This window comes from Afipia sp. Root123D2 (assembly GCF_001425835.1).
GTDB lineage: Bacteria > Pseudomonadota > Alphaproteobacteria > Rhizobiales > Xanthobacteraceae > Afipia.
This window is the reverse complement of the sequence record NZ_LMDP01000001.1, coordinates 1,410,770-1,468,440: the sequence shown is the minus strand read 5'-3', so window position 1 is coordinate 1,468,440 and position 57,671 is coordinate 1,410,770. Positions and strand designations below refer to the sequence as shown.

The following is a 57,671-nucleotide window of genomic DNA, read 5'->3' as shown; positions in this document are numbered from 1 at the left end:
ATGCCTTGCGCTGCAACTCCAGCGCCCGAGCCAATGCCGGTTGCCCAGCCTTGACGTCTGCGAGCAGGGACGATTGCGAAGCGGGCGGATGTCGCGTCGCTCGCTCGGCCTTTTCCTCGGCCTTGATGCGTGACCATGATGCCTTGACTTCGTCGGGCGTCAGTTTGCCCGCACGATCGCTGAAGACGTGCGGGTGACGGCGGATCATCTTGGTGCTGATCGCCGCCACCACATCGTCAAATGCAAATGCGCCTTGCTCCTCGGCCATTCGAGCGTGGAACACCACCTGCAGCAGCAAGTCGCCGAGTTCTTCCTTCAGGTCAACGAGGTCATCGCGCGCGATGGCGTCCGCGACCTCGTAGGCTTCCTCGATGGTGTAGGGCGCTATCGTCGCGAACGACTGCTCGAGGTCCCAAGGGCAGCCGCTGACCGGCGTCCGCAATGTCGCCATGATATCGAGCAGGCCTGAAATGTCGCGCGAAGAGGGCATGAGGCACCGGAGCTGGAGGGCTGACTGATCGGCCATCTATGCCGCATCGAACAGCTTCGGCACAGGCAAAACATCGCTTTTTCAACCGCTTGATCGGTTGGCCGGAACCGCTGTCGATGCTACATGCAGCCGCATGGATGCCACGACAAATCATGACGCCGCACTGGTCCTGTTTTCAGGCGGGCAGGACTCCGCGACGTGCCTTGCCTGGGCCTTGTCCAATTTCGCGCGCGTTGAAACCGTCGGATTTTCCTATGGCCAGCGGCACCTTATCGAACTTGACTGCCGTGATGCGCTTCTCGCGGGGACAATATCGCTCAAGCCGGAATGGGCCGGGAAGCTGGGAGACAACCACACGCTGGATATTCCGACGTTGGGTAAAATCTCCGATACGGCGCTGACGCGCGACGTCGCCATCGAGATGACGGAAAGCGGCTTGCCCAATACATTCGTGCCGGGACGCAATCTTTTGTTCCTCACCTTTGCAGCGGCGCTGGCATATCGCCGCGGCATCCGCCACGTCGTCGGCGGCATGTGCGAAACAGATTTCTCCGGCTATCCCGACTGCCGCGACGACACCATCAGGGCGCTCAATGTCGCGCTGAATCTCGGGATGGATCGTGCATTCGAACTGCACACTCCGTTGATGTGGAAGAACAAGGCCGAGACCTGGACGTTGGCGCATGACCTCGGCGGGCGAGGACTGGTTGATCTGATCGTCGAACACTCCCACACCTGCTACCTGGGCGAACGCGGCGCGCGGCATGACTGGGGCTACGGCTGCGGCGAATGCCCGGCGTGCCGGCTGCGCGCCAAAGGCTGGAACGGTTTCATGGCCAACGGGGCCAGCGGATCGCGGCCATGACGATTGAAAGCCGCCGTCGCACAGAGGGCCTTGTTTTTCTGGCTGCCTACATCGCCTCGATTCCGGCAGCCAACTGGCTGATCCAGCACATTGGCACCGTCTGTCCGCCGAACAGCCCGTGTCTGATCCCGGTCGGCCCTGGAGGGCTGATGGCGCCGAGCGGTGTGCTGATGGTCGGCCTTGCGCTGGTGCTGCGCGATCTGGTCCAGCGCCGCCTTGGCACCGCCTACGGCCTCGGGGCGATCCTCTTGGGCACCTTGCTGTCGGCAATGCTGGCGCCAGCCTCGCTGGTCGTCGCATCCGCCGTTGCGTTCCTGTTCTCGGAGCTTGTCGACTTTGCGGTGTTCACCCCATTGCAGCGGCGCGGGCTGGTATTCGCGGTTCTTGCCAGCAGTGCCGTCGGATTGGTGGCGGACTCGATCCTGTTCCTGTGGTTGGCCTTCGGAAGCCTCAACTTCGTGGCCGGCCAGATCGTCGGCAAGGCCGTGATGGTTCTGGCGACACTGCCCGCGATCGAATGGCTGCGGCGGCGTGACGACCGCCTCGGCCTCGCACGGTCCTGACGTTTCGACTATCTTCTCTCAAGGGTATCGGAGGAGAGCAGGCCATGATGAAACTCAAGCCGAATTGTGAATGTTGCGATCAGGATTTGCCGCCGGAAAGTCTGGATGCACGGATCTGCACCTTCGAATGCACCTTCTGCGTCACCTGTGCCGATCAGGTCCTCAAAGGCATCTGCCCGAACTGCTCCGGTGAACTGGTCCGCCGGCCAGTGCGCACAGCGGTCATGCTGCGAAAATATCCGGCCTCGACCGACCGTCATTTACGAGCGAAGCCCTGTCTCGCCGAGGCGGGCTAGGCGGACCGCGAACACCGCGTGTTCAACCCTTGCGGTCTTCCTCTGGCGAGCGTGGGTGCTGGCGGCGCCATTCGCGCGGTTCGGTGAAGGTGCCGATCCAAAGCCCACGCTTCGCGGTTCGTGCCTCGCGTTCCTGAGTGCCGTAGACCTTGGCAAAACCCGACGTTACAGCCAGACCCTGCTGCACGATCCAGGCATTGACGTCCGTGCCATCGGGCAACGCGCAGACCGCCAGAGCGCGATGGTACTGATCGTAGGCTTGCGCCCTGCACGATACCTCCCGGCCGCGCAGATAGCCCCGCAAGGCCCGCGCCGCCGCTTGACCGCATGGCCAAGACGCTCCGCGGGCATCCTCACAGTTCTGGTGGAGTTCCGCCGCATCGATATCGACCAGACGGATATGGCGCCCGGCAATGCTGATGGTGTCACCATCAATCACATAGGCAATGCCGCCGATGGGTGCGTCGGGCGGCCCATTCCAGCGCTTCGCCGCATATACGCCGAGCGAGCCGCCTAAAATGACCAGGGCCGTCAGCCAGCGCTTTGTTTCGGCACTCAGTGTGCGCCTGCCGAATGTCGTCCGCCTAGTCATACAATCCCTGCGCGACGCCAGATCTTTTTCCTTGTTCCGGCCGGTACGATTCGCACGCGCAACGATTAGAGGAACTGCTCAACAATTGATTAAAATTGCAAAATCAGATGCGGGGAACTTATGCTGCCTCGCGATCGTTGCATTTTAGACACATTGCTTGCTGGCGAATTGAAGGCTGCCGAAGATCTGCTAACAATTTGTTTTTAAATTGAAATTCAATCCATTCAACGCCGCGAAGGGAAGCGATAAGGGTCCCCAACCGCGATTTTGAGCAGGTTTGGATTGGTTGCGAGCATTTTTGAATAATGGTAGCACCGTGGCTACGGTGGGGTTTATGTTTTATTTATTTACGGCATTTTTTGTATTTTTGGGCTCATTTGTCGCAACCTCTGCGAGTGCTGCGCAATTTTCGATCAATGACGCCATCAATCAGGCCGTCACGACCAACCCTGGCGTTGGCGAGGCGACGGCTAACAGACGCGCGACCGAATCCGAGATGCGCCAAAGCCAGGGCGCCTTGCTCCCGCAGGTACGACTTGAAGCGAGCGCCGGCCCGGAATCGTTGAGGCGTTACATTACGCCAGCGCCGCTCGGAAACGGCGACTACATGAACGGAAGCCAAGCGGGCATCGTGATCCGCCAGACGGTGTTCGACGGATTCGCAAGCATCAACGAAGTGTGGCGTCAGGCAGCGCGGGTCAACGCAGCGTCGCATCGTGTGCTTGAGCGCACCGAACTGATCGGTCTCGACGCCGCCGAAGCCTATATCGACGTCACGCGCTATCTGCGCATCGTCTCTCTCGCGGAAGACAATGTCCGGGTTCATCGCGATCTCCGGAACAATGTCCGCGCGCGTTTCCAGGGCGGCCGGGCGGGTGAGGGCGATCTCCAGCAGGCCGAGGAGCGCGTTGCAGCAGCCGAGGCCGCGCTTGCAGATTTCCGCACCCAACTCGACGTTTCACGCGCCAAGTATCGCAAGGTCGTCGGTCTCGAAGCTTTCAATGTGCGCTTTCCATCGCGACTTTCCCACCTTCCGCGCTCCAAGGATGAATCACTAAATCTCGCCTATCGCTATAACCCGACGTTGCGGGCGGCGCGCGCTGATGCCGATGCAGCCAAGCACGCATTCGACGCCACGGGTGGCGCGTTCGTTCCGAATGTTTCTCTCGAAGGACGCGCCCTGCACGGCAAGGATTCAATCACCTATCCAGGCGAACGCGACGAAGTGAGCGGGAAGGTCGTTATCAGCTGGGACATCTTCAACGGCGGCCGCGACAGCTGGCGCCGTAACGAAGCTGCCGAGCGCATGATCGAGCAACAGCAGAAGAATGCGCGGTTGCAGCGTGACGCTCTGGAATCCATCGACAAGGCATGGGCCGCCCGAACCATCACCAGCGAGCGCGTGGCGGCTCTTATCCGTGATGTGGAAGCAGCTCGAAAAACGGTTGCCGCCTACAACAAGGAATACGAGCTCGGCCAGCGGACGCTCATTGACCTGCTGAACTCTCAGAACCAGTACTTCAACGCGCTGGTCTCGCTGACGTCAGCGCGAGGCGTTACCGTATTCGCGGACTATCAGCTGCTTGCAGCGATGGGCCAGCTCCTGTCCTACCTCAAGACGGCACCGCCGCCGGAAGCAGACCCGCTGGCAACCAAGCCCTATGGGATCATCCCGCTTAGCGTGGCGCCTGTGCGCCTGACTGCGCCGGAACCGGGACCTGAGCCTCTCAATGTCCACGGCATCCGTACATGGAACACGCCGTTTACGGCTCATGCTTCCGTCCCGGCCGCTGTCACATTCGAGGACCGCTGGGCGAGCGCCGACAAGGCCGGCATGCCCAATTTCCATGTCGGCGGCATAGGTTTCACCACGACGACGGCTGATGCTTTTGCGAGAATGACGGGGTCGCAGCACTAAGCTGTTGCCTCGTTCGGGGTCTTGTCCCCGCAAATTTACTGTGAATCGAGCCTTTTTCTTGGTTCATGTTGAATTAACGGGCGTGATCGCCCGTGTTTAAATAAATTCATTTGGACCTTGAATTGTGGAGACCGTTGCGGACCGATCCCGGGCGGCTCAGTTATTTTTTTATTTTGAGGCTTCCGGTGAATTTCATTCGCGCCATTGCAGACGCCAAGTCGAGCCCGGTCGGCCCAGAACAATCATCCGCCGCTCGCGGTGAGGATTATCTTTCCGACAGCCTGACCTATCTCGCGGCTCACTTTGGTCGTGCGATCAGTCGCGACGCCCTGCTGTCCGGCCTTCCGATCGAGGATGGCAAGCTGCATCCCGCGCTTTACGAGCGAGCCGCAGCACGCGCCGGACTTGAAGCCCAGTTGATGGAACGCCCGCTAGCCGACATCCCGGCGCTTGTACTGCCGGCGGTGCTGCTTCTTCACGACGGCTCCACGCGGATCCTGCTGGGCATCGATCGCGAAGCAAACCGGGTTACGCTTGCTGATCCTGTTAAAAACGGAAGCGACATCATCGAGCCGTTCGTGCTGGTTGAGGTCCAGTACACCGGTTTCGCCTATTTTGTCAGACCCGCCCAGGTCGCCGACCCACGCGCTGTCGCGTCGGGCGACCTGCCGACCAGTCATTGGTTCAGGTCGGTCGTGAAGCAATTCGGCGCCAATTATGCGCACGTCGCGATCGCCGCCTTCATCGTGAACATTCTGGCGCTTGCCATGCCGCTGTTCACGATGAGCGTCTACGATCGTGTCATTCCCAACGGAGCGATCCCTTCGCTGGTCGCCCTTTCGATCGGCCTTGGCCTGAGCATCGTGTTCGACTTTGTGCTCAAAATCGTCCGCGCCCGCATGATCGATATGACCGGCAAGAAGATCGACGTCGTGCTCGCGGCAAATATTTTTGAACACATGATGTCGCTGAAACTGGCGCAACGACCGGCGTCGGTCGGCATTCTTGCAAATCAGATGCGGGACTTTGACTCGGTCCGCGAGTTCTTCACGTCAGGCACCGTCGTATCGGCCACCGATCTTCTCTTCGCGATGATCTTTATCGCGGTTCTCTTCATGGTGGCCGGGCCTTTGGCGTGGATTCCGTTGGTGATGCTCCCGATCATGATTGGTGTGGGCCTGCTGCTCCAACGTCCGCTCTCGAGGTCGATAAACCGTCTTCAGGCAGAATCCGCGGCCCGCCACGGCATCCTGGTGGAATCGCTCAGCGGCATGGAAACGGTTCGTGCGATCGGGGGCGAGGCAAAGGTGCAGAGCGGATGGGAACGCTCCGTCGCCGCCACCGCTCGTTCGAGTGAAGACGTGCAGTTCTGGTCGGCGCTCGCGTTGACAAGCGCCAGCGTCGCAACCCAGGCCACGAACCTGCTTCTCGTGGTGATAGGTGTTTTCCTGATTCTCGATGGAAAACTCTCGGTCGGCGCTCTGGTTGCAGCCAACATGCTGTGCGGTCGTGTGCTTGCACCGATTGCAGGTATCGCGGCCGTGATTACACGCGCAACGCAGACGTTCGCCTCGCTGCGTTCCATCGACCGCCTGATGGAGCTTGAACGAGAACGGCCGCCGGAAAAAATCTTCCTCGCACGCGAGATACGCGATGGCAGGATCGATTTCCAGAATGTGAGTTTTGGTTATGCGAACAGCAATACGAAGGCATTGGATCGCGTCTCTTTCAGAGTCAAACCAGGCGAAAAGATCGGGATCGTTGGACGCATCGGCTCTGGAAAGACGACTGTAGGAAAGTTGCTCGCGGGATTTTATCACCCCGGGGAGGGCGCGCTCCTTGTCGATAATGTCGACGTTCGCCAGTACGATCCGGCCGACCTGCGTGCTGGAGTGGGGCTTGTCCTTCAGGACACCGATCTGTTTTACGGCAAGCTGCGCGATAACATCACATACGGCAAGCCCAGTGCGACCGACGAAGAAGTTCTCGCTGCGGCGCGTCTTGCCGGAGTGGAGTCTTTCATCGCCGGTCACCCGGAAGGCTACGACATGATGATCGCCGAGGGCGGTCGGAGCCTGTCAGGCGGTCAAAAGCAGGCCATTGGGCTGGCGCGGATGCTGATCCGCAAACCGAAAGTGCTGTTCCTTGACGAGCCAACCGCACATTTCGACGTCCGAAGCGAGGCGGAATTTCTCTCGCGTCTCCAGGAACTGGCAAAAGGCAACACGACAATTCTTATCGCCACGCATCGCCCTTCGGTGTTGGCTCTCGTGGATCGGGTGCTGGTGTTCGATCGCGGCAGACTCGTGGCGGACGGACCGCGTGCGGAGATCGTTGCACGGATGAAAGCGCCGCAGACGGGGCCGACCAATGTCGCAGTCTGATTTTGCTTTCTCCAACGATGTTCGTGCCGCCGTGGAGATGCGCACGCCGCGCACGGCGCGCATGCTTCTTCTGACTTCCCTGGCGTTGTTCCTGACGTTCATTGTTTGGGCTCATTTCGCCGTACTCGATGAGGTGAAGCGCGGCAGCGGACGCGTGGTGCCGGCGCGCCAGACACAGGTTATCCAGTCGCTCGAGGGCGGCATCATCAGCGAAATCCTTGTGCAGGAAGGCGCGATGGTCGAACAGGGGCAACCGCTGGTCCGCATTGAGGACACCAATTTTTCCTCGCAATTCGGTGAGATCCGGGAGCGCCAGGCTGCGATGGCCGCACGCGTAGCAAGGCTCGAAGCCGAGGCGCAAGGCAAAACGACGCTGACGTTTTCTGCGGAGTTGGAACAGGCAAACTCGCAAGCGCTTGCCGCCGAAAGAAGTGTATTTCAGGCTCATGCACGAAAGCTCGTCCAAGACCTCAATGTCGTTCGACAACAGGAAGACCAAAAGCATAGGGAGATCGACGAGCTTCGCGCGTCTGAAAAGCGTTTTTCCGAAACACTGAAGCTGCTCAATCGCGAAGTCGAACTCACGCGAAACCTTCACAATCAGCGCATCGTCCCTGAGATCGAGATGCTGCGTGTCGACCGGCAGGCGACGGATATGCGCGGCCAACTCGCTGTCGTTCAAGCCACGATCGTCAAGACCGAATCCGCAATTCAGGAGGCTCAGGCCCGCATCGCCGGCGTACGTGCCGCATTCATGGCGCAAGTGGAAGACGATCTTGCGAAATCGCGCGGCGATCTCGCCGTGCTCGATGAGAACATCAAATACGCCGAGGACAAGGTACGACGAACCGAACTGCGCTCGCCGGTTCGCGGCATCGTCAACAAGCTCAACATCACCACCATCGGTGCTGTCGTCCAGCCGGCTGCGAGCATCATGGAGCTGGTGCCGCTCGACGACACGCTGCTGGTCGAGGGGCGCATCCGTCCACAGGACATTGCCTTCATTCGTCCGGGCCACGAAGCCGTTGTCAAACTCTCTGCTTACGATTCCTCCGTTTACGGGTCGCTCCACGGAAAGGTCGAGCGCATCAGCGCCGACACGATCGTGGAAGAGAAGGGTGACAAGAGTGAGCGTGGCGAGACGTTCTACCGAGTGATGGTCCGCACCGATAAAAACTACCTCGGTCCCAGCGAACATCCTTTACCTGTCATTCCGGGCATGGTGGCAACTGTCGAGGTTTTGACCGGATCAAAGTCCGTCCTCGACTATCTCGTCAAACCCGCGCGGCTGCTGCGCGACGAGGCTTTGCGGGAGCGTTGAAGCCATTTTCATAAAATTTTACTGAACCCGGTTTAGCTCGATTCAGGCTGCTTTTGATAATAGCCGCAACCATTGACGCCCCTTAACCGCCCCGAAGCGGTGCGCCCGCTACGCCTGTTCCATAAATCCGGAACAGGACCAGCGCACGATCGCAGGCCGATGCTCCGGATAACGGAGCGTCGATCATGTTCGGTATCAGGTATCCGCAGGCAATCCTGCAGGCGTCTGGACTTCTTCTCGCTGTGTCCCTCAGTCTCGTGGCAATCGACGCCGCGGCCGCCAAGTCGCGCGCCAGCAAGGCCACGCTGGAGGACGCTCCGGTCATGGCAGTTCCTACACCGGTTCGTTTCTTCACGATCAAGGACGTTCTGGCCAAGCACGACGGCAAGCTGTCCTCTCCGCGCCTCGCCAGCGCGACCGACGGCGCCGTTACCAGCGACATCGCCGGTTCGGCGTCGCTGCCGCAGACAAGTGACGAACCGTTCGGCCTGTACGTTTTCCGCGCTCCCGAGGGTGTGCTCTGGACGAAATGGATGACCATCCGTGACACCATGCTTTCGGAGAACGAGCAGTACGATCGTTGCCGTCATTCCACGGATGATTGCAGCACGGCCGCAGGCCGCTTCCTGCGTATTGTCCGCGCGACAGATGGCTTGTCCGATCGCGAACGCATTGAACGCGTCAATATCGCGGTCAACGAGGCTGTACGCTATGTGAGCGACGTCATGCAGCACGGCGTCGCAGACCGCTGGAGTTCACCGCTGACGACGCTGGCGGCGGGGCAGGGTGACTGCGAGGATTACGCCATTCTCAAGTACGCCGCGTTGCGCGAGGCGGGCGTTGCGGAAGCCGATCTCAGGCTTCTTCTGGTGAGGGATCGCGCCGTCAGGCAAGACCACGCGGTGCTTGCAGTGCGTCTCGATGCCCATTGGCTGGTGCTCGACAATCGGCGTGCCGCACTGTTCGAAACAGCTGATCTGCGCCATTTCCTGCCCCTGTTCGCGCTGGATGGGCGAGGCGTCAACCTGTTTGCCGCGCCATATGCGGCGCGCACTCTCCACGAGAGCGAAACCGATATGTTGCCGGCCTCCAATGTTGAGGCGTCCGGCCGGGGCATGTTGGAGTTGCCGCTGCTCCTCTGAGGCGGCCGTCGCGCAAACAAGGTATGACTGCGCGGATTGCCGGACAGTCAGCTTGCATCAAGGATGATTTTCCGCTCAATTGTGTCGATTATTTCGACACAGGAAATTAATCATGCGCTTGAGCGGTATTGTTTTCAAAACTGCGCGTTTCAGAATTGGCGCACTCGCGTTGGGCCTTGTCGGAGCCGTGATCGCAGGACCGAATGTCAAAGCCGCCGATGCATTGCCGACGGGACCAGGCAACGGTGAATTTGTGGTCGCCTGCGAGAACGGCGCCAACTATCTCCTTCGCTCCGGCCGCACCACCTCCAGCGGTGACGTAGTAACCGGCCAGTTTTTCCTGTCGCCGAGACGCGCCGTCCATGTCCGGTTGATTCCCATGGGAGATGGCTACCGGTATGCCGGCCGCGGACTGTGGCTCGACGGCATCCGCGATCAGGCCTTCCTTTACCTGCACAAAAACAGGCCCGTTTCCTGCCACGTCGGCACGGCCGTCTGATTATCGCCATCTAATCTAGATTGCAGACACAAACGACTGCCTCGTTGGCTGACAAGCCGATGAGACATTGTATTTCGTATACTCGTTATAAGCTTAGCGCTCTGGTCATTTTGCTATTACGCCCGACTCATCGCAATATTAACTGATTTTGTGACGATCTATATTTTGCGAATACGAATTATACCTTCCGGATGTTCGCATCGTCTTCAATAACCCTGCCTTTCTTTACATCGGTAACGGGGCGTTTGACTTAACCAAATCGTATAAATTGCGCTGAAAACTCGATTCAATTCTTGACGAATTTCCATCCTTAATAATACCTTAATTCGAATTAGGGCGGCTTTTGCTGCTGCTCGATAAAGGCATTTTTTGAGGATATTGCGATGAACGCACCTGTGTTGTTGGCGCAGCTCTCGGGATCTGTTCAGACACCATCACCCGAACCAAAAACCCTCAAGATTGAAAAGCCAGCCAACGGTCAGGCGCTCAATTTTCATCTCGACGGCAACACACGGCTCGATCTCAGCGACATCGCGAGCGAAAAGCTGACCTTCGTAAAGGTCGGTGAGAAGCTCATCGTTCTGTTCGACAACCAGTCGACGGTGACCGTTGATCCGGTATTTGATTCCGCCACCGGCAATCCGCTGACAGACGTCGGCTTTCAGGTCGACGGTGATCGCGTTCTCAATGGCGAACAATTCGCCGCACTGTTTCCGATTTCAACTGATCAATCGATCCTGCCGGCGGCGGGCAATAGTGGGCCAGCCGGAGGTGCCGATTTTCACGACGCGCAGGTGGGCGCGCTTGGACCAGGTGGCACACCGCTTGCGCTGCTGGGTGACGAGACGTCCGGCGATCAGCAATTTGGTACGACCGAGACAGGTTTTGCGGGCATCACCTTTGGCACGGCAACGGCTGGGAATGTCGACGACGAAGGCTTGAGCGACGGTTTGGTGGGCGGCCCCAACGACGCGCCAGGCAACGCCACCAGTGTCACCGGATCTCTCAACATCGATTTCGGATCGGTGGGCGTCAGCGGTGCGTCGCTGGCGTTTCTTGCCGGTCAGCCAGGTCTCGCGGGGCTGACCTCAGGCGGGGAAACGATTCACCTGTTGATTTCAAATCCGGCAGGCGGCACTCCGACCATTGTTGGTTTTGTCGGCAACGATCCGAACGTCGCTGGCTCGCACGTTTTCGAAATTTCTCTCGATCTCAACACCAGCACAGGCGAATATACGTTCACGCTGCTGCGTCCGCTCGATCATTCGGGCGCAAATACGGAAGATACCCTCAATCTCACCATCTCCTATTCTGCAAGCAACGCGAGCGGGACCGTCACGTCGGCGTTTGGTGTCAACGTCAATGACGATTCGCCCGAAACCAATCCGAACGGCTTCGATCAACCGCTCACGACTCAAGGCTCGGAAGGTTCAGAAGGCTCGGAGGGCGGATTAATCGTCCCGCACGCCGACCTGAAGGATCCTGATGGCGGCACGTCCGTGCGCGGCGGCACGCTAGGCATCCTCTGGGGCGCTGATCATTTCAATGCGCACGAGAACGGCGGCATTTCGGCAACAACCGGCCAGACCGGCGATCGTTCGCTGGTTTTCACCAATGCAACCGTTGAGCTGTCGAATGGTGAAGGTTCGCTGACGAACAGTCTGTTCTCACACGGAGAGCCGATCCAGTTCCAACTCAGCAACGACGGTACCCGCCTTATCGGATTTACCGGCGGCGGCGATGAGGGCCCGAATGAAGGAAACATCGTCTTCACTGTCGATCTGCGCGACACCGACAATGGCGGCTATGTCTTCACGCAATACCAAGAGCTGGATCACGTCGGCACATCGGGTGAGCAGCAGCAGATCAATCTGGCGTCGCTCGATCTGACGTTCCACTACACCGCGACCGACAGCGACGGCGATTCTGTTGCCGGGTCGTTCAACGTGACTGTCAGCGACGACGCTCCGACGATCAGCGTTGAGGGTATCGAAAACGGTCAGGTTGCCGAGGATCGGTTCGATAACGGCAATCCGGGAGACACTTATGGCGCAAACCAGGGCACAGAGAGTCTCACCTTCAATGGTTTTCTCGGCGTGTCATGGGGAGCCGACGACAACAACAGCGGCTCGCTCGCAAACCGCTCACTGGCTTTCAATGGCGTCTCCGAGGGTGGAGAGGTAAAGGCTCAGGACGGCACGTCCATCACATCGCACGATCAGGCCGTGCACTATCATCTGATGACGGTTGGCGATCAGTCCGTATTGATCGGCTACACCGGTGCGGCACCGGCGGACGATCAATCGAACTGGGTCTTCAAAGTCGAGCTCAAGGATACCAGCGATACCGGTTCCTATACTTTCACGCTGCTGCAGCCGATCGATCAGCCGGTCATCGATTCCGAAGACGACGTCACCATCGACTTCGGCTTCACCGCCACCGATGCTGATGGCGACATCGCGAACGGCTCGTTCAGCGTCGCAATCAATGACGATGCACCTGCTTCATCGGGCGCGGTTGAAGCACGGACGGTGGACGAGGGCGATATCAAGACGTTGTGGTCGACGGGCTCGAGCCCGAACGACGGCGCCGGTGACGGATCAGACACCGGCGGTCCGCTGGCGTCGTTCCTGTCAGGGCTGTTCGGGTTTGCGCTCGGCGGACCGGCCTATCTCAGCGGCACGGTGGCGACGACGGTGGCGTTCGGCGCTGACGGCGCCCATGCCGGCGGTGGCTTCGGCTTTGCCGCCGATGCGGCTGCGACCATGGAAGCACTCGGACTGACCTCGAAGGGGCAGACGGTCCACTATGCCATGATCGGCAACACGCTGGTCGGTTACGTCGACCAGCCGATTTTCGACCGCCCGGTGCTGGCGCTGACGCTGAAGAGCGACGGCAGCTACGAGTTCCGGCAGTTCGACCAGCTCGACCATGTCAGCGGCGGCGAACACAACCTCGCTCTGACAACCAGTGGCGGCTCGATCGACGCCATTGACTTCGGCGCGTTGATCACCGCGACCGACGGCGACGGCGACCATATCTCGCTGGCAGGCAAGTTCACGATCGAGATCCAGGACGATGTCCCGGTGGCGACGATCAATGCGAGCGGCGCGGTCACCATCGACGAGACCGGCGGCAACAGCAACGGCGACAACACCTCGTCGAACAGCGTCCGGCACCTGTTCGACGAGGTCGGCAATCGCGGCTCCGATCCCGACATGTCCGGGCCGGTCTATGCCCGCGACAACCTGGTCAGCACCACAACAACGACCGGAGCGGACGATACGGGCGCGAAGGCGCTGTCGTTGCACATCGACGCTCTCGATTCCGGCCTGACGACGACCGACGGCCATTCGATCTACCTGTATCAGGTCAGCGACACGCTGGTGGTCGGCCGGGTCGACGGCGAGACCGGCGAGGCCGCCTTCGCGGTGACGATCGACCAGTCCGGCCGCGTCAGCGTCGCGCAGTATCTGTCGCTGCATCACAACGACGACACCACCTCGAACGACTCCGTCGACCTGACCGGCAAGCTGTCGGCGGTGGTGACGGTGACCGACCATGACGGTGACATCGTCACGCAAGCGACCGATATCGGCGACAACATCCAGTTCCGCGACGATGGGCCAAAGCTGGTCGGTACGGTAACGTCTGGTTTGACCCTGAACGAGGATGACCTACCGACGGGTAACGACTCCACCAAGGAGGCACTGAGCACGAACGGCAACCTCAACATCGATCTGGGCTCTGACGGCGGCAACGTCGTCCTGTCCGCGGAAGGAGCCAGCTGGAATAGTGCAACTCACACGCTCACCGCCTCGGACGGTGCGTGGACGGTGACCCTCAACAGCAACGGGACTTACACATTCACCCTGCTGGACAATACGCTGCTGCACGGTCCGGCCAACGACGGCACCAACACACTGTCGGTTCCTGTCACTTATACAGCGACGGATGGCGATGGTGACGTGATTGCCGGTTCGTTCACCGTCAAGATCGTTGACGACGCGCCGACAGCGTCGTTGAGCAAGATGGTGGTGCAGGAAACGGCCGACGCCAACGGCAGCTTCCATGAGCAGACGACGACCGACCACTTCCACTTCAGCCCGGGCGCCGATGGCGCCAAGGTGACGGCGATCCATTATGATTTCGGAACAAATATCGCCGATGGCGATGCAACGCCGTTCACCAGCCTTGCCCTGACATCCGGTGGCGAGCAGGTGATCGTGACGGAATCGACCGACCACCTGACGCTGACCGGCGCACTTGCCGACGGCACCTCTGTGTTCGTCATCACGGTGACCAACCCTGCAACCGGGGAATACAGCTTCACACAATCGGCGCCGATCGATCATCCGGATGTCAACGAGAGCGGGGCGCAAGATCCGCTGCGGATGAGGATCAGCTTCACCGTTACCGACAGCGACGGGGATACCGCGACCAATCACATCCAGCTCGACATCAACGACGACGCGCCGACCGCCGCGAATTTTAACGCTGCGATGTTCGAGAAGCAGACAGTCACCCTTGATCTGGCTGGCCACTACGCCTATGGCGCAGATGGTGCGAACGATGCAGACGGTACAGTTCTCGGAACGGCCTATGTCTCAGGCCTGCCTGATGGAGTTGTCCTTGGACTGCCATCGATCACGCTCAATCCCGACGGTCATACTGTAACCATTCAGCCGGGCTGGGCACTCGATGGCCTGTCTCAAGACCAGCAGGCCACGCTGCATATTCCGTTCACGGTGACGGATGGGGATGGCGACACCGTAACCAGGGAAATTCTCGTCACGGTGACCGGCACCAATGACGGCCTCGGCACGTCAGAGGGTACACCCGATGGCGGCACGATGACCGAATATGCGGAGACCGACCTGCATGCCGGCTCGACCGACGATCGTACCATCTTCGATGCCCCGCCGGGTTATGGCGGGTACAACGGCGGCACGTTCCATCTGTACGATCCGGATCAGAGCGATACTCACACGATCGTATCGGCCGAGCCCTATCCTGCCGGCTCGAACTATATCGGCCATGTCACTGCGTCGGTGACTCAGGAAACCATCGGCGACGGTGCCGGCGTGGTGTCCTGGCAGTATCACGTCACTGATGCGGCGTTGAACCCGCTGTCAGCGGGAGAGCACAAGACCGAAACCTTCCGCATCACGGTCCAGGACAATCATGGTGAGACAACCTATCGCGATGTCACCATCGAGCTTGTCGGCACCAACGACTCTCCCATCATCACGGTCGGAAACGGGGATTCCGCCTATCGAATGATCGATGAGACAAACGCCGGCCTCTCGGCCCAGGGAACGCTGACCGTCACCGATGTGGATACTCTCGATACAGTTCACGCCACGGTTCTGTCCGTCAGCGCCGGGGGCTCGGGTATCGAACATCTCTACGACAATGCCACTCTGTTGAGCATGCTGACGGTCGCTCCGGATCCAGTCCTGGATTCCAATGGCGCACGCACCGACGCGCTGACCTGGACCTTCGACTCGCACGGCGAGGCGTTCAACTTCCTGCCGAATGGCTGGGAGTCTGTCCTGAACTACACGATCCAGGTCTCCGACGGTCACGGCGGCTTCGACACCCAGGTCGTGCAGATCAAGCTGCACGGCAGCAACGATGCGCCGATCATCACGAGCAGCGCGCTCGGGTCGGTGACCGAGGCAGGCGACCTGCCGCCGGTTGACGAGGCGGGACTTGGCGGCACGTTGACAGTGGCGGCGGCTCTGCTGACGCTCAACGTCACTGACGCCCTGGCGACGTTGGAGAACCATCCGTCCGACCTGCACAATGTACTGACAACAGTTCAGGCCGAGCAGGGCGGTAATCTCGCCACGGCGATCGCTACCGTCTGGCAGCATCTCAACGACGCCTACGTTACCGCCGCACCGACCGATGTGCCCGCGATCAACGAGGCGTTCACGCGGCTTGGCGTCGAGTACGCGACCTATCTGAAGAATGGCGGCATGCCGCTGGTCGACGTGATCGGCAAGTACACGGCCGACGCCAACCTCAGTGGCGCGCCGGATCGCCTGCAGTCGCTTCACGACAACCTGCTCGGCAACCTGGGCGCCGATGCGCTGACCCAACGTTACGGGACCAGTGCTCTGCACGACCAGCTCGAGGCGCTTATCACGGGCGTCGATCCGAACTTGCTGGATCGGCCTTATGCCAGCGGCGGCGAAGGCTCGTCGGGTGTTCATGACGCCCACGCCTGGGATGCGGAGCATGGCTATGCGACCCATGTCAGCGGCACGCTGACCGCGACCGATGCCGACTCCAGTTCGCTGACCTGGACCGCGGGTACGCAGAGCGGCACCTATGGCACGTTTACCGTCGATGCGTCTGGCCACTGGACCTATGTACTCGACAACGACCGTCCGGACACTGAGGCGCTCGCGGCAGGCACCCATGGCACCGAGACCTTCACGGTCACTGTCACGGACAACAGCAACACGTCGACGGCCAGCCAGGTCACGATCACGATCGATGGCACTAACGATGCGCCGGAGATCACGTCATCCGTCCTGACGGCGCCCATCAGCACGCAGCTCCACAACGTCCAGCAGGCGGACGCGACCCACACCTTCGAGCCCACAGCCAACCTCGATACCGAGATTGCCGCAGCCCTCGGAATCCCGGCCGGACCGAGCCCCGATACGGCCGCGGACATGAAGGTGATCGTCACCAACGTCCAGACCGGTCTGGGAGGGGGCGCGACCTTCGCCGACGCCATCGCGCAGGTGTGGGATTATCTCGACGAGAACTACCAGTACTACAACACGCCGGTGAACCATGCCTCGGTGCTGCTGGGGCTGGTCTATGCCGAGTACATCCAGAATGGCGGGCAACCGTTGCTGGACACCATCGCCAAGTTTAATGCGGACACCAACGATGGCATCGCCGATCGTAGCCAGTCGCTGCACGACAATCTGCTGGGCAACCTTGATCTGCCATCAATTGACGACAAGTTCGGAGCGAATCCGGCGCTGCGGGACTATCTGCTGCACCAGGTCGAGGATGCCGGCCTGTCCGGCCGGCCGATCTATAGCGGCGAGCAGGCGGACAATCCGACTGCCGCCCATACCTGGGATCAAACCCACGGTCTGCTGGCGGTTGCTTCCGGCCAGCTCACGGCAATCGACGTCGACGCCAACCACACGTTGACGTGGTCCGTCGCAGGAGGTGCGTCGCCTTACGGCACCATGACGGTGGATCAGACTGGCGCATGGCACTTCACGGCTGACGACAATGCCGCAACGCGTGCGCTCGCAGCCGGCGAGGAGAGTGCGCCTCAGACCTTTACCATCCAGGTCGCCGACGAACACGGCGCCATTGACACCATCCCTGTGTCCATCCGCATCACCGGCACCAACGATGCGCCGGTGATCACTCAGACGCACGAGACCGTCGTCAATGCTGGCTTCGAAGCCGACACCTCGTACAACCAGTTCGGTTCCGAAGGGCAGTACACGAACGGCTCGCCCTCAGGCTGGAGCGTCACCGGTCCATCGTATGGCGGCTGGTTCAATCCGGCACCCAACGGGGCGGGAGGCAGCACCAACGTTCTGACAATGCCTGCCGAGAACGGCAACAATGTGCTCTGGCTCAACGACGGCCAGGTCGCGACGCAAGTCGTCGGCGCGGCCAACCTTGGACGTTATGAACTCAATATCGAGGTCGGCGATCGTACCGATTCAAATCTCAATGGCATGCCCGACTTCGCCGTGCGGCTCTATGCCGGCGCGCCCCTGATCGCCGAACAGATCGTTGAGCACACGACGACGGACGGCTACAGCTGGACCCTCGTCAAGATCGAAGGCCTGGTCGACAACTCGCTCAGCGGCCAGCCATTGCGGATCGAAGTCGCCAATCTCGAGGAATTTGGCAGTGGCGGCGATTTCCCGCAGCAGGTTCAGGTCAATTTCGACAACGTGACGCTGAACTACGTTCCGACGCAGACCCTGACGTCGATCGACGAGGATGCAGTCGCAAACAACGGTCAGACTGTCGCATCGATCCTCGGTGCATCGGTTACCGACGCCGACCATGGCGCGGTGCAGGGGATTGCCATTACGCATACCGACACGAGCAACGGCGCGTGGCAGTATTCGTCCGACGGCGGCGCACACTGGACCGATATCGGCAGCCATTCGATCACGTCGGCCTTGCTGTTGAGCGGAACCGATCTCGTTCGCTTCGTGCCGGATGGAATTCACGGCACAACTGCGGGCTTCGACTACTTGGCGTGGGATCAGACATCCGGAACGCTTCATGACGTTGCGAATGTCACGAACCGGGGCGGCACGACAGCCTTCTCGGAAGATACCGCTCACGCCGTTATCACCGTCACTGACGTGAACGACGCGCCGACCCCGATGGCGGATTCCGTCAGTCTGATCGAGACATCAGCCACTGACGCCGGAAGCGTACCGGTGAATGGGAAAGGTAACGTCCTGGCGAACGATCACGATGTCGACGGAGATCCGCTCAGCGTCATCCTCGTTCGGGCAGCCAACGTCTCTCCTGAGGCTCAAGAGGCACCACAGTACATCACCAATGGCGAGGCCACGGCTCATGGGACGTATGGCAACCTCGTAATGCATGCAGACGGCAGCTACACCTACACACCGAATGCGGCATACGACGCGCTTCCAGAGGGCGTTCAGGTTACCGATATTTTCAAGTTCGGCGTGTCGGATGGCCATGGCGGCGACGTGACATCGTATCTGACCGTCAACATCACGGGTGCGAACGATGCGCCGGTGATCGACCTGAGCGGCCCTAATGTTCCCGGCAACGACGCGACAGCAACCGCCGTGGAGCAGCTTCCGCAGTGGTTCATGGACAAGGCGACCATCTCCGACGTCGACTCGACCACAATGGCATCCCTGACCGTGACGCTTTCGTCGCGACCGGATGGTGGCGCGGAGTACCTATCACTCAACACGGCGGCGCAGAATGCGCTAACGGCCCACTCGTTGTCGTCGAGCTATGATGCAACGACAGGCGCGTTGATCGTGACGGGAATAGCCGCCGCCGCGGTATATCAAACCATTCTCGACGGCGTCGTTTACCTCAACACCAGCGACAATCCGTCAACGACGGATCGCACCATCAACGTCACGGTCAATGACGGCATCAGCAACAGCCCATTGCAAAACGTGACGCTGCACGTTTGGGCCTCGAACGATGCGCCGGAATTGGCCGGAGCGCTGCATGCATCGGTCGGTGAGGGCGGCACACACGTCATTCAGCCGGCAGAACTTGGCTTCACCGATCCGGACGACATAGCCTCGGGCGTCACCTTCATTGTGTCGGACCAGCAAAATGGCATCGTGAAGCTTGATGGCGTGGCGTCCCTATCCTTCACCGGCCAGCAACTTGCGGACGGCCATGTCACGTTCGTGCATGACGGATCGGACACAACGGCGGCGAGCTTCGCGGTTAAGGTCGAAGACGGCAACGAGGACAACTCCGTGCCCGTCTCGCAAACGTTCCATCTCGATGTTACGCCCGTCAACGACGCGCCGGTGATCGATTCTCATAATGGAGACAACCTGGTTGCACTCTCGATGTTCGAGAACGCAACCGCGGTCACGACAGTTCATGCCGCCGATCCGGATAGCCCGACGCTGACTTACACGATCAGCGGCGGCGCGGACGCTTCGCTGTTCCATGTCGACGCCTCAACGGGTGCTCTTAGCTTTGTCAACGCACCGGATTTCGAAACTCCGCATGATGCCGGTCTCGACAACCACTACAACGTCACGGTTACGGCATCTGACGGAACGCTGTTCGATACGCAAAGCTTCGATGTTGAAGTAAAGGATGACGTGGAGACGTATTCGCCAGTCACCGTGACCAACGACAACCCGTACTACGCGTTCTCCGACAATGCCAATGCGCCAGCTGGGCAACCTGTAGCGATCCACTTTGACGCTGACGATATCTTCGGCGGCGGAAGCGATACGTTCAGCTACATGTTTACGCAGGTCTACAGCAGCACCTCGACGAACTGGCTGACCGTCGACCCAACGAATGGAACCATCACCGGCGATCCAGATCATCTGAGCGCGCTCACGCTCTATCGCATCGATGCGATGGACTCGGTGACGCATCAGACGAGCTTTACTTATGTAGCGTTCAGCGCGCTGAACGATGCCGGAACGCTCGTTACCGTTGCTAACGATACTGTTGGCCCGCTACCCAACAACGGAAACAATGGCGACAATCTTTACTTAGTATCTGGCAATCAATCGCACGACACCAATTCCGGCCCCAATGAGGACGTTCTTATTGGCGATGCCGCCAACAACATGATGAATGGCGGAAACTTGAATGATGCTCTTTACGGTGGGAACGGCAACGATACGTTGAGCGGTGATACGAGCACCGACTTCCTGAATGGTGGCAACGGCGACGACACCTTAAACGGAGGCAATTCAGGCGACTTCCTTATCGGCGGAGAAGGAAACGACACTCTGAATGGAGATACTGACACCGATTACCTTCTCGGCGGCAATGGCAACGACACTTTGAATGGAGGCAACGGAAACGATTTCTTGTATGGGGAAGCAGGCGATGATCATCTCAGCGGGGATACTGGCGTCGACACTCTCTACGGTGGCTCAGGCAAGGACACTCTAAATGGCGGAAACGGAGACGACTTCCTTTATGGTGGCGCAGGGGATGACGATCTCAACGGTGGTACTGGTGTCGACACGTTCTACGGTGGTCTCGGTAAAGACACCATCACTGGCGGCGATATGAACGGCCACGATAAGTACATTTTCGCTGAGTTCGGAGCGGACAACGCTGATTTACTCGAAACGTTCCGCAGCAATGATGTAATCGACCTTTCATCTCTGCTTGGAGCGGAGACAGGTGCTAGTGGTACTAACATTGGAAGCTACGTTCATCTTACCCAGCAATCGAACAACGATGTGCTGATCCAGATCGACATAACGGGATCTGGCAATTTTGCGGGTAGCGCTCACGACGTGGCTACTTTGCAGGGCTATGGCTCTCCGAGCGTGAATGACATCGTTCGTGTCGCGTTCCAAGGCCAAGAGCACCAAATGATGGTGTAGAGAGCGACCATTTCAATACGAGAAAGCCTGCCGACTGAACATCCGGCAGGCTTTTTTTTCGTCGATGATTCTTAGCTTAGATATTTCTTCCCCACGGGGCGGAGGCATCGCCCACCTTGACGGTGATCCGCTGGAGTTCAGTGCGGCCCTGCGGATATTTCACCTCAAGGGTGAGGGTATCGGTACCGACAAAATTCGCCTTGGAACGATAAAAGGCGATAAAGCTCGGCACCTCGAGCGCCATGCACTGCTTGTAATGCGTTGCCGTCACCTTGCCGCGTTTGACGTTAACAGTGCCGTTCGCCGGTGATGCGACCAGCCGGATCGACGGCAGCACGCCCGTGGTGCAGTCAGCCTGCACGTTCAGATAAACGCCGACGCGGATGTCCTTCGCCGTGGGCCCCCTGACCGTTCGTTCCACCGTCTTGGTCTGGGCCGCGGCGAGGGTGGCCGAGACGAGCAGGGCGACCAGTCCCATAGCCACCCGGCCGATACATCTGCTGCGACGCGGCTCGAAATTCTGCGGAGACATTTGAGCAATCCGATTAAATTCGACGCAGCCAGCCTGCAATGGCTCGATTATAAAACAGGACCGGTACTTGGGCCATCCGCCATGCCTTGATCTGCATCGCAGCGCCGAACGTCTATTTGCGTGTCGTCGGACGACGGTCTGGAGTTGATCCGGATGACGTGAGCATTGCAGCCAACACCGGCATCCATCCGGGCCTGGAGACTGCGTTCCATGAGCTGCAACCCGTTCCCAGTGCCATAACTCTGGATGACCTGAATCTGGCGCAAGCCAACCGGAGGATCGCTCGCCCGCGACGTGGACGTGAAGCAGATGGTTGGACCGAAATAGAACAAGCCGGAACGGCTTCAGCGCCTCGGTAGGCCGCGCTGCTACCTCGCTCAGGGCCAAGTGGAGTGGCAGACAATCCCGAGATCGCCGCGTCTGAATATTGGGATCCATGGCGAAGTCAGATTCGCATAAGGTATATTATGGAATATATTTATCCACAAAGAATCAATAGCTTTGAGACAAATATCCAAAATGACTCAAGAACAGCAGCAAAAGCCAGCCGCAGCAAAGCCCATTCTCGACACAGAAATCCCAGTGGCCCTCCCGCCAAATCCAGCGCACTCGTCAGACACGATGAGCTTGGACACTCACCTGACGACCGTGCGCCACGTCCGACAATTGGGATCGCGTGATGGCACCGCGCGCCCTGAGTGCCCGTCGACCGAATGACATACCGCCAGACCTGACCGCGCAGCCACGGGCTCGCATGAAACAACCTGGACCGGCCAGCTTGGTACCAAGCTGCAGATTTTAAGTTACAGCGCCACAGAGCGTTTTCCAGCAGACGCGTGTCATAGCGGCAAGGGCCACGACGACAGGATTTCGTCGCCCCAACGGCTTGCCATGGTCTCGGTTCCTGATCATCCAGCTATCCAAATGGCCCTCTGAGCTATTTCAAATTCAGAGAAAACATCCCGCGAATTGATCCCTGGCTTCCACCGATGCAGTCCTATAGGCAGCGGTCGCTGCGAAGTCCGTGGAAGATTTGACAAATCGAAGAAGATGGATGACCTGCTATGGCGAGCTTCGTATGATGGGCTGCAAGAACAAAACATGCATATTCTGGGAGAACTTCCATGAACTTTTCGCGTCGAACCCTGCTGAAAGCTTCAGCTGCTGCAACCGTTATGGGAAGCGTCGGATCGCCACTCGTTGCGCGCGCCCAGCAGGCCGAATTCGTCTACAAATACGCCAACAATCTCCCCGATACGCATCCGTTGAATGTGCGCGCCAAGGAAATGTCGGCCGCGATCAAGCAGGAGACCAACGGCCGCGTTGATCTGCAAATCTTTCCGAACAACCAGCTCGGCTCAGATACCGACGTCCTCAGCCAGATCCGGTCAGGCGGCGTTGAGTTCTTCACGTTGTCCGGCTTGATCCTTTCGACGCTGGTTCCGGCTGCATCGATCAACGGCATCGGCTTCGCCTTCCCTGATTATGATACCGTCTGGAAGGCCATGGACGGCGATCTCGGCGCCCATGTGCGCAAGGAGATCAACAAGGCCAACCTCGTGGTGATGGACAAGATCTGGGACAACGGTTTCCGCCAGACGACCTCCTCCACCAAGGCCATCAACACACCTGAGGATTTCAAGGGCTTCAAGATCCGCGTGCCGGTGTCACCGCTGTGGACCTCGATGTTCAAGGCATTCGAGGCGGCACCCGCTTCGATCAATTTCAACGAGGTCTATTCGGCCTTGCAGACCAAGATCGTCGAAGGCCAGGAAAATCCGCTGGCACTGATCTCGACGGCGAAACTCTATGAAGTGCAGAAGTACTGCTCGCTGACCAACCACATGTGGGATGGATTCTGGTTCCTCGCCAACCGCCGGGCATGGGAGCGGCTGCCGGCGGATGTCCGCACCGTTGTCGCCAAGCACATCAACGCCGCTGCGGTGAAGGAACGTGAAGACACCGCCAAATTGAACGCGACCACGCAGACGGAACTGGCCGCAAAAGGCCTCGTCTTCAATCAGCCCAAGGTCGACCCGTTCCGCGAGAAACTGCGCAAGTCGGGTTTCTATGCCGAGTGGAAAGGCAAGTACGGCGACGAAGCCTGGGCTTTGCTGGAAAAATCCGTCGGCAAGCTGGCCTAATCAGCGGCGATGGCCGAACCACGACTAGCACAGCCAGTCGAAACGCCGGGCGGCGCGGGGACGATCATGGTCCCCGGTCGCAGCGGCGTGGTGGCGGCGCTTGACTCGATCCTCGGCCGTCTCGTCGAAATCCCTGCCGCTTTGCTGGTGATCGCCGAGATCGTCATCCTGTTTGCGGGTGTGGTGTCGCGCTACGGGTTTCATTCGCCACTGATCTGGTCCGATGAACTCGCCTCGATCCTGTTCCTTTGGCTTGCTATGCTCGGCTCGGTCATCGCATTCAGGCGCAGCGAACACATGCGCATGACCGCAGCGGTAGCGAAGTGCAGCCCCGCCATGCGCGCCTATCTCGATCTTGTCGCAACCGCCGCAGCGCTGGCGTTTCTCCTGATGGTTGCCTGGCCGTCGTGGGAATATGCATATGAAGAGAGCTTCATCACGACGCCGGCACTGCAAATTTCGAACTCGTGGCGCGCTGCCGCGCTTCCCGTCGGCATTGGCCTGATGGCGGTCTTCGCCGTTCTGCGGCTGCTTCGTGACGCCGACAAGCGAACAGTGGTCCTTGCACTGCTCACCGTCGGCGCGATTACCGCGGCCTTTTGGTTTGCACAGCCGCTGCTGCGCCCGCTCGGCAACATCAACCTTGTGATCTTTTTCGTCGGCCTTGTCGCGTTCTGCGTTTTTGCCGGCGTGCCGATTGCTTTTGCATTCGGCCTGTCGATCTTCAGCTATCTGGTGTTGACGACCCATACGCCGACGATGGTGCTGATCGGCCGCATGGACGAGGGCATGAGCCATCTGATTTTGCTCGCGGTCCCGCTGTTCGTGTTTCTCGGTCTTCTGATTGAAATGACCGGTATGGCGCGGGCGATGGTCGCCTTCCTTGCCAGCCTGCTCGGCCATGTGCGCGGCGGCCTGCACTACGTTCTGGTCGGCGCGATGTATCTGGTCTCCGGCATCTCCGGCTCGAAGGCTGCCGACATGGCTGCGATCGCACCCGTACTGTTTCCCGAAATGAAGCAGCGCGGCGCGAAGCCGGGCGATCTCGTCGCCCTGCTCTCGGCCACCGGCGCACAAACTGAAACCATTCCACCAAGTCTGGTTCTTATCACCATTGGCTCGGTAACCGGCGTGTCGATCGCAGCACTGTTCACCGGTGGCCTGCTGCCAGGATTAGTGTTGGCGGTGACGCTTTCAGCGCTGGTCTGGTGGCGTTATCGCAACGAGGATCTGAGCCACGTCGAGCGCGCGACGCCAAAGCAGATCCTGCGGACATTCATCATCGCACTCCCGGCGCTGGCGTTGCCTTTTGTCATCCGCGCGGCCGTGGTTGAGGGCATCGCAACGGCGACCGAGGTTTCGACAATCGGCATCGTATTCGCGATCTTCGCCGGCCTCTTGATTTACCGGCAGTTCGACTGGCGCCGGCTGATGCCGATGCTGCTCGATACCGCGTCGTTGTCCGGGGCCATTCTCCTGATCATCGGCACTGCCACAGGAATGGCATGGGGACTGACCCAGTCGGGCTTTTCCCGCTCGCTGGCCGCCGCCATGACCGGATTGCCGGGCGGAGGCGCCAGTTTTATCGCGGTTTCAATCATCGCCTTCATGATCCTGGGCAGCGTGCTGGAGGGTATTCCGGCTATCGTGCTGTTTGGGCCGCTGCTGTTTCCGATCGCCAAGGCTGTCGGCGTCCATGAAGTCCACTATGCTATGATCGTTATTCTGGCGATGGGCATTGGACTGTTCGCCCCGCCGTTCGGTGTCGGCTATTATGCTGCCTGTGCGATCGGACGGGTGGACCCCGCGGACGGCATGAAGCCGATCTGGGGTTATCTTCTCGCCCTGCTGATCGGCCTGATTATCGTGGCGGCTGTCCCATGGATTTCTATCGGTTTCCTTTAAGGAGGGTGTCATGAGCACCGGGCAAGGCCAGTACAGTATCGGGCTCGACAAGACGCCTGCCAATTTCGTCCCCCTCACCCCGCTGAGCTTTCTCGAGCGAAGCGCAAGCGTCTATCCGGGCATGACAAGCACGGTCTATGAAGGCCGAACCTTCACCTGGGCGCAGACGTATGAGCGCTGCAAACGCTTCGCGTCATTCCTCGTCCGCAACGGCATCGGTCGTGGCGATACGGTGGCGGCCATGCTGCCCAACATCCCGGCGATGAACGAACTGCATTTTGCCGTGCCGATGACCGGCGCCGTGCTCAATGCCTTGAACATCCGGCTCGACGCCGCATCCATCGCATTCATGCTCGACCATGGCGGCGCCAAGATCCTTCTGGTGGATCCGGAATTTTCCGCCGTGATCTCCGAAGCGTTGAACCTGATGAAACAGCGCAAGCCGTTGGTCATCGACGTTGACGACGCGGCTTTCGCCGGAGGCTCGCGGATCGGCGAAATCGAGTATGAGACCGCGGTCGCAGCGGGCGATCCGAATTTCGCATGGACCCATCCGGACGACGAATGGGATGCCATTGCGCTGAGCTATACGTCCGGCACCACGGGCAACCCGAAGGGCGTCGTCACCCATCATCGCGGCGCGTACCTCAACGCCGTAAGCAACATCCTTGACGGCAATCTCGGCTCGCATCCGGTCTATCTGTGGACGTTGCCGATGTTCCATTGCAACGGCTGGTGCTTCCCCTGGACTATCGCAGCCTCGGCCGGGATCAACGTCTGCCTGCGCAAGGTCGATCCGGCCAAGATTTTTGCACTGATTGTCGAGCACGGCGTCACCCACATGTGCGGCGCACCGATCGTCTACAACACGCTCATCAATGCACCCGGCGCGCCCTCTGGCACCGATAGACGGCCGGTTGTCGGGTTGATCGCCGGTGCGGCTCCTCCGGTTGCCGTGCTGGCCGGTGCGGAAAAGATCGGCATCAGGCTCACCCATGTTTACGGCCTGACCGAAGTCTACGGACCTGCCTCTGTCTGCGCCGAGCAACCGGGCTGGGATGCCCTTCCCGCCGACGAACGCGCCCAACTCATGCGCCGCCAGGGCGTCGCCTATCACATGCAGGAAGCGATCACGGTGCTCGATCCGGACACCATGCAACCCGTCCCGCGCGACGGCGAGACCATTGGCGAGGTGATGTTCCGTGGCAACGTCGTCATGAAAGGTTACCTGAAGAACGAGACGGCGACCAAGGAAGCGTTCGCCGGCGGCTGGTTCCACACCGGCGATCTCGGTGTCCTCGACCAGGACGGCTACGTCATCATCAAGGATCGCTCCAAGGACATTATCATCTCAGGCGGTGAGAACATTTCGTCGGTCGAGGTCGAGGACGTGCTGTACAAGCATCCTGCTGTGCTGTTCGCGGCGGTCGTCGCCAAACCAGACCCGAAGTGGGGCGAAGTGCCTTGCGCGTTCGTCGAACTGAAACAGGGTGCGAGCGCAAACGAGGCAGAGATCATTGCTTACTGCAAAACCCAATTGTCGAGCTTCAAGACGCCCAAAGCCGTGGTGTTTGGCGTGATCCCGAAAACCTCGACTGGCAAAATTCAGAAGTTCATGCTCCGCAATCAGGTCAGTTCGGCGAAGGCAATCTCGGCATAGCCCGGGATTCTACTCTTCAGCGTAGCGCCGGATTATTTGCTAGACGTCGACAGTCAGCCGGATTCCGTCATAGGCCGGGATGATGTTCGGCGGCAGGCTTTTGCGCAGAACCTCATAGTCCAGATCGGAGTGCAGGTTTGTCAGAACGGCGCGGCGCGGTTTGAATTTTTCAATCCACGACAACGCATCGCTCAAGCTGAAATGGCTAGGATGCTGGGCGTAACGCAACGCATCGACGATCCAAAGATCGAGATTTTCAAGCGCAGGCCAGCTCTCTTCGGGGATGTCATTGACATCAGGCGTGTAGGCGGCATCTCCAATGCGGTAGCCTAGCGCCGGAATGTTGCCGTGCTGAAGCAGGAACGCCGTGAACGTCAGTTCCCCTCCCTTACCCGCGATCGTCTCCGTCTCGCCGGCCTCGATCGGCTGGCGGTCGAGGATCGGCGGATAGTCGCTGCCGGGTGGCGTTTCAAAGCAATATGAGAACCGCAGGATAACGTCCTCGGCGGTCGACTCGTTGAGATAGACTGGAATCCGCCGACGCTGATGCAGCACCACAGAGCGCAGATCGTCGATGCCGTGCGTCTGGTCGGCATGCTCGTGCGTGAGGAACACCGCATCGAGATGATCGACATTGGCGTCGATGAGTTGCTCGCGCAGGTCAGGCGAGGTGTCTATCACAACGCGCGTCAACCCACCCGGCCGTTCCCGCTCAGCCAGCAGGGAGCAGCGACGGCGGCGGTTCTTCGGATTATTCGGATCGCAAGCGCCCCACCCCAATGCGGGGCGAGGCACACCGGCGGACGATCCGCAGCCGAGAACTGTCAGCGTAACCGTCATGCCGCTTTCGCGTCCGGGCGCGGCACCTTGTCGAACAGACGGAAGAAATTCTCGGTGGTCTGGGCTGCGATTTCATCGAGCGTGACGCCGCGCGTCTCCGCCAGCACCCGCGCCGTTTCTATCACGAAGGACGGCTCGTTTCGTTTTCCGCGATGCTTGCCGGGTGCAAGATAAGGCGCATCGGTTTCAACCATGATCCGATCCGCCGGCAATTCGGCAGCAATATCGCGGATCGCCTGCGAATTCTTGAATGTCAGAATTCCGGTGAAGGAGATCGACAGGCCGAGGTCTACCGCCTTCATCGCAAGCTCGCGCCCGCCGGTGTAGCAATGCAGCACCGCGCGGAACGGCCCTTTGTCCATCTCCTCATCGAGAATACGGCCGCAAGCATCGTCCGCCTCACGGGTGTGGATGACCAGCGGCAAACCGGTGGCGCGGGCCGCGGCGATATGCGCGCGAAAACCACGCTCCTGCGCTTCCGGGGACCCGTTCTTGTAGAAATTGTCCAATCCCGCCTCGCCGAGCGCAACCACTTTCGGGCGCTGCGTCAACGCGATCAACTCATCGGCGGAAATGCCGTCCTCCTCATCCGCCTGATGCGGATGGGTGCCAACCGAACAATAGACGTTCGGGAAACGCTGCGTAATCGCAAGCAATGCATCGATCCGCCGCACCCGCGTCGAGATCGTCACAATACGTCCGATTCCGGCCGCCTCCGCGCGCGCGACGATACCGTCGAGATCATCGGCAAAATCGGGGAAATCGAGATGACAGTGACTATCGACGAGCATCAGCTTTTCACCGCCGTTGCTTCCGGAGGATCGACGTAGCGCGGGAAAATCGGTGCCGGTTGCGGCAGTTGACTGCCCGGCTCGATGCGCACCGCACCACCTACAGATGCAAAGTCGCGCGCATCGGCCGCAATGCCAAGAAGATCGAGCAACTTCTCGCACGCGGCCGGCATCGCCGGCTGAGCGAGAATGGCGATCTGGCGAATAACTTCAGCCGTGACATAAAGGACCGTCTTCTGCCGCCGCGGATCGGTCTTGGCGAGCGCCCACGGCGCCTCGCCGGCGAAGTACCGGTTCGCCTCGGCGACAACCGCCCAAATCGCGTTCAACGCGTGATGGATCTGCTGCGACGTCATGGCGGTGCGTGCAAGCTCCAGCATCCCGTCGGCTTGTGCCAGGATCGCCTTATCGTTGTCGCTAAGCGGGCCCGGCTCAGGCAGCACCCCTTCATACTGCTTTGCAATCATCGACAGGGAGCGCTGCGCGAGGTTGCCGAGATCGTTGGCAAGATCTGCGTTGGTGCGCGCGACGATGGCGTCGTGATTGTAGTTTCCATCCTGCCCAAACGGCACCTCGCGAAGAAAGAAATAGCGAAGCTGGTCAACGCCGTACTGATCGCTCAGATTGAACGGATCGACGACATTGCCGATCGACTTCGACATCTTCTCACCGCGGTTGAACAGAAACCCGTGGGCATAAACCCGTTTCTGCACCGGAATGCCTGCCGACATCAGAAAGGCCGGCCAGTACACCGCATGGAAGCGAATGATGTCCTTGCCAATGATGTGGACATCCGCCGGCCAGTACCGCCAGTTGCTGTCCTTCTCGTTAGGAAATCCGACACCCGTGATGTAATTGGTCAGAGCATCGACCCAGACGTACATCACGTGCTCGGGATCGTTCGGCACCTTCACGCCCCAATCGAACGTGGTGCGCGAGATCGACAGATCCTTCAGGCCACCTTTAACGAAACTGATGACTTCGTTCTTGCGGGAGTCCGGACCGATAAAATCCGGTTGAGATTCGTACAGCGCCAGCAGCCTGTCCTGGTAGGCTGACAATTTGAAAAAGTAGCTCTTTTCCTCGACCCATTCGACCGGCGTGCCCTGCGGGCCGCGGCGAATTTTATCTTCACCGACAGTGGTCTCCTCTTCCGCGTAATAAGCCTCGTCGCGGACGGAATACCAGCCTGCATAACTATCGAGATAGATGTCGCCGTTGGCTTCCATCCGGCGCCAGATCTCCTGTGTCGATTCATGATGCACAGTCTCGGACGTGCGAATGAAGCGATCAAAGGAGACGTTCAGCCGCACGTCCATTTCCTTGAAGCGCGCAGCGTTGCGCGTCGCGAGATCGAGCGGCGTCATGTTTTCTTTTTGAGCGGTCTGGATCATTTTCAGACCATGTTCGTCGGTCCCGGTCAGAAAAAAGACGTCCTTGCCGTCCAGCCGCTGAAACCGCGCCAGCGCATCCGTCGCGATTGCCTCATAGGCGTGGCCGATGTGCGGCGCGCCGTTCGGATAAGCGATCGCGGTCGTGATATAAAAAGTTGGACGCTTGTCTGCTGCATTCGCCATCAGCGCGAAAGCCTTTCATGACACTTCAAGATATTGACGGCCGCAAAAGGCCGCTCCGGACCGTCAGCGGATCGCATCCGCGAGCAATCCAAATACCGAGAAAACCAGAGGTTTTCGCTCAAGATTGAAGGATTCAGTCTCGCGGGCGGCGCGGTTGATCTTCTCCCATACCTCCGCCAGCCGCGCAAGGCGGGGCAGATCGGCGCCGGGTTGCCTCAGCCGGTCGGTCAGCCACCGCTCGACCGTATCGACGAAGGTTCGCAGAGCAACGCGATCGTTGAGCCCGAGCGCATCACCGAGCGCATGAAGCGCACGCGGATCGACGTGCGGCAGCGTATCGAGCAGAGCGCCAGTGCGATGATGAAGACCGAGCGCGTCGCTATCGAGCAATGTCAGAGCGCGTTCGACACTCCCCTCCGCCCCCTCGGCCGCTTCCCGCAGCGCCAGTTCACCGTCATCGCGCCCCGCAGCCTCGGATGCGGCCCGAATAACATCCTCCACTCCCAGCGGCCGTAACAGCAGTTTCCGGCACCGCGACTGGATCGTGGCGAGAACTCGCGCCGGCGAATGACTGACCAAGAGAAACAGCGAGCGCTGCGGCGGCTCCTCAAGAACCTTGAGCAGTGCGTTGGCAGAATTGGCGTTCAACTCATCGACCGTATCAACAATGCACACGCGCCAGCCGGCGATCGCCGCGGTCGAGCCGAAAAACGAGATCGTCTCCCGGGATTCATCGACTGTGATGACCGAGCGCATCACTCCCTTGTCATTGACGGTCCGCTCAAGCGTTAACAGTCCGCCGTGGGACCCTGCCGTGACCTGGCGCGCAACCGGATGATCCGGATCGAGCGCCAAAGAAGCTGCTGTCTGCACATCGGGTGCCGACGGATCGGGATGCGCGAGCACAAAACGCGCCATGCGATAGGCCAGCGTCGCCTTCCCGATACCTTGGGCGCCGCCGATCAGCCAGGCATGGGGAATCCGGCCGCTGCGGTAAGCATTCAGCAACATCGCTTCGGCCTCTGCGTGGCCGTAGAACGAAGCCGTCTCGCGCGGCGCGGGAATCGCCATTTCCGCTTCTGACTCGCGAATACTCATGCGCCGCTCGTCTCACCGATATCTACAGCCAAAAGCAGACGATCCTTGACGGCGGCCCAGACGCGCGCCGCGACCGTTTCCTGATCGGCATTGGCGTCGATCAGGACGCAGCGCTCCGGCTCATCGACCGCGACCTGTCGATAGGCCTCACGAAGCTTCTCGTGAAACTCGATATTTTCCTGTTCGAAACGATCGGCGGCAGTCTTGCCCCTGCGCAGGATCGCCCGGCGCAGGCCAATGGCGACCGGCACGTCGAAGATCAGCGTCAGATCCGGCCGCAACTCACCAATGGTAACGCGTTCCATTGCCCTGAGAAGCGCCGGGTCTACCTTGCCAAGCTTGCCCTGGTAGACGCGGGTTGAATCCGTGAAGCGATCGCACAGCACCCAAATGCCGCGTCGCAATGCCGGTGCGATAACCTGATGCACATGATCGTCACGGGCCGCAGCGAACAGGAGCGCTTCAGCCTCCGCGCCGAGAAACTTGCCCATACCGGACAAAACCAGATGACGGACGATTTCCGCGCCTGCCGACCCCCCCGGCTCCCGCGTGGTAATGGTCCGGTGATTGGCGCCATTTAGCCGATCAGCCAGTATCGCGATCTGGGTTGATTTTCCCGCGCCCTCACCGCCTTCAAAGGTGATGAACCGGCCGACTGGCAAATCCACGTTGGAAGCGGTTTTCGACATGGTCAGAGTTTTTCCACGCCAGCGCGCAGAAGGCCGATGAACAACTCGCTGACTCCATCGACCGCACGTTGCGTCAGGGAACCAACGCCAACCGGCTCTTCGGCATAAAGCGGAGCTTCCAGCGCGATATTGGCGCCCCGCCAAACTTTGATGACGCCGATTTGTTGGCCACTCTCGATCGGCGCGCGAACCGGCCCGGTATAAACGACGCGGGCGATCAGTTTATCCGAACCATTCCGCTGCACCATGATCTTGATCGGTTCGGACGCGGTGAGTTTAACCGAACCGCTGTCGCCGCCGAAAACCTTGGCGTAGCCTACCGTCTGTCCCGCATCGAACAAGACGCGTGTCTCGAAGTTACGAAACCCCCACTCCAGCAATCGCTTCGATTCGTTCGCCCGATCCTTTGAATCCTCCATCCCGTTGACGACGACGACCAGACGAAGCCCCTTTTGCACCGCCGAGCCGACCAGGCCGTAGCCGCCCTCCTTGGTGTATCCGGTCTTCAGCCCGTCTGCCCCGTCCATCGAGGCCAGAAGCGGATTGCGGTTCTGTTGCCGGATCTTGTTCCAGGTGAATTCGCGCTGACCGAACAACTGGTAGAAGTCCGGATAGGTCAGAATGATGTGGCGCGCCAGCTTGCTCAACTCGCGAACGGACATCTGGTTGGCCGGATCGGGCAAGCCGTTGGAATTGCCAAAAGTCGATTGCGCCAGCCCGATCTCGCGCGCCCGTTTCGTCATCATGGTGACGAAGTCTCGCTCGCTGCCGGCCATGCCCTCAGCAAGGATGATACAGGAATCGTTGCCGCTCTGGATCACCGCACCATGAAGCAGGTCATCGACGCTGACGCGGCTGTTGAGCGCTGCGAACATCGTCGAACTGCCGGAGGGAGCACCACCCTTGCGCCACGCATACTCGCTGACGGGGTATTCGTCGGTGAGTTTGATGGTGCCCTTCTTGAGCGCATTGAAGACGACCTCGGCGGTCATCAGCTTCATCATGCTCGACGGCTGCAACAATTGGTCGGCATTTTTCTCGAATAGCACGCTGCCGGTCTTGGCTTCGATCAGAATGGCGGTTGGAGCCTCGGTCTCAAACCCGCCCTCATCCTTCTTTGCGCCCTGCACGCTTTGGTTGGCCGCGAGCGCTGCACCGCTGGCGATAGCGGCGGCCACGACAATTGCCAGCGCGGCCCGCCAAGATTGGAAGGCCCGTTGAATACGAGTGCGGGGTATCGCGACGACGCTTGCCATTCTTCCGTTCCCAGAATGGCGTCATAGCAGGTGAAACCATCCCGAACAACGAGCGCTCTCGAGAATCCCCGTTTTATTCAATGACTTGCAGTGATTCAGGCCAAAAACACCGTCGCGATGATTGCAGCCCGAACCCGTCAGTACAGACCGCGGCCGCCAAGGACGTTGGCCATATCGTTGCGTCTCACCGGCGCGTACGCCGCGACGGGCTGATAGGCCGGCGCAGCCGCGTTGTCGCGGGCGTTTGCAGTCGCCATTCCGGGACCGCCCTGATGGGGCCGAGCGCTTCTCGCCGACAATTCCGTGGCTGTCACAGATGCCGCGTCTTCGGACCTCGCTCCGAGCGAAAAGGGTCGCTCTGCCGGAACGGGAACATCTCCGCGCAACGCACTGTGGGAGCTACGGAATTCAGGAACGAATGGTGCCGCGGACGCGACCCGGATGCCGGACGGTGCCGGGGCCGGCTCGCCGGTGCGCAACGTTGCGACCAGCTGACGATCGTCGGAGCCCTCCAAGGGCGCCCGGCCGACATATTCGACCCGGACGCGCGCCACACCGTTGTTGTGGAACTCGAGCAGCTTGGCTGCGCGGTTTGAAACGTCGATGACCCGGTTGCCATGATAAGGGCCGCGGTCATTGACCCTCACGACCAAGGACTTGCCGTTACGCAGGTTGGTGACGCGGACATAGCTTGGCATCGGGAGCGTCGGGTGAGCCGCGGTCAGTGACGTCATGTCAAAGACCTCGCCATTCGCGGTCAGGCGGCCATGGAATGCATCGCCGTACCACGAGGCCATGCCCTCGGCGCGATAATGAGTATCTTCCTCAGGGACATAAGTCCGCCCAGCGACGGTATAGGGCTTGCCGACGCGGTAGGTCCCGCCACCCTTCGGAACGGCCTCACCGAAGCCGACCACGCGCGGGCTCGACGATACGCCGTATTTGGGATCGACGCGGCTGGCGAACTTGCCGGATCCGCAATTTGCCAGCAACAGGCAGGCCCCGGCGATCACCGTCGCCCGGGCCAACAGCCTGCTCGATTCTGATTTCCGTGACCCCATGGACCCTGGACTACCGTCGATATCGCCGGCCGCGGAATCCGCCACCGACATCCCCAATCTATTATATACCATAACCGATTGCCGCTGAGCCGGAAATGGAGCGACGCCCTCGTGGTAAACCAAAGGTTGCGACAGCGCCGCCGCCAGACTCTGCCGTCCCTTGCAATCCTGCCCGCCTTCCCCCAAGAGAAAGCTCACGGAAGGGTGGCCGAGTGGTTTAAGGCACCGGTCTTGAAAACCGGCGTGCCTGCAAGGGTACCGTGGGTTCGAATCCCACCCCTTCCGCCAGTAAGCTGTCCATCAGCGTTCACCGATGTCTATCTCTGAAAGACAAGCCCTTGCAAACGCAGGGGCTTTTTCGTTCTGATGTATTCCGATCTCCATGACCGGAAATCGGAATCCACGAGACAGACGTGGGTTGGGACGTGGGTTTAGGCGGACACTTCTGGAGGATGAAATGGGGAATCTGACCGCGCTCAAGGTCAAGAATGCAAAGCCGGGCGACAAGCTGACGGACGGCGGCGGGCTGCGGCTCGACGTCGACCGCAATGGCAATCGCTCGTGGGTGCTGCGCTTCACATCACCGACGACCGGCAAGGAGCGCCTTATGGGACTCGGCCCTGCCGATGACGTGTCGCTGGCACAAGCCCGAGACGCGGCGCAGGATGCGCGCACAGCGATCCGTGGCGACATCGACCCGATCGACCAGCGCATGATGCAGCGAGCGACGGCTCGCGCCGAGGCATCCCGCTCGGTGACGTTCAAGGTCTACGCGGAGCAGTTCATTTCCGGCAAAGAGGCCGGGTGGAAGAATGCCGTCCACCGCCAGCAGTGGCGAAACAGCCTGCGCGATTACGCCTACCCGATAATTGGCCAACTGGCGGTCGGCGCCGTCGACACCGAAGCTGTCCTAAAGGTGCTGCGCCCGATCTGGACGACCAAGAAGGAAACCGCGCGCCGCGTCCGCGGGCGGCTCGAGGCGATCCTGAACGCAGCCAAGGCCGAAGGGCTGCGGACTGGCGAGAACCCTGCCCTGTGGCGCGGTCATCTTGATCAGTTGCTCGCGCGGCGTCGCAAGTCCGACGTAAAGCATCATCCCGCCCTGCCCTATGCGGAAATGCCGAAGTTCTGGCAATCGCTTTCGGCTGACACGTCGAACGCGGCGCGCATGTTGCGATGGATCATCCTGACCGTCTGTCGTTTCAGCGAGGCGGCCGAGATGGATCAAGCGGCCGAAGTGAAGGACGATCTTTGGACCATTCCGGCCATCCGCATGAAAGCCGAGCGCCCGCACACAGTGCCGCTGACCGAACTGGCCCGTGCGCAATTGCCGTTCCGGCCTGTCAGCGACGTGTCGCTTTCCAATTGCATCAAGCGACATACAAAGGTACCCGCAACCACACATGGAATGCGTTCTACCTTTCGCGATTGGGCTGGCGACTGCACCGACTTCGCGCGGGAAGTTGCCGAGGCATCGCTTGCGCACGTTGTGAAAGACGATACCGAAGCCGCATATCGTCGCAGCACTGCGCTTGAAAAACGGCGGGCGCTTTTGTTGGCGTGGTCGAACTACTGCAACCAGTAATGTGTCAACTTATAATTGTACGCATTGCTGGTTAGTGGTTGTTTAGGTCTGTGTGCGTTAGTGTTCATTCGTCAGTGCCTAGCTGCGCCAACCCCACCGCTCTCGGGCGTGTGTTGTTCATTTGTGATGCTGTCGTCTGATTTGACCGGCGCAGGGCTGACCTCCCCAACATCTACGAGGTCAGAGCTATGAAATCATTTTCGATCGATGACTGGTGCGCCGCTCACAACCTATCGCGCGCACGCGGAGATTTCCGAAGCGATCGCCGACACGTCATACGGCTCTGACATTCTCAAGCAGATCGACTCTGGCCTCTCGGTAGGCATCTCGCCAGGCTTTCGCATCCCGCCGCCGCGTGCCGTGGCGAAGGCTGAAGCATTCACTGACGAAGGCCATGACCCGGCCCGCGGGATGCACAACGCGGTAATCCGCACGATTTTCCAGGCGATCTTGTTCGAACTCTCGATCGTGACCCGCCCGGCCTACAAGGAAGCCAGCGTGACCGCTGACAGCATGAGCGAGCCGCTGACCGATGCGGAAAAGATCGCCGCCGGCTGGACCTGGGAAAATGGTGTGCTCGTGCCGCCGGATACTGACGCCGAAAAACTCGCGGCTGGCTGGACCTATCAGAACGGAATCCTTGTGCCGCCGTCCACAACGATCAAGCGCGCCATGCCTGCGGCGCTGCGCTGGAGGTGACCATGGCAATTACAATCAAACAGACAGAAACCGCCCCGAGCACCTATCCGACTACGTCGCCTGCGGTGACGGTGAACGATGTCGCCTGGCAGCGGATCGAACCGTACATCGCGCACCGCTACACGTCCCGAACGGTGGAATGGGTTGTCGAGGGCTGCGGGGAATGGACACCGCCGCTTAAGCCCGCGGTCATTTCCACGGTCGAAATCTGGTCGCGGGCTGGCGAATGGGAAACCGCCGTTCTCCCGGCGTCGCCGCTCGGCGGCTACTGGCTGCGCTCGTCCGGCCCATGGCGTTTCACCGGGACCGTTGGCAGCGGCTCGCCCGCACCGGCCGTTCCCGCCGCGGTGTGGGAAGCGGTGAAGCGGCTCGCGGCGTATCTGAACGCAAAGCCCGGCACGCCCGGAGCTCGATCGGAGCGCATCGAGGCCGGATCCATTTCCATTGCGCGCAGCCGTTCCGAAAGCTGGATGGCGTCGGCGCTGCAGAACAGTGGCGCGGCTGACCTGCTGCGCCCGTACAGGAAGGCTTGACGATGCGAATTATGAATCTGTTTCGGCGTGGCACCGCCAAGGTGGAAAAGCGCAGTTCCGGCAGTAGCTTTACGGCGGAAATTATCTCGGCGCGCGAAGCCTATATTTCGGGCCGGCGTGGCATTGCCGAACTGACGGCCACGGCGCAGTCCTGCGTGTCTCTATGGGAAGGCGGCTTCGCGCTCGCCGACGTCGACGGCACCGATCTGCTGAACCGCGCCACGCTAGCCCTCATGGGCCGGTCGCTGGCGCTGCGCGGCGAGTCCGTGTTCCTGATTCACGACGATGCCCTGGTGCCTTGTTCCGATTGGGACTTGCGCACGCGCTACGGCAGACCGACCGCTTACCGTTTGAGCATCCCGGAGGCTGGTGGCGGTATGACCACCACGGCACTCGCCGGCGAGGTGCTGCATGTTCGCATCGGCTGCGACCCTGCAGCGCCCTATTACGGCACCGCGCCATTGAAGCGCGCCAGCCTGACAGCCGGCATGTTGAATGCGGTCGAGTCCAGTCTGGCCGAGGTGTTCGAGAACATGCCGCTCGGCTCGCAGGTGGTGCCGTTCCCGGAAAGCCAGGACACGGACATGACCAAGTTGGGCAGCTCATTCCGTGGCCAACGGGGCCGCGTGATGCTGCGCGAGTCCGTCACCGTCACGGCGGCGGGCGGCCCTGCCCCGGCAAGCGACTGGCGGCCTGCCGACCTAACCCCGAACCTCGAGCATTCTATGGTCAAGGAAACGCTGGACGCGGCCCGTGACGCCGTGGCGACAGCGTTCGGTGTTCTTCCCGGCCTGTTCAATGCGGCGACGACCGGCCCGATGGTGCGCGAAGCGCAGCGGCACCTCGCTCAATGGACATTGCAGCCGGTCGCAACACTGGTCGCCGAGGAAGCGTCGGACAAGCTCGGCGGCACCGTCACCATGGACGTGATGCGGCCGCTGCAAGCCTACGATGTCGGCGGGCGGGCACGCGCCCTGCTCACCGTCACGCAGGCGCTCGCCATGGCTAAAACTGGCGACGTTTCGCCGGCGGACGTGGCGAAGGCACTCGAACTGGTCGACTTTGGAGAATAACGCTAAAAATATGTTTCGGGCCGCACATCTAATGGATCGTAGGAGATGTGCCAAAAAACTGACGAATCTTTTCTAAAAAAGTGAATATTGCTGTTAGCGTAGTGATGGTACCGAGGGCTATGGCAACCATCATCTCCTTGCTCGGCAGATGATTCACTCGCTCTTCGAGCTTTGCGATACGCTCGGCCAAACTGTTGCTCTTATCTTCGACACGATCGAGCTTGGGGTTCGATATTGTGTTGTGTGTCTCAAGGCCGACCACACGATTTTCAAGAGTGGCCAGCTTTCCTAGCAGCTGGTCCGGCTTCATCACTGCTTCTCCAAGGTTTCGATAACCTCTCGAAGCAACTTAATTACGGCCGTCGCCGCATGTCTTTGGACTTCAGCGACCGTTTCTGCTTGATCGAAGGCAAACGGGACGTTGATATTCAAGCTTGGAACAACGCCAACTGTGTGTACTTCCTTGTAAATATTAAGGTTTGCGCTCTGGTTGGTCGGATCGAAAGTAAATGAGCTTATGATCAGGCGTTCGTTAGCCATGGTATTCAAATCCTCGTCCTCAAGAAGCCTTTGATGCTAACTGATTCGAACGCCCGTCGACGTCTGCCAAGCGGAACGTGGGTTAGCTTGTGGGTCAGATTGAAAAATCGGAAATTCTGCAACGATAACAAAAGGACTTGCAGGACACCCCTTCCGCCAACAAACTCTCCTAATGAATTGGTTGAATTACGATTTTTCATCCACGCGCGCTGCCAGTTCGACCAGCGCCTGATCTCATCGGGTTTGCGCAAATGAGCCATCAGGAACGATCGGGGCTTGCCAGTCACATCCTGCCGGCATCGGGCACCATGATCGGTGTATCCGCCGCTGATCGGGCTGGTGAAGATCGCTGAAACTCGTATCGGGCCGAGCCACGTTGATGAGTACGCGGCATTGGCAACACTCGTGTTTTTACTGAGCGCGATCGCATCTTACCTGTCGATCCGTCATGCGGATGCGGTCAGGTTCAGCCAACGGTGCGAGATCATTGCCGACCAGACATTCCCCCTCGGGTTGGTAAGCATTGCCGCGATAGCTGTCTTCTTTGCCTATGAAGTGATCTGATAAGATCCAGACGTAGAACCCGACCGTTATGAACGATGGCTGTAGATGCGAGGGATCGACCGGTGAACAATCAGGAGCAGCAGAACAAAGTGCGCGACAAGCAAATCGCCGCGAATGAAGCCAAACGCGAGTTTTTCAGCGACGTTCGCGTCTCGACCTGGGCTATCGCAGCCGCAATTCTGGTTTGCGCGATCGGTGCCCTGCTCTACTTCAAATAATGCAGCAGACCGATAACGGGTTGGCGTTCATCCGACCGGCATGCGTTTTCGACGATGCTGTGGTCTCGAGTCACTTGGTGTCGAATGTCATGTCGACGCATTTCAGGACATCCGGCGCGACGCCCACAACAAGCTCGATACACCCCCTCGCCTTGAGCTTGGTGGAATCACTGGCCCAGATCGCAGTGCCGCCTGCCCCGAAGAAGGAATTGGTGTTAGGCGGTTCAGTCTCATTGGCATCGAACGAATAGGTGGAATCTTCGGGAAAGATGCGCGCTTTCAGCGCACAGCCGCCGCCGGTGTCGATCTTCAGGACTTCCTTGTTGTCGCGTGTGACCGCAACCGACACTTCGCACCTGTAAAACTCGGATGTCTTCGTATTGAAAATATAGGCATAGGATTTGCACTTGATATTCTGCAGCTTGCCTGCACTCAGCCCGCGGCTGCAGGAAATTCGCTGGTTGTTGCTAAGCCGAAAAGTGTCTTCGGCCTTTGCGCTATCGATCGTCCCGATCAGGAATAGCGCGCAAACCGGCAAAGCACATGACAAAGCAATTCTAAATAGGCTGACCATTTCACATCCTCTGTTCACAGTCCGCGCCGCGAATCTCTCAAGAAACAACCAACATCGGGCGCAAAGTTTAGCCTAGCCCTCGTATCCGCGCCACCATGGCAGTGGCCGATACGTCTTCTGCCATCCACAGGGAAAACGACGGTCAACGCAGTCGCTATCGAGCAGCCGCTGCGGGGGCCGATCCGCCGGAGATCAGGGAGGCAATCACCTGCTTCAGCCGATCACCCTCCAGTTGCTCGGCCGCCTGCCGTGCCGTCCGTACGGCCACGGCAAAGTCCGGGACCGACAGGCGGCCGTCGCAAACTGGTTTCACCAGTCCTTCAATGACGGCATTCCAGTTCTCGACCCCGCGCTGATAGGAAATCCCCGTACCTGTTATGAGGCGTGCGGTTTCAACGACCTCCCATGCCGCTTCATGCTGCCTGACCTGACTTCGATCGATCATATGGAGCCAGCGCTCGACCCATACCCGCTCTCGTGAAAACCGATATGAATAGGGACGAACGCGCCGCATCGCCACCAGGGCATTCAGCCACCACAACCGGGCACCAGTGCTTCCGCCAAAGTGCATGGACATGCTTGCGTCCGACCATCCCAGCCGCGTCAGCACATTGAGGATCGGCCGCGCTGCCTTCGACGGTAACATGGCCACGAGTTGGCTCGATGTGAATTTTCGCACCATCTCCGCAGCCGAGGAATGAGCATTTCCATTCGCGCTGACGACTCGATCGAGAGCAATCTGGGCACTCCGGATGGGGTCCTCGAACATCATCCGGTCTACCATCAGACGTGAAATCTCGGTGAGTATGTCTGCCAGCGGACAACCGGGACCGACGTAGCGCCCGACCCGGTCGAGATACAGCAACGCATAGTCAGGATCCTGATAATCCATCAACAGATCGACGGCCGCACTGACAACCGGAACGGCGGCCGGAGGAAGCTGCTCGGACAATTTTGCCAGCCGATTACGGGCGACCCACGGATTCCGCGCAGCCTCGCCGAAATACCGCTCTTTCAGCAGCCGTATCGGGACCGGCAGTTTCACGGCGTCGCGATCCCCGCGCTGCTTTGAGCCAATTGGGCTTCAAGCTTTCCAAGATTTTGAAACAGCCGGGCGCTGACCAGCCTGAGGAAATAAAAGCCAAACTCGGGGTTCTGAACGTAAAGCTCCTCGACCTTGCGATAGGTCATACTGAGAACCACGCCAGCTTCAAGACACTCGAGCGTCTGAGTGCGTTCGTTGGCGGGCGACAACATGCCTAGCTCGCCGACAATCGCTCCGACTGGAAGTTCGATCCCGGATTCGACAAGATGAAAGCGGCCGCTGACGATGTAAAACATCTCTTCAGCCTTCTCATGCTTGTAAAACAGCACTTCACCGGATTCGCATTTGCGTTCGGTCATGAACGGCTTCAGCCAGCTCATCGACAGGTTGCTGTTCACCGATCGCTTGACGCTCCGCACCAGCACGAGCATTTCGCGAAGCCGATAGGCGTTGAGCGGTAACAGAATCACGTGAAGAACCACGATCGGATAATTGTGGTGCATCGATGCGTACACGATCAACACGATATTGGTCAGGATGCCGAATATACGAAGCGGTATCATCGTTCGCATCGTGTAACCGGCCACGACGAATGCCGAAGCGAGCAAGCCGCCGGCGCCCGAAGCCAATCCAGACATATCCATGGGGGCCTACCTGACCTTAGAAAGAGTCCTGGTTACCGACTACGCCGTAACGAAAAAGTTAAACCCTCGCATCCGTGCAAGCACGAGACATTATATCTCAATAAACACCAGAAGCGGAGAACGCCTCCACGACGGCCCAAGCGGCCAGAAGACGAAGCCCGCTCAAATCTGAACGACCAGCCCCTCACGGGCAACAATGGTCCCCGGCCGCGATTTGGCGGCGGCCGCTGCAATCTCATCCATCATCGGATCGAGATGCTCGGGATCGTGGTGAAACAGGCACAGTGTTTTTGCCTGCGCTGTCTCCACCAGTCTCACAGCCTGCTGCCAACTTGAATGGCCCCACCCGACATGCTCCGGCAATTCGTCGTCGGTGTAAGTCGTATCGACAATAACCAGCGCGGCATCCCGTGCCAAAGCCAGAACCGCGGGATCGATTGACGCCGAACCGAGATCGGTATCGGTAATGTAGGCAATCGCCCGGCCCTGATATTCAACGCGATAGCCAGTGGCGCCACCGGGATGGTTCAAGAGCGCCGTACGTACAACGATGCCCTCACGTGGCGCCAGGACCTGGCCGGCATCGAAATCGTGAAATTCCACCGTGCCGTTGGCCGCCTCGATGCCGATCGGAAACAACGGAAAACTCATGAATTTACCAATGGCTCCCCTTATCCCTCCCGAGGATTTCAGAGTGCCGGCCCATATGCGAACGCGATGATCATGGTCGAACAGCGGGGAAAAGAACGGCAGCCCTATCATATGATCGATGTGGCAATGGCTCAGAAACAGATCCATGTCCACGACTGTCGGGTCGCTCACCAGCTCATTGCCAAGAAGGCGCAGCCCGGAGCCAGCATCGAAAACGAGAAGATGCTCACCGCAGCGAACTTCAACGCAGGACGTATTGCCACCGTAACGAACGGTGTCAGGGCCGGGACAGGGAATGCTCCCCCGAACGCCCCAGAATCGAACGGACATTGGATTCAAAGTCATCGACAATCAAACATCCGCGTCGGGACGCCCATCACCACCTGATCGGCAACAGCTTTGCACGCGCCCCCGGCGTTCGCCATATCCGCAAGGGCCACGCCGTGCAAGAAAATCACTTGCCAAGCCGGAGCGACCCTAGCTAGCCGGACACAAGGACTCAACGACCCAGCGCCTTTTTCGCGTGTGTGGCGTTTCGCCCCGGTCATTTCGTCGTCAGGGCAAACACCCCATTCCAGTTATCCGGTGGGGGAGTTTTTTGAAAGGCCAGTATCCGTTCCTGATACAGATCGTACAGCATCTTCAGGGTATGGGCCTCGTCAGCAATCCGCCCCTTCTCGATCGCAGCCAGCGCGCCCTCCCAATCCCGACTGCGATAGCAGGACAGCATCTCGAGGGTGAGGTTCCGAAGCCGCTGGAAACCGCCGGACTGGGCGAGATCTTCACGCCCGGCTATGGCGTAGATGACCTCAGGTTCGGTCTTCCCCTTCACCGTGATAAAATCGAGTTCGAGGATCGCAAACTTGTCTTTCGCGGCCAGCGCGGTCCCTGATCCGGCAATAATCGGGACCCCGTAGGATTTCGACTGCCCCTCGAGACGAGATGCCAGATTGACGCTGTCACCAAGGACCGAATAGTCGAAACGCAGGTTCGATCCCATATTGCCGACCACGCAGGTGCCGGTGTTGATGCCGATGCCAACGCGCATCGGAATAAACGGCTTGCCGGCTTCCCGTGCTTCGCGTTCGCGCTCTACGTTCAATAGTTCAATGCGGTCGATCATGTCGAGCGCCGCTTCGCAGGCGTGAATCTGATGAGTCTTATCGTCCAGCGGCGCATTCCAGAACGCCATGATGGCATCACCCATGTATTTGTCGATGGTGCCCTTGCGATCGAGAATGGCGTTCGTCAGCGGGGTCAAGAAGCGATTCATCAGCGACGTCAGGCCTTGCGGATCGCTCTTGAACGACTCCGAGATCGTGGTGAAGCCACGCACATCGCTGAACATGATGGTCATCTCACGCTCCTCACCGCCGAGAACGAGCTTCTCCGGCGACTGCGCGAGCTGTTCGACCAGCGCCGGCGAGAGGTATTGACCGAATGCCGACCGGATGCGGCGGCGCTGGGCCTGCTCCCGGACATAGCTGCTGAAAACAAGCGTCAGATAGATTGCGGTGCTCGCGACCAGCGGAAACGTGAAATCGATCAGCAGCAAATGCTGGGTGAAGAAGTACCAGGACGTGCCGATCAGAAGGCATACGATGACAGCACCGAACGCCAGCAAGGTGAACGGACCAAGGATCGGCGCAAGCCAAATGATGGCGAGACCGAAAAGAATGGCCGCCAGCATTTCCGCGCCGATCGCGTAGTTCGGCTGCGATAGCACCGAACGGGTCAGGGCACTTTCGAGAACCTGGGCGTGGACCTCGACGCCCGGCATCACCGGATCGAGCGGCGTGGTTTTGACGTCGAGAAGACCAACCGCGGAGGTCCCGATCAGAACCAGCTTTTGCGAGATCGCGTCCCTGCCGACTTTGCCTTCCAGCACATCGGCCGCGGACACGTAGCGTTTTGCGTCATGCTTGGCGAAATAAACCCAGAGCTGGCCGTTGCGGTCTGTCGGGACCTCGAAGCTCGGTACCGCGACGCTTTTAATTCCGGCCTCGTCCAGCTTGACAAGAATGGTGTCAGCCTTGGTGACGATACGCAGCATCTCGAAAGTCAGCGACGGCATCAGCTTGTCTTGCGCCAGCATGATCATCGGCACGCGGCGCACAATACCATCGCGCTCGGTGCGGATCGTGAACAGGCCGCGGCCGGGAGACGCTTCCTCCAGAACCGGTACATTCCGCAGCAACCCCGGAAAACTGAGCAAATAGGGTTTTGGATCGCCTCCCAGTGTAGCCAAGCCGGTCAACGGAAGATTGAGCGCAGGTTGCGGGACGGCCGCCGGAAGTCCGGACTCACCGAGAACAACTGGTGATTTCCGCAAAACATCCGCGAGAACCTGATCGTTGCTCGGCAGTGCTTTCAGCCTCGCCCGCGTTTCCTCATCGAGGTCATGGAAGCTATCGGCAACAAGACTGGGAGATAATCGGTCCGGCTCGGCAAATACGATATCGAACGCGATTGCGGCGGCTCCGAGTCCCGTCAGTTGCTGAACCATCTCGGCAACACGGGTGCGCGGCCAGGGCCATTGACCATACTTCGCCAGGCTTTTCTCATCGATGTCGACAATGACAACCGGCCGCTGGACGGCCTTGCGCGGCTGAATAACCTGATAAGCGTCGAAGATCTTGACGCGCAGCTCCTCGATCGGCAGCGGATCGATGACGCGGAGCATCACGAATCCCGCCAGCAGCGGCAGACACAAAATCCGCGCATAGCCGAACCGGCGCGCGAACCTGTAGACTCGCCATTGCGCGACCCTGTGGTGAACCATGCCTTGCCGTCACTTTTCCCGGAACGCACGCATGAGCTGATCGCTCAACGGCTTTGCGAGATAGGATAGCATGGTGCGCTCGCCGGTCTGGACAAAAGCCTCCACCGGCATTCCCGGTATCAACCGGACGTCCCCGAGCCGCGCCACCTCGCTGGAGGGCATCGAAATACGGATCGTATAATAGCTCTGGCCGGTGCGCTGATCCGCGGTGGTGTCGGGCGAAATGCGGCTGACCGTGCCGTTCAGCTCCGGGGTAGTCCGCTGGTTGAAGGCTGACAACCGCAGCAGCGTCCGCTGGCCGATCCGTAACTGGTCGATGTCCTGTGGATTGACCTTCGCCTCGACCGAAAGATTGTCGGTGTCCGGTACGATCAGCATGATCGTATCTCCGGCAGAGATAACGCCTCCCACGGTGTGAACCGTGGATTGTAGGACCATGCCATCCTGCGGCGCACGGATGTCGATACGCCGTAACTGATCCTCGGCTGTGATCTTCCGTTCGACCGCTTCCCCAATCTTGTCGTTAATTTCGCGGCGCTCTTTCGAAACCTCGCTGGACAGGTCCTTGTCGATCTGGATGATCTGCAGCTCAATCTCGGTCACCTTGCCCTTGGCCTGGGCCTTCTGCGCGATGAACTGGGCTCGATCGCCATCGAGACGCGCTGCATCGCGCTCCAGAGTGGTGAGGCGGGAAATCTGAATCAGATTTTTCTCGTAGAGATCCTGCACGCCGACGAGTTCTTTCCGGATCAGTTCGATCTCGCGCGACTTTGCCCTCTCCTGCGCATCGAGACCAGCCATCTCCTCTCGCAACTGCGCAATGCGTTCCCTCAGCTGTGCTTTCTGGCCGATACGTCCCATCGAGCGGACTTCAAACAACTTGCGTTCACTCATCATGACCGCAGCAGCCTCAGGATCATCTGCTTGTGCGAGAAGCTGGGGCGGAAACGTGATCGTTGTTGCTCCCGACTGCTCTGCCTCAAGCCGGGCACTGCGCGCCCAGAGCCCGTTAAGGTTTTTGGTCACTATCGCAAGGCTCGCCTTGGTCACGGTATCATCCAGACGGACCAGAACATCACCGACCTTAACCCGATCGCCATCGCGCGCCAGAACCGCCCCGACCACCCCGCCGGTCGGATGCTGTACTTTCTTGACGTTTGAATCGACCACGATGGACCCCGGCGCGATCAGCGCACCCGAGATTTCGGCCGTCGATCCCCATCCGCCGACCACGCCGACCAGAACAATGACGACGAACAGGCCGATCAGGAGGTGCGACCGGATCGAACGGCGCGAACCCGGAACGTCAAGCGATTTGAAAATGGTCGGTCGGCCCAGCCAACTCATGACTTGGTGCCTCCATCGGCAACGATCTTGACCGGTGCCTGAGACGGGGTTCGTTTCAGGACCTGATCGAGCACCGCGTCTTTCGGCCCGAACGCCTGCGCGCGGCCGTCCTTGAGAACCAGCACGAAATCGACACCTGCGATCCCGACCGGCCGGTGCGCAACGACAACGACAACACCGCCCCTTGCACGCACCGACAGAACAGCACGGGTCAGCGCCTCGTCGCCTTCGCTATCCAGATTTGAATTCGGCTCATCAAGCACAACCAGGAACGGCTGCCGATAGAGGGCGCGCGCAAGCGCGATCCGCTGGGCCTGCCCCGCTGACAGCACGCTGCCGCGATCGTCGATCTGGGTATCGTACCCGTCGCCCATTCCGATGATCAGATCGTGCACGCCCGCTTCTTTGGCTGCCGCAATGATATGATCGGAACCGGCGTCGTCCTCGAAACGCGAAATATTCTGCGCAATGGTTCCGGCGAAAAGTTCGACGTCCTGCGGCAAATACCCGATATGGACCCCAAGAGTTTCCGACGACCATTGATCGAGCGCGGCACCATCGAGACGGACCTTTCCGCGCAGCGGTTGCCAGACGCCGACCAGTGCACGGACCAGCGAGGATTTGCCCGAGCCGCTCGGCCCGATGATGCCGACGCCATGCCCTGCCTCAAGCGCGAACGTGACGTCCTGCACCACGGCTTTCTGCTGCCCCGGCGGCGTAATCGTCAGGCTTTCCACGCTCATGCGTCGGGACGGATCGTGCAGAAGTGTCGGTGTCGACACCGGAGGCAACTTTGCCAGCAGCGTGTTGAGGCGCTTCCAGCTTTGCCGGGCCACAACGAAGCCCTTCCAGTGCGCAATGGCCAGGTCGACCGGAGCCAGCGCGCGCGCGCTCAGGATCGAACCGGCGATAATAATACCGGCAGTCGCTTGTTGGTTGATAGCAAGATAGGCGCCGACACCCAGCACGGCCGATTGCAGTGTCATGCGAAGCACCTTGGCGATAGCGCCGAGGCCTCCCGATACATCGCTGGTTTGTTGATTGCTCTCGATATAGGCGCGATTGGATTCGTTCCAGAGCTTGCCGACGCGTCCGGCCATGCCCATTGCCACCAGCACCTCTGCATTCCGGCGGCTCGCCGAAACAAGATCCTGACGACGCACGGCAAGGCTCGATGCACGTCTGGCCGGAGCCTGGGTCAGATATTCCGTCACGACCGTGAGGCTGATCAGAATGACCGCGCCGACCAGTGCCGTGAGTCCGAGCAACGGGTGAAAAGCAAAGCAGATCGCAATATAAAACGGGAGCCACGGAAGGTCGAACAACGCGCCGGGACCCATTCCGGACAGAAACGAACGGATGTTGTCGAGATCACGAACCGGTTCTATTCCCTCGCCGCGACTGCCTGTGATCAGCGGGACCCGGATCACGACGTCGTAGACTCTCGCGCTGAGCATCTCGTCAAGTGCCGAACCGACGCGCACAAGAATTCGGCTGCGGATCAGATCGAGCAGTCCCTGAGACATATACAGCACAGCCGCAAGGATCATCAGCCCAACCAGGGTCGGGATGCTTCGACTCGGCAGGACGCGATCGTAAATTTCCAGCATGAAGAACGAGCCGGTGAGATAAAGAATATTTATCACCAGACTCATCGCACCGACGCCGAGAAAGGCGCTGCGGCAGGCGCGCAACGCCTCTCCGAGTTCGGTTTGTCTCAACGGTGCGGGCAACGACCAGGACCTCGCGATTAAACGATATGAAAGTCGTTTGCCGTCAAGGCTGCCTTGTGCACGCCAAGCAGCGTGATGCTATCTTGCGCCGACACGGCGATCACGGCATCGCCGTTGGTATTGTCACTCGTCATTGCAAGCAACGCACTGAAGTCCGCGACATCGGTAGCGCAGAGCTGGATATGATCATCGCCCTGATGAAAATCAGTAATAACGTCCGTTCCTGCCAGATCATTGAACACAAACGTATCGTGACCTGTGTTGCCGGTCAAATTATCCGACCCGTTTGTGGCGAAGATGGCATCGTTGCCCGCTGTCCCCGTCAACGTCGCGCCGTTGTTGCCGGCGGACTGCTGAAAGATAAAATTGAAATTATCGTTGGCACCATGATCATCAGTCACGATTATGGCGATAGTCTCTGTCGGAGAAGCTTCAGTAACAGCATATGTGAAGCCATTCTGCAGGGTCGCGTTGATCTCCGACTGTGTCCCCTCATTGCTTGCCAGAAGGACTGTTCCGTGATCGGCATTCGCCGACAGCGTCAGCGAGCTGTTACCGTTGTCCGCGTCGAACAGCGATAGCCCGGTGAATGCCGTCGAACCATTGCCGTTGTCGACCGCCTGAAATGCATTCGCCGACAGAACCGGCGCATCATTCGCGCCGTCGATCGTGAAGCAGACCGACGTCGTCGCCGGCGTCGAACCATCCGTCACGGGAATATCGAACACAACCTGATGATGATCCTCGGCTGTCAGGCTATCGACTGCGACGTTGTCCAACGCGACGGTCAACGTATGGCTCAATGTATCGAGCGTCGCGGTTCCGTAGTTGCCCGCCTTGCTGAATGTACCGTCCGGATGATTGATCCAGCCGTCGACATTCAACCTCGCCGTATCGTATGTCGCCGTTCCGTCAATGTCGGATAGCGACAGCGCAGCAACCGAGCTTGCCGTTCCGGGATCAGCCGAAGTGGCTTCTACGAGATGAACGGGCGTCGAGGCAGAGACCATGGGCGCATCGTTCGTGCCCGTGATGGTCACAACAATCGGCTGTGTCGCCACCGCGTTATGCTGATCGTCGATGCGTACATCATAGGTCACTGTGAGCGTCTGGCCATCGGCCAGGAAATCCAGCGCGTTATCCGCGATCTTGTAGCCCCAGTCGACAGAGCCAGTCCCCATTCCCGCGCTGTCGTGAGGTGTCAGTGTTTGCGCGCTCGCTGCAGCGAGCGCCGCAATCTGTGCAATGGTCAGCACCCCTCCTGACCACGCAAATGACGGCGCGCATTGCGTAACGATATGCGCGTCATTCAAATCGACATCACGGAACGTCAACGTTCCGCAGGCCTCACCGAGGCTCGTCGTATTTCCGGTGGTATCGGCCAGTTCGCTGAAACCGCCCTGCGCGGCCGAAACGTCGCTGGTGATTGTCGGGACGTCATTGGTGCCGCTATAGATATTGACGGTCACTGTCGCGGTCGCCGTACCGCCGTTGTGATCGTCGATCCGAACCGTGGATATCAGCGTGACGGTCTCATCCTGCGCGAGGAAGTCGAGATTGTTGTCGGGGACGCTATAGGACCAGACAACCGTGCCATCGTGAGAGAACGCTGTCGGCGTGATTGAAAAGGCCGACTTGATAGCGTCAGCCTGATCCGCCGTGAGAGTCAAAACCGTTTGGCCGTCTGCAGCAATATAGCAGACGCTCTGGCCACAAACGGAGGCCGTCGGCGTATCGGTGAGATCGACATCGGTAAAGTGGATCGAACCGCCACACGCCGCATCCGGCGTGGGATCGTCGGTCTGTCCGGGCAATTCGTTGATGGTCGCAACCTGAGCAGATTCACCGACGGAAATCACAGGCGTATCGTTACTACCGGTAACGGTGACGAAAACATCTTGCGTTGCAATAGCGCCACGCGCATCGGTCAACTGAATGGTGTATTTCAGCGTGACCGAATCATGAGCACCGAGATAGTCGAAGATGCTATCGGGCGCGGCGAAACTGCCTGTCGCCTGCCCGGTCACACTATCGAACTCCTTGGCGATGCCGCCGAAGGTCAGAAAACTCATCAGCGTGACGTGATCGGGCAAGCCCGCAACCTCTCCCGAGGTCGCAGCCACATCCATCACCTGAATGGAATAGCCCAATCCGACGTCTGAAAAATCAGGATCGTGAAACGGCAGCGTCACGTCACTGGTGACCGGATCCTGATGTCCAGTCTGATCGTCCGTTTCGGCATGAGCAGCAACGATCGGCGCATCGCTGATTTCAAAAACCGGCGCGTCGTTTTTGCCGGTGATGATGAAAGGGATGGTCAGGTGCGTCTTGTCCGGGCCGGACCGGCTATCAAACTCGAGCTTGTAAGTCAGCGTCTCGCCTTCATTTAGAAAGTTGAAATCATGGCGATCGAATGTGACTTTACCTGTCGTCTGATTGACGTGAACCAGTGTCAGAGGATTGAAATCCTCCGGCAGCGGGATCGAACTGTTCACGGATACGAATTTGGCACTATTGGGGATGAACGGAACGGCGACATCGAAGAATGGCGCCGAGCCGATATCCGGGTCGTTGATCAGCACATGATCTGAAATCTTGAAGCTGTCAGTTGTGACGACGAACGCCTGAATTGCAAAGGCAGGCGCCGCGTTGAACAACGCAGGGGAATTGATATAGACCTTGTCCACCGTCGCGATCTTGCCCGTAACCGGATCGTATGAACCGGTCTTGACCTCAATCGAGAGAATGGACGTCGATGAGCCCGGGGAACTGTTTGCCGGTGTATGCACATCGGCCAGATTGTTGCCGCTGGATCCCGAGCCGCTCTTGTTGGATTTCGGGGTTGCATCGTCGGGCGTGTAGTTCGGAAAATAGAGCTGAAAAATCTGTTGAACGAGCGCCTTCGTGATCTGTTGATCGCCCGGCGTCGCCGGCTGTTCGTTCGCGGTGATCTGATTGTTGCTCGCCGACACGAAAGTAACCTGCCCGGCCTGCGAGATCGTCCCGATCAACTGGCCGGTGGTCTTGTTGTAGAGATTGTACGATCCGGTATGCCCGTCGGGTTCGACAAGAACCGAGAACTTTGTCGGTCCGTCGTCCGCGGCGATTTCGACCAGAACGGCGGTGCCACGGATACCCATCGTCGCCACCGGCGTATCGACGCGCATATCGCCGTTCTTCGCGGTCTGTCCGGCGACAAACGTAATTGTCCCCTGCACGAGACTGATAAGCGATGAGTTCGACGATCCGGAAGGATCGTAGATCATCTCATTGAGGACCATCCGGGCATTCGCGCCCATCCCGAACGCGCTACCGTCGATGAACGTGATGCCTATCGACGAGCCCGATCCGGTCTGGACGACATCACCCTTCAGAACCGCATCGCCGACATTGAGTTCGACGGTCACGCCATTACGGATGACGCTGGCGCTGCCCGACAGCTTCATCACCTGGCCGATCGCCTGGCCGCCGGACGACGTGCCGGCGGCTTGCGCGTAGACCGTATGACCCGTCAATGCCTCGACGATCGATGCGGACAGGCTCGCACCATCCCTGGAAGCGAGTACCGGCCGGATTTCGCCTTTGAAATAGTCATGGAGGGTAAAATTGCGGCCCTCACCTGACAGGATCAGGTCGTCCCCCGAGCGCTGCATGTCTCCTGAAAACAGCAGATGAGCATCGGGAATCGTAACGACAGCCGAGTGCCCGTCATAAGTACCGGAGCCTGAAGCATGCCCGAAATGAAACAGCCCTTCGTCAGGCGTGACGAGCGCATCTCCAATCAATGAGTGCTCGAACTTGCCGGAAAAATTCACGACCGTCAGCCGATCTCAAAAGGTTAATTTTTTCAAAACAATAAATTCTCATCGCTCTTAGCATCGAACGCAATCCGTCAGATAGCGGCTTCAATGAAACGGCACAGTTCTGGAGCTCGCTCCTGTTCGTTAACCACCCTCTTTGGACGGCCCAAGCACCAGGAAAAGAAGCCAGCAATGCCATCTTTCACGGAAAACAGACCTGTCCGCCCTGATACCGAAAATAACTGGCGCCGACACAAGAATTAGACGCTTGGATTCAACATCGAAAGTCATTGCTTTTCGTTGAAGTAGAAATCTATGCTCAATGTATACTTCAAGACTAGATCTAACTTCGTTTAAATACTATAAAATATCCGAAAATCTGTGCCTCGCGGCTCGTATTAGCCGTACTTCAAATTCTACTTAAATGACACAGCATTCCTTTCGCATACTTCCATCCAGATCACCCGAAAGCATGAGCCTTTAATCGATAAAAACGTTGCGGCTCTAGGTTCGCGCCCCAAACGATCCGGCCACGAGCCTGCAGATCTCTGCGCGCCGATGCCCGGACGCAGGGCGTCACATGTCGGCTTTTCGTATTCCCGGAATGTTCGCAGTTGCGGTGCTATGCGCCACAACGTTCACGGCACAAAACGCCGCCCCGGCATTGGCTGGGCCGACCATGTCAATTGATGCTCCAATTCCACCCACGCCCCGTGCAGGACTGGTCGAGCCATTCGGCCGACTGACAGCGCCCATATTCGAAAGCCCGCTCACCGCGAAATGGCTTGAGGTCGAGCGCTCGATCGAAGCGGACCTGGAAATCATCGCCAATTGCCGTCGCGATCGCAGCAACTGCACGTCACCGCAAGCCGGCCAGTTTCTGGATATTATCGAGGAAGCTCGCGAACACAGCGGCCTCGCCCGCTTCGGCATCGTCAATCGCGCCATCAATCTCGCAATCCGGCCGCAGAGCGATTGGGCTCTCCATGGCGTCGAGGACCGCTGGAGCTCGCCGCTCGCCACACTCGCGGCGGGCGCCGGCGATTGCGAGGACTATGCGATCGCCAAGTTCGTTGCTCTGCGCGAGGCCGGTGTTGCCGCCAGCGACCTTCGCCTGGTGATCGTACGTGACGCGCAAACGGTCGAAGACCACGCTGTAGTCGCCGCCCGGCTCGACGGCCGCTGGCGCGTTCTCGACAATCGCAATATGGCGCTGGCGGAAGATATCGCGATCTACCGTTACCGTCCGATGTTCGTCATCGGCACCGGAGGGGTGGAGCGGTCAGAGGGTCCGGTGCTAGCGCGCGTTACACCGGCAGGCGACGGCCACAATCCGCCGCCGGATGATGTCGCCCCGGCAGCGCTGGACTATGCGATCGACGCAACCATGGCGAGTGCACTCTAGCCTGCGGAAATCGCATCGCCAGGCAAACTGACTTACGTTGGCATCAGGCCCGCGACATGGTCCGGACCATCTCGAACAGGAGCATTGCTCCCGCCGCGATCAGAATCCAGCTCGGATGCTCGCAGAAAATCGCGCCTTGCTGGCAAAGCTGATAAGACCAATACCAACCACTGTATTGCGTGGCGCTGGCGAGGAAGAATATTCCGCCAGTGCCAATCAGAGCGAGGATGACAAAAAACATCGGTATCCTCCGTGCCTGCGTCGTGCTTGAAATCTCCGCACGGAGACGTAAACCAATACTTGCTGGCGGTTCATAAAGTAGGACTTTTGGCCAGAATCTTTTCTCCTGAGCAGGCGCGCTCCCGTCTTGGTTGAAATCGACGAATGCTACGTCGCAACACAGTGACAGTTCGCGCGTTCTTGTTGGAGAAACACAATCATTACGTCAGTAAGACTGCCTCAAAATGCAGTCCTTCTGTTCGCAGACCGATCAGCCCTACCGGTTCTTCACTTGGCTCGATCGTGAAATTCGCAGGAAAAACTGGAAACCGTTCAGCCCGGCGATGAGCAGCGCAAAGAAGTGATCACCATCCATGCACTGACCCATGGCCTGTTTTCATAGGCCTGCTCCAATCTCGAGGTGAGTCATTTCATGATGATGACGTTCAAGCCACATCCTTGAACCAATGCTGCCAGAATTGCGGTTCTACAATACGCGACACAATCGATATCCGGTACGTTTTGATTCATGGAGATTTTACAATGGCGACACGCGCACAGCGATTGGCCGAATTCAATGGAAGCAGCGAGCCACCGCTCAACGAACCCGTGCAGGTCTTATGCGAAGATAAAAGCGGGACATATCAACTGCCTTTCACATGCCGCTGGGTCGATGGATCGTGGCGCAACAGCGAATCCGGCGGTGTGCTCGAAGCCACCGTTGTCGGCTGGCGCAGGTCTGGTCGCTAAACTGCAGCAACTCGCCGAATGTGTCCTGGCCGGGCGAGACATGTATGGTGGCAGCGCCGTCAGCGTGCGGTGAATCCGATTCCCCGACGTTTCCCTTGAATAAAACGACCACCCGCGTTGCCATTTCCGCTGGATTATCGGACTAATAGCCAGAATGGCATTTGCCGATACCGTGCAAACATGACCGAGATTCCACGGCCACGAATTCTTCCGAGCGGTGACGCTGCGGTGACGGTAGATTTTGGCCGCGACATCGATCCGGAAATCAATCGCAAAGTGCTGGCGCTGGATCGCCGCGTCGCTCAAGAAAGCATAATCGGGATTCGTGAAACGATTCCGACCTATCGCTCACTGCTGGTGCACTACGACCCTGTCGTGATCGGGTTCGATGAGCTGTCTCGCGGCCTGCTGCGGCTTGCGGAGTTGCCCGCCCCTCCGGCGAAAAATGCACGACGCTGGCGCATACCTGTCACCTACGGCGGCGACCATGGCATCGACCTCGATGAGGTCGCGAAATTCCATGGCATTTCACCTGATGAGGTCATCGCGCGCCACAGCGGCGGCGATTATTTCGTTGCGATGATCGGCTTTACGCCGGGTTTTGCGTATCTCGCGGGCCTCGATCCGTCGATCGCGACACCTCGCCGCCAAAATCCGCGTGTCGAAACTCCCGCCGGTACAATTTCCATCGGCGGCGTTCAGGCGTGTGTACAATGCCTCGCCGCGCCAAGCGGTTGGCACCTGCTGGGGCGAACCCCGGTGCGGACATTTCATCCCCATCGCAATCCCATGTTTCTGATAGAACCGGGTGATGCCGTCACATTCTATCCCCTCGAAGCGTCGAAATTCGCCGAACTCGATCGCGCGGCAGAGCACGGCGAGATCGTCGCGGACCTGATTTTGCCATGAGCAAGCTTGAGGTGAAATCGGCCGGTCCGGCCACATCGGTTCAGGATGCTGGACGTTTTGGGGCACAGCGCTACGGTCTCGTTCCCAGCGGAGCGATGGATCGGACCGCTCTCGTGATCGCAAATTGCCTTGTGGGAAATGCGGCATTCGATGCTGCAATCGAGATCGGTCCGCTGAGTGCAACCTTCACAGCGCACGACGGACCGCTTCGGGTGGCGCTCGCCGGTGCCACGCGCAATGGTGTGATTGAAGGAAAACCCGTTTCACTCAATCAAACCGTCGTTCTCCACGAAGGTGAAACCCTGATTCTGGGACCAGCCCGGCGCGGCGTGTTCAGTTATTTGGCGATCGAAGGCGGAATCACCGGCGAACCGGTGTTCGGGAGCCTTTCGGTCACCGCACGATCGGGACTGGGAAGTCCGTTTCCTCGCCCATTGCAGGCTGGAGATTGGCTCGAGGTCGGAACCGCGACAGCCTCTCCCCACGAGCATGGCCTCGATATTCCTCTTCCGTCGGCAGGCCCTATCCGCGTTGTGATGGGACCACAGGATGACGAATTCGGAGATTCACGAGAATTGTTTCTGGCCAGCGACTGGCGGGTTTCCACCACCAGCGATCGCATGGGTTACCGGCTCGAAGGGCCCAGGCTCACTCACAACCACGGTCATAACATCGTATCGGATGGCACGGTCGACGGCAGCATCCAGGTTCCGGGAAGCGGACAGCCGATCGTTCTCATGAAGGATCGCGGAACAACCGGCGGTTATCCCAAGATTGCAACAGTCATCACCGCTGACATCGGCAGGATGGCTCAAACCCAAGCGGGTCAAACGGTTCGATTCAAATCCGTGAGCATCGAGGCCGCGCAGGCAGAGGCCCGCGCGATGTATGGATTTTTCCTATCTCTGCCCGGCAGAATTGAGCGAGAGCGCAAGGGCGGGTTTGACATCGGCGCGCTACGGGATGCGAATGTCGCGGGCGCCGTCGTCAACGCGACCGACACCGCGACATGGCAATCTCAAGCGACAGAAGGCAATGTTCCATGAATGTCGATCTCAATTGCGATCTCGGCGAAGGCTTCGGTGCGTGGCAGATGGGAAACGACGCCGCGATGATCGAGCTTGCGACCAGCGTTAATGTGGCCTGCGGATTTCATGCGGGCGATTCCGACATCATGTTGAAGACAGCGAAGCTCGCGAAAGAACGCGGCACCAGCATTGGCGCTCACCCTGGCTTTCGCGATCTCCACGGATTCGGCAGGCGGCCTGTTGCAGGGCTGACGTCATCCGAGATCGAAACACTGGTTGCCTACCAGATCGGCGCATTGCAGGCGGTAGCTTCCCTTGCCGGCCACAAGGTCACCCATGTCAAGGCTCACGGTGCGCTGTCCAACGTCGGATGCGTGGATGACATGACAGCCCGCGCCATTGCGGCCGCGATCAAGGCAGTCGATCCTAATCTGTATTTCGTCGTGTTGCCCAACACGGCACTTGTCCGCGCCGGCGAGGCCGCAGGCCTGAATCTGATTTATGAAGTGTTCGCGGATCGCGCGTACGAGGACGATGCTCAACTTGTCGCCCGCAGTAAGCCCGGTGCCGTGCTGCACGACGCGGCTCAGATCGCTCAGCGTGTCGTCACCATGGTCCGCGAGCAGGCGGTGACATCGGTAACCGGAAAAACCATCAAGATGAAGGTCGATACGGTTTGCATCCACGGCGATACGCCAGGCGCAGTGGATATCGGCCGCGCGGTCAGGCGCGCACTCGAGGACGCAGATATCGCTGTCGCGCCGTTCAGTTCCCGGCGCTAGTCGCCCCGCATTACGAAGCCGACTCCGCGGCCAAGCTTCAATGCTCAGAAGGGATG

At 59.3% G+C, this 57,671-nt stretch carries 45 protein-coding genes and 1 tRNA gene (2 of these 46 running past the window's edge); 24 read left to right on the top strand and 22 right to left on the bottom strand.

Annotated elements, in window-relative coordinates; all coding sequences use genetic code 11:
• Positions 1 to 490: the 5' portion of a nucleoside triphosphate pyrophosphohydrolase gene (gene mazG, locus ASC80_RS07160; RefSeq protein WP_056294415.1), read on the bottom strand. It extends 326 nt beyond the left edge of the window; 490 of the gene's 816 nt are visible here — the first part of the coding sequence; its start codon is at positions 488 to 490; its stop codon lies off the left edge, out of view.
• A gap of 133 nt (positions 491 to 623) precedes the next feature.
• Here mazG and queC point away from each other — a divergent pair, with 133 nt between their 5' ends.
• Genes queC through ASC80_RS07145 form a run of 3 tightly spaced genes read left to right on the top strand, consistent with a single transcriptional unit; the run spans position 624 to position 2,214 of the window.
• On the top strand, positions 624 to 1,355 hold the full coding sequence (gene queC, locus ASC80_RS07155) for a 7-cyano-7-deazaguanine synthase QueC (RefSeq protein WP_056294411.1): 732 nt from the start codon (positions 624 to 626) through the stop codon (positions 1,353 to 1,355).
• On the top strand, positions 1,352 to 1,918 hold the full coding sequence (locus tag ASC80_RS07150) for a VUT family protein (RefSeq protein WP_056294408.1): 567 nt from the start codon (positions 1,352 to 1,354) through the stop codon (positions 1,916 to 1,918). The genes queC and ASC80_RS07150 overlap by 4 nt, the downstream gene beginning before the upstream one ends.
• A gap of 44 nt (positions 1,919 to 1,962) precedes the next feature.
• Positions 1,963 to 2,214: a DUF1272 domain-containing protein gene (locus tag ASC80_RS07145; protein ID WP_056294405.1), complete on the top strand. Its 252-nt coding sequence runs from the start codon at positions 1,963 to 1,965 to the stop codon at positions 2,212 to 2,214.
• 22 nt (positions 2,215 to 2,236) lie between these two features.
• Here ASC80_RS07145 and ASC80_RS07140 read toward each other — a convergent pair whose 3' ends face one another.
• Positions 2,237 to 2,806 carry a thermonuclease family protein gene (locus ASC80_RS07140; protein WP_082512430.1) on the bottom strand — a complete coding sequence of 190 codons (570 nt, stop codon included), beginning with the start codon at positions 2,804 to 2,806 and terminating at the stop codon, positions 2,237 to 2,239.
• Positions 2,807 to 3,140: 334 nt separating this feature from the next.
• On the opposite strand from ASC80_RS07140, the gene ASC80_RS07135 reads away from it, so the two are divergent.
• The 6 genes from ASC80_RS07135 (at position 3,141) to ASC80_RS07110 (ending at position 21,181) form a co-directional block, all read left to right on the top strand.
• Positions 3,141 to 4,724, top strand: a complete 1,584-nt coding sequence (locus ASC80_RS07135) for a TolC family outer membrane protein (RefSeq protein WP_082512429.1) — start codon at positions 3,141 to 3,143, stop codon at positions 4,722 to 4,724.
• Positions 4,725 to 4,927: 203 nt separating this feature from the next.
• On the top strand, positions 4,928 to 7,108 hold the full coding sequence (locus ASC80_RS07130; RefSeq protein ID WP_056295727.1) for a type I secretion system permease/ATPase: 2,181 nt from the start codon (positions 4,928 to 4,930) through the stop codon (positions 7,106 to 7,108).
• The gene (locus ASC80_RS07125) at positions 7,095 to 8,429 is read left to right on the top strand and encodes an HlyD family type I secretion periplasmic adaptor subunit (protein ID WP_056294402.1); all 1,335 of its coding nucleotides are present in this window, start codon (positions 7,095 to 7,097) and stop codon (positions 8,427 to 8,429) included. The genes ASC80_RS07130 and ASC80_RS07125 overlap by 14 nt, the downstream gene beginning before the upstream one ends.
• Positions 8,430 to 8,614: 185 nt before the next feature.
• Positions 8,615 to 9,571: a transglutaminase-like cysteine peptidase gene (locus ASC80_RS07120; protein ID WP_056294399.1), complete on the top strand. Its 957-nt coding sequence runs from the start codon at positions 8,615 to 8,617 to the stop codon at positions 9,569 to 9,571.
• A gap of 187 nt (positions 9,572 to 9,758) precedes the next feature.
• Entirely contained in the window at positions 9,759 to 10,070 is a 312-nt protein-coding gene (locus ASC80_RS07115; protein WP_244487198.1) for a hypothetical protein, read from the top strand.
• Positions 10,071 to 10,453: 383 nt separating this feature from the next.
• Positions 10,454 to 21,181 (top strand): DUF5801 repeats-in-toxin domain-containing protein, encoded by a 10,728-nt coding sequence (locus ASC80_RS07110; RefSeq protein WP_056294392.1) that lies wholly within the window; start codon positions 10,454 to 10,456, stop codon positions 21,179 to 21,181.
• A gap of 76 nt (positions 21,182 to 21,257) precedes the next feature.
• Here the strand turns inward: ASC80_RS07110 and ASC80_RS07105 are convergent, their stop codons facing one another.
• Positions 21,258 to 21,713, bottom strand: coding sequence for a hypothetical protein (locus ASC80_RS07105; protein WP_056294389.1), 456 nt, complete (start codon positions 21,711 to 21,713; stop codon positions 21,258 to 21,260).
• Positions 21,714 to 22,837: 1,124 nt separating this feature from the next.
• Here ASC80_RS07105 and ASC80_RS07095 point away from each other — a divergent pair.
• The 3 genes from ASC80_RS07095 (at position 22,838) to ASC80_RS07085 (ending at position 27,422) form a co-directional block, all read left to right on the top strand.
• Positions 22,838 to 23,857 (top strand): TRAP transporter substrate-binding protein, encoded by a 1,020-nt coding sequence (locus ASC80_RS07095; RefSeq protein ID WP_056294384.1) that lies wholly within the window; start codon positions 22,838 to 22,840, stop codon positions 23,855 to 23,857.
• 66 nt (positions 23,858 to 23,923) lie between these two features.
• On the top strand, positions 23,924 to 25,762 hold the full coding sequence (locus ASC80_RS07090; RefSeq protein ID WP_056294381.1) for a TRAP transporter large permease: 1,839 nt from the start codon (positions 23,924 to 23,926) through the stop codon (positions 25,760 to 25,762).
• A 10-nt stretch (positions 25,763 to 25,772) separates the two neighbouring features.
• Positions 25,773 to 27,422 (top strand): acyl-CoA synthetase, encoded by a 1,650-nt coding sequence (locus ASC80_RS07085; protein WP_056294378.1) that lies wholly within the window; start codon positions 25,773 to 25,775, stop codon positions 27,420 to 27,422.
• 39 nt (positions 27,423 to 27,461) lie between these two features.
• On the opposite strand, the gene ASC80_RS07080 is transcribed toward ASC80_RS07085, so the two are convergent.
• The 7 genes from ASC80_RS07080 to ASC80_RS07050 all read right to left on the bottom strand — a co-directional run bounded on the left by ASC80_RS07080 (position 27,462) and on the right by ASC80_RS07050 (position 34,734).
• A complete protein-coding gene (locus tag ASC80_RS07080; RefSeq protein ID WP_056294375.1) occupies positions 27,462 to 28,262 on the bottom strand; it encodes an MBL fold metallo-hydrolase in 801 nt (266 codons plus the stop codon).
• Positions 28,259 to 29,053: a TatD family hydrolase gene (locus tag ASC80_RS07075; protein WP_056294373.1), complete on the bottom strand. Its 795-nt coding sequence runs from the start codon at positions 29,051 to 29,053 to the stop codon at positions 28,259 to 28,261. Before ASC80_RS07075 ends, ASC80_RS07080 begins: the two co-directional genes overlap by 4 nt.
• On the bottom strand, positions 29,053 to 30,630 hold the full coding sequence (metG, locus tag ASC80_RS07070) for a methionine--tRNA ligase (RefSeq protein ID WP_056294370.1): 1,578 nt from the start codon (positions 30,628 to 30,630) through the stop codon (positions 29,053 to 29,055). Before metG ends, ASC80_RS07075 begins: the two co-directional genes overlap by 1 nt.
• A 63-nt stretch (positions 30,631 to 30,693) precedes the next feature.
• Positions 30,694 to 31,728, bottom strand: a complete 1,035-nt coding sequence (locus ASC80_RS07065) for a DNA polymerase III subunit delta' (protein WP_056294366.1) — start codon at positions 31,726 to 31,728, stop codon at positions 30,694 to 30,696.
• Positions 31,725 to 32,417 carry a dTMP kinase gene (gene tmk / locus ASC80_RS07060; RefSeq protein ID WP_056294364.1) on the bottom strand — a complete coding sequence of 231 codons (693 nt, stop codon included), beginning with the start codon at positions 32,415 to 32,417 and terminating at the stop codon, positions 31,725 to 31,727. The genes ASC80_RS07065 and tmk overlap by 4 nt, the downstream gene beginning before the upstream one ends.
• Before the next feature lie 2 nt (positions 32,418 to 32,419).
• Positions 32,420 to 33,673: a D-alanyl-D-alanine carboxypeptidase family protein gene (locus tag ASC80_RS07055; RefSeq protein WP_056294361.1), complete on the bottom strand. Its 1,254-nt coding sequence runs from the start codon at positions 33,671 to 33,673 to the stop codon at positions 32,420 to 32,422.
• A gap of 137 nt (positions 33,674 to 33,810) precedes the next feature.
• A complete protein-coding gene (locus ASC80_RS07050) occupies positions 33,811 to 34,734 on the bottom strand; it encodes a septal ring lytic transglycosylase RlpA family protein (RefSeq protein ID WP_056295722.1) in 924 nt (307 codons plus the stop codon).
• A gap of 198 nt (positions 34,735 to 34,932) precedes the next feature.
• Between ASC80_RS07050 and ASC80_RS07045 the strand changes: the two genes are divergently transcribed.
• From ASC80_RS07045 to ASC80_RS07025, 5 genes are all read left to right on the top strand, one after another.
• A tRNA-Ser gene (locus ASC80_RS07045) sits at positions 34,933 to 35,022 on the top strand.
• Positions 35,023 to 35,191: 169 nt separating this feature from the next.
• Positions 35,192 to 36,319 carry a tyrosine-type recombinase/integrase gene (locus tag ASC80_RS07040; protein WP_082512427.1) on the top strand — a complete coding sequence of 376 codons (1,128 nt, stop codon included), beginning with the start codon at positions 35,192 to 35,194 and terminating at the stop codon, positions 36,317 to 36,319.
• A gap of 207 nt (positions 36,320 to 36,526) precedes the next feature.
• On the top strand, positions 36,527 to 37,018 hold the full coding sequence (locus ASC80_RS07035; RefSeq protein WP_056294360.1) for an HK97 family phage prohead protease: 492 nt from the start codon (positions 36,527 to 36,529) through the stop codon (positions 37,016 to 37,018).
• A 2-nt stretch (positions 37,019 to 37,020) separates the two neighbouring features.
• A complete protein-coding gene (locus tag ASC80_RS07030; protein WP_156464295.1) occupies positions 37,021 to 37,551 on the top strand; it encodes a hypothetical protein in 531 nt (176 codons plus the stop codon).
• A 2-nt stretch (positions 37,552 to 37,553) separates the two neighbouring features.
• Complete coding sequence (locus tag ASC80_RS07025) at positions 37,554 to 38,624, top strand: phage portal protein (RefSeq protein WP_056294358.1); 1,071 nt, start codon at positions 37,554 to 37,556, stop codon at positions 38,622 to 38,624.
• 28 nt (positions 38,625 to 38,652) lie between these two features.
• Here the strand turns inward: ASC80_RS07025 and ASC80_RS07020 are convergent, their stop codons facing one another.
• Positions 38,653 to 38,934, bottom strand: a complete 282-nt coding sequence (locus tag ASC80_RS07020) for a hypothetical protein (RefSeq protein WP_056294356.1) — start codon at positions 38,932 to 38,934, stop codon at positions 38,653 to 38,655.
• On the bottom strand, positions 38,934 to 39,164 hold the full coding sequence (locus tag ASC80_RS07015; RefSeq protein ID WP_056294353.1) for a hypothetical protein: 231 nt from the start codon (positions 39,162 to 39,164) through the stop codon (positions 38,934 to 38,936). Before ASC80_RS07015 ends, ASC80_RS07020 begins: the two co-directional genes overlap by 1 nt.
• A 315-nt stretch (positions 39,165 to 39,479) precedes the next feature.
• Between ASC80_RS07015 and ASC80_RS07010 the strand changes: the two genes are divergently transcribed.
• On the top strand, positions 39,480 to 39,728 hold the full coding sequence (locus tag ASC80_RS07010) for a hypothetical protein (RefSeq protein WP_349509649.1): 249 nt from the start codon (positions 39,480 to 39,482) through the stop codon (positions 39,726 to 39,728).
• A gap of 62 nt (positions 39,729 to 39,790) precedes the next feature.
• Positions 39,791 to 39,946, top strand: a complete 156-nt coding sequence (locus tag ASC80_RS24140) for a hypothetical protein (RefSeq protein ID WP_200941153.1) — start codon at positions 39,791 to 39,793, stop codon at positions 39,944 to 39,946.
• Between the two features lie 70 nt (positions 39,947 to 40,016).
• Here the strand turns inward: ASC80_RS24140 and ASC80_RS07005 are convergent, their stop codons facing one another.
• From ASC80_RS07005 to ASC80_RS06965, 8 genes are all read right to left on the bottom strand, one after another.
• Entirely contained in the window at positions 40,017 to 40,520 is a 504-nt protein-coding gene (locus tag ASC80_RS07005) for a hypothetical protein (protein ID WP_056294352.1), read from the bottom strand.
• A gap of 154 nt (positions 40,521 to 40,674) precedes the next feature.
• Positions 40,675 to 41,472: a DUF6537 domain-containing protein gene (locus ASC80_RS07000; protein ID WP_200941152.1), complete on the bottom strand. Its 798-nt coding sequence runs from the start codon at positions 41,470 to 41,472 to the stop codon at positions 40,675 to 40,677.
• 89 nt (positions 41,473 to 41,561) lie between these two features.
• Complete coding sequence (locus ASC80_RS06995) at positions 41,562 to 42,209, bottom strand: Crp/Fnr family transcriptional regulator (RefSeq protein WP_056294347.1); 648 nt, start codon at positions 42,207 to 42,209, stop codon at positions 41,562 to 41,564.
• 162 nt (positions 42,210 to 42,371) lie between these two features.
• On the bottom strand, positions 42,372 to 43,190 hold the full coding sequence (locus tag ASC80_RS06990; protein ID WP_244487197.1) for an MBL fold metallo-hydrolase: 819 nt from the start codon (positions 43,188 to 43,190) through the stop codon (positions 42,372 to 42,374).
• A gap of 214 nt (positions 43,191 to 43,404) precedes the next feature.
• Entirely contained in the window at positions 43,405 to 45,642 is a 2,238-nt protein-coding gene (locus tag ASC80_RS06980) for a CHASE2 domain-containing protein (RefSeq protein WP_056294344.1), read from the bottom strand.
• Positions 45,643 to 45,651: 9 nt separating this feature from the next.
• A complete protein-coding gene (locus tag ASC80_RS06975; protein WP_056294341.1) occupies positions 45,652 to 46,989 on the bottom strand; it encodes an HlyD family type I secretion periplasmic adaptor subunit in 1,338 nt (445 codons plus the stop codon).
• Positions 46,986 to 48,710: a type I secretion system permease/ATPase gene (locus tag ASC80_RS06970; protein ID WP_244487196.1), complete on the bottom strand. Its 1,725-nt coding sequence runs from the start codon at positions 48,708 to 48,710 to the stop codon at positions 46,986 to 46,988. The genes ASC80_RS06975 and ASC80_RS06970 overlap by 4 nt, the downstream gene beginning before the upstream one ends.
• Positions 48,711 to 48,739: 29 nt before the next feature.
• Entirely contained in the window at positions 48,740 to 52,537 is a 3,798-nt protein-coding gene (locus ASC80_RS06965; protein WP_056294337.1) for a VCBS domain-containing protein, read from the bottom strand.
• A gap of 664 nt (positions 52,538 to 53,201) precedes the next feature.
• Between ASC80_RS06965 and ASC80_RS06960 the strand changes: the two genes are divergently transcribed.
• A complete protein-coding gene (locus ASC80_RS06960) occupies positions 53,202 to 53,927 on the top strand; it encodes a transglutaminase-like cysteine peptidase (protein WP_162244582.1) in 726 nt (241 codons plus the stop codon).
• A gap of 43 nt (positions 53,928 to 53,970) precedes the next feature.
• Here ASC80_RS06960 and ASC80_RS06955 read toward each other — a convergent pair whose 3' ends face one another.
• Positions 53,971 to 54,168, bottom strand: a complete 198-nt coding sequence (locus ASC80_RS06955) for a hypothetical protein (protein WP_056294335.1) — start codon at positions 54,166 to 54,168, stop codon at positions 53,971 to 53,973.
• A 521-nt stretch (positions 54,169 to 54,689) separates the two neighbouring features.
• Here ASC80_RS06955 and ASC80_RS06950 point away from each other — a divergent pair.
• From ASC80_RS06950 to ASC80_RS06935, 4 genes are all read left to right on the top strand, one after another.
• Entirely contained in the window at positions 54,690 to 54,896 is a 207-nt protein-coding gene (locus ASC80_RS06950; RefSeq protein ID WP_056294334.1) for a hypothetical protein, read from the top strand.
• Between the two features lie 180 nt (positions 54,897 to 55,076).
• Positions 55,077 to 55,805: a 5-oxoprolinase subunit PxpB gene (gene pxpB, locus ASC80_RS06945; protein ID WP_056294333.1), complete on the top strand. Its 729-nt coding sequence runs from the start codon at positions 55,077 to 55,079 to the stop codon at positions 55,803 to 55,805.
• On the top strand, positions 55,802 to 56,851 hold the full coding sequence (locus ASC80_RS06940; protein WP_056294332.1) for a 5-oxoprolinase subunit C family protein: 1,050 nt from the start codon (positions 55,802 to 55,804) through the stop codon (positions 56,849 to 56,851). The genes pxpB and ASC80_RS06940 overlap by 4 nt, the downstream gene beginning before the upstream one ends.
• Positions 56,848 to 57,615, top strand: coding sequence for a LamB/YcsF family protein (locus tag ASC80_RS06935; protein ID WP_056294329.1), 768 nt, complete (start codon positions 56,848 to 56,850; stop codon positions 57,613 to 57,615). The genes ASC80_RS06940 and ASC80_RS06935 overlap by 4 nt, the downstream gene beginning before the upstream one ends.
• 44 nt (positions 57,616 to 57,659) lie before the next feature.
• Here ASC80_RS06935 and ASC80_RS23640 read toward each other — a convergent pair whose 3' ends face one another.
• On the bottom strand, positions 57,660 to 57,671 hold the 3' portion of the coding sequence (locus ASC80_RS23640) for a hypothetical protein (RefSeq protein WP_156464294.1). Its footprint extends 141 nt past the window's final position; 12 of the gene's 153 nt are visible here — the last part of the coding sequence; its start codon lies off the right edge, out of view; its stop codon occupies positions 57,660 to 57,662.

Bases quoted from the DNA above. Each gene is read 5' to 3' on its own strand.
- ASC80_RS07035 (WP_056294360.1), top strand. From the start codon at position 36,527: ATGACTGGTGCGCCGCTCACAACCTATCGCGCGCACGCGGAGATTTCC.
- ASC80_RS07085 (WP_056294378.1), top strand. From the start codon at position 25,773: ATGAGCACCGGGCAAGGCCAGTACAGTATCGGGCTCGACAAGACGCCT.
- ASC80_RS07015 (WP_056294353.1), bottom strand. From the start codon at position 39,164: ATGGCTAACGAACGCCTGATCATAAGCTCATTTACTTTCGATCCGACC.
- ASC80_RS07020 (WP_056294356.1), bottom strand. From the start codon at position 38,934: ATGAAGCCGGACCAGCTGCTAGGAAAGCTGGCCACTCTTGAAAATCGT.
- ASC80_RS07050 (WP_056295722.1), bottom strand. From the start codon at position 34,734: ATGGGGTCACGGAAATCAGAATCGAGCAGGCTGTTGGCCCGGGCGACG.
- ASC80_RS06955 (WP_056294335.1), bottom strand. From the start codon at position 54,168: ATGTTTTTTGTCATCCTCGCTCTGATTGGCACTGGCGGAATATTCTTC.
- ASC80_RS07150 (WP_056294408.1), top strand. From the start codon at position 1,352: ATGACGATTGAAAGCCGCCGTCGCACAGAGGGCCTTGTTTTTCTGGCT.
- ASC80_RS07025 (WP_056294358.1), top strand. From the start codon at position 37,554: ATGCGAATTATGAATCTGTTTCGGCGTGGCACCGCCAAGGTGGAAAAG.
- ASC80_RS07080 (WP_056294375.1), bottom strand. From the start codon at position 28,262: ATGACGGTTACGCTGACAGTTCTCGGCTGCGGATCGTCCGCCGGTGTG.
- ASC80_RS07135 (WP_082512429.1), top strand. From the start codon at position 3,141: ATGTTTTATTTATTTACGGCATTTTTTGTATTTTTGGGCTCATTTGTC.
- ASC80_RS07125 (WP_056294402.1), top strand. From the start codon at position 7,095: ATGTCGCAGTCTGATTTTGCTTTCTCCAACGATGTTCGTGCCGCCGTG.
- tmk (WP_056294364.1), bottom strand. From the start codon at position 32,417: ATGTCGAAAACCGCTTCCAACGTGGATTTGCCAGTCGGCCGGTTCATC.
- ASC80_RS07065 (WP_056294366.1), bottom strand. From the start codon at position 31,728: ATGAGTATTCGCGAGTCAGAAGCGGAAATGGCGATTCCCGCGCCGCGC.
- pxpB (WP_056294333.1), top strand. From the start codon at position 55,077: ATGACCGAGATTCCACGGCCACGAATTCTTCCGAGCGGTGACGCTGCG.
- ASC80_RS06975 (WP_056294341.1), bottom strand. From the start codon at position 46,989: ATGAGTTGGCTGGGCCGACCGACCATTTTCAAATCGCTTGACGTTCCG.
- ASC80_RS06935 (WP_056294329.1), top strand. From the start codon at position 56,848: ATGAATGTCGATCTCAATTGCGATCTCGGCGAAGGCTTCGGTGCGTGG.
- ASC80_RS06960 (WP_162244582.1), top strand. From the start codon at position 53,202: ATGTCAATTGATGCTCCAATTCCACCCACGCCCCGTGCAGGACTGGTC.
- ASC80_RS07110 (WP_056294392.1), top strand. From the start codon at position 10,454: ATGAACGCACCTGTGTTGTTGGCGCAGCTCTCGGGATCTGTTCAGACA.
- ASC80_RS07055 (WP_056294361.1), bottom strand. From the start codon at position 33,673: ATGGCAAGCGTCGTCGCGATACCCCGCACTCGTATTCAACGGGCCTTC.
- ASC80_RS07145 (WP_056294405.1), top strand. From the start codon at position 1,963: ATGATGAAACTCAAGCCGAATTGTGAATGTTGCGATCAGGATTTGCCG.
- ASC80_RS07095 (WP_056294384.1), top strand. From the start codon at position 22,838: ATGAACTTTTCGCGTCGAACCCTGCTGAAAGCTTCAGCTGCTGCAACC.
- ASC80_RS06990 (WP_244487197.1), bottom strand. From the start codon at position 43,190: ATGTCCGTTCGATTCTGGGGCGTTCGGGGGAGCATTCCCTGTCCCGGC.
- ASC80_RS07120 (WP_056294399.1), top strand. From the start codon at position 8,615: ATGTTCGGTATCAGGTATCCGCAGGCAATCCTGCAGGCGTCTGGACTT.
- ASC80_RS07090 (WP_056294381.1), top strand. From the start codon at position 23,924: ATGGTCCCCGGTCGCAGCGGCGTGGTGGCGGCGCTTGACTCGATCCTC.
- ASC80_RS07105 (WP_056294389.1), bottom strand. From the start codon at position 21,713: ATGTCTCCGCAGAATTTCGAGCCGCGTCGCAGCAGATGTATCGGCCGG.
- ASC80_RS06980 (WP_056294344.1), bottom strand. From the start codon at position 45,642: ATGGTTCACCACAGGGTCGCGCAATGGCGAGTCTACAGGTTCGCGCGC.
- ASC80_RS06950 (WP_056294334.1), top strand. From the start codon at position 54,690: ATGGCGACACGCGCACAGCGATTGGCCGAATTCAATGGAAGCAGCGAG.
- ASC80_RS07030 (WP_156464295.1), top strand. From the start codon at position 37,021: ATGGCAATTACAATCAAACAGACAGAAACCGCCCCGAGCACCTATCCG.
- metG (WP_056294370.1), bottom strand. From the start codon at position 30,630: ATGGCGAATGCAGCAGACAAGCGTCCAACTTTTTATATCACGACCGCG.
- ASC80_RS07140 (WP_082512430.1), bottom strand. From the start codon at position 2,806: ATGACTAGGCGGACGACATTCGGCAGGCGCACACTGAGTGCCGAAACA.
- ASC80_RS07075 (WP_056294373.1), bottom strand. From the start codon at position 29,053: ATGCTCGTCGATAGTCACTGTCATCTCGATTTCCCCGATTTTGCCGAT.
- queC (WP_056294411.1), top strand. From the start codon at position 624: ATGGATGCCACGACAAATCATGACGCCGCACTGGTCCTGTTTTCAGGC.
- ASC80_RS07005 (WP_056294352.1), bottom strand. From the start codon at position 40,520: ATGGTCAGCCTATTTAGAATTGCTTTGTCATGTGCTTTGCCGGTTTGC.
- ASC80_RS06940 (WP_056294332.1), top strand. From the start codon at position 55,802: ATGAGCAAGCTTGAGGTGAAATCGGCCGGTCCGGCCACATCGGTTCAG.
- ASC80_RS07040 (WP_082512427.1), top strand. From the start codon at position 35,192: ATGGGGAATCTGACCGCGCTCAAGGTCAAGAATGCAAAGCCGGGCGAC.
- ASC80_RS06995 (WP_056294347.1), bottom strand. From the start codon at position 42,209: ATGGATATGTCTGGATTGGCTTCGGGCGCCGGCGGCTTGCTCGCTTCG.